Annotated in this window: 60 protein-coding genes and 1 other annotated feature (2 of these 61 only partly in view); of the genes, 44 read left to right on the forward strand and 16 right to left on the reverse strand. The window is 67.2% G+C overall.

What is annotated here, in order from left to right; translation table 11 throughout:
* The 3 genes in view from J3E64_RS01710 to J3E64_RS01720 are tightly spaced (at most 22 nt apart) and all read right to left on the reverse strand, a layout consistent with a single transcriptional unit that may run on beyond the window.
* Window positions 1–172, reverse strand: partial view of a hypothetical protein gene (locus tag J3E64_RS01710; RefSeq protein ID WP_253338948.1) — the 5' portion only. It extends 8 nt beyond the left edge of the window; the window shows 172 of its 180 coding nt (coding positions 1–172); the start codon lies at window positions 170–172; its stop codon lies beyond the left edge, outside the window.
* 22 nt (window positions 173–194) lie between these two features.
* Window positions 195–467, reverse strand: coding sequence for a type II toxin-antitoxin system RelE/ParE family toxin (locus tag J3E64_RS01715; protein WP_253338950.1), 273 nt, complete (start codon window positions 465–467; stop codon window positions 195–197).
* The gene (locus J3E64_RS01720) at window positions 467–643 is read right to left on the reverse strand and encodes a stability determinant (RefSeq protein ID WP_253338952.1); all 177 of its coding nucleotides are present in this window, start codon (window positions 641–643) and stop codon (window positions 467–469) included. The genes J3E64_RS01715 and J3E64_RS01720 overlap by 1 nt, the downstream gene beginning before the upstream one ends.
* A 557-nt stretch (window positions 644–1,200) precedes the next feature.
* Between J3E64_RS01720 and J3E64_RS01725 the strand changes: the two genes are divergently transcribed.
* Entirely contained in the window at window positions 1,201–1,962 is a 762-nt protein-coding gene (locus J3E64_RS01725) for a hypothetical protein (protein ID WP_253338954.1), read from the forward strand.
* 43 nt (window positions 1,963–2,005) lie between these two features.
* On the opposite strand, the gene J3E64_RS01730 is transcribed toward J3E64_RS01725, so the two are convergent.
* The gene (locus J3E64_RS01730) at window positions 2,006–2,200 is read right to left on the reverse strand and encodes a hypothetical protein (RefSeq protein ID WP_192666396.1); all 195 of its coding nucleotides are present in this window, start codon (window positions 2,198–2,200) and stop codon (window positions 2,006–2,008) included.
* Window positions 2,197–5,115 (reverse strand): excinuclease ABC subunit UvrA, encoded by a 2,919-nt coding sequence (gene uvrA, locus J3E64_RS01735; protein WP_253338956.1) that lies wholly within the window; start codon window positions 5,113–5,115, stop codon window positions 2,197–2,199. The genes J3E64_RS01730 and uvrA overlap by 4 nt, the downstream gene beginning before the upstream one ends.
* Before the next feature lie 176 nt (window positions 5,116–5,291).
* Between uvrA and J3E64_RS01740 the strand changes: the two genes are divergently transcribed.
* The 21 genes from J3E64_RS01740 to J3E64_RS01840 all read left to right on the forward strand — a co-directional run bounded on the left by J3E64_RS01740 (window position 5,292) and on the right by J3E64_RS01840 (window position 26,626).
* The gene (locus tag J3E64_RS01740; RefSeq protein WP_253338958.1) at window positions 5,292–8,672 is read left to right on the forward strand and encodes a DNA methyltransferase; all 3,381 of its coding nucleotides are present in this window, start codon (window positions 5,292–5,294) and stop codon (window positions 8,670–8,672) included.
* Between the two features lie 10 nt (window positions 8,673–8,682).
* Window positions 8,683–9,552 (forward strand): restriction endonuclease, encoded by an 870-nt coding sequence (locus J3E64_RS01745; RefSeq protein WP_253338960.1) that lies wholly within the window; start codon window positions 8,683–8,685, stop codon window positions 9,550–9,552.
* Window positions 9,553–9,675: 123 nt separating this feature from the next.
* Window positions 9,676–12,468 carry a calcium-binding protein gene (locus J3E64_RS01750; protein WP_253338962.1) on the forward strand — a complete coding sequence of 931 codons (2,793 nt, stop codon included), beginning with the start codon at window positions 9,676–9,678 and terminating at the stop codon, window positions 12,466–12,468.
* A 100-nt stretch (window positions 12,469–12,568) separates the two neighbouring features.
* Window positions 12,569–14,275, forward strand: a complete 1,707-nt coding sequence (locus J3E64_RS01755; RefSeq protein ID WP_253338964.1) for a hypothetical protein — start codon at window positions 12,569–12,571, stop codon at window positions 14,273–14,275.
* A 61-nt stretch (window positions 14,276–14,336) separates the two neighbouring features.
* A complete protein-coding gene (locus J3E64_RS01760; RefSeq protein ID WP_253338966.1) occupies window positions 14,337–15,161 on the forward strand; it encodes a phosphotransferase family protein in 825 nt (274 codons plus the stop codon).
* A gap of 543 nt (window positions 15,162–15,704) precedes the next feature.
* Complete coding sequence (locus J3E64_RS01765; protein WP_253338968.1) at window positions 15,705–16,049, forward strand: UrcA family protein; 345 nt, start codon at window positions 15,705–15,707, stop codon at window positions 16,047–16,049.
* A 101-nt stretch (window positions 16,050–16,150) separates the two neighbouring features.
* Window positions 16,151–16,206 (forward strand) — a sequence feature (sul1 is cis-regulatory element that is thought to sense ions involved in sulfur or methionine metabolism; They are found in Alphaproteobacteria).
* A 63-nt stretch (window positions 16,207–16,269) separates the two neighbouring features.
* Window positions 16,270–17,760, forward strand: a complete 1,491-nt coding sequence (locus J3E64_RS01770) for a SulP family inorganic anion transporter (protein ID WP_253338970.1) — start codon at window positions 16,270–16,272, stop codon at window positions 17,758–17,760.
* A gap of 69 nt (window positions 17,761–17,829) precedes the next feature.
* A complete protein-coding gene (locus J3E64_RS01775; protein WP_253338972.1) occupies window positions 17,830–18,477 on the forward strand; it encodes a glutathione S-transferase family protein in 648 nt (215 codons plus the stop codon).
* Window positions 18,478–18,620: 143 nt separating this feature from the next.
* Window positions 18,621–19,109, forward strand: coding sequence for a hypothetical protein (locus J3E64_RS01780; protein WP_253338974.1), 489 nt, complete (start codon window positions 18,621–18,623; stop codon window positions 19,107–19,109).
* 52 nt (window positions 19,110–19,161) lie between these two features.
* The gene (locus J3E64_RS01785; RefSeq protein WP_253338976.1) at window positions 19,162–20,469 is read left to right on the forward strand and encodes a M28 family peptidase; all 1,308 of its coding nucleotides are present in this window, start codon (window positions 19,162–19,164) and stop codon (window positions 20,467–20,469) included.
* 32 nt (window positions 20,470–20,501) lie between these two features.
* The gene (locus J3E64_RS01790) at window positions 20,502–21,824 is read left to right on the forward strand and encodes a terminase family protein (protein ID WP_253338978.1); all 1,323 of its coding nucleotides are present in this window, start codon (window positions 20,502–20,504) and stop codon (window positions 21,822–21,824) included.
* 60 nt (window positions 21,825–21,884) lie between these two features.
* The gene (locus J3E64_RS01795) at window positions 21,885–22,223 is read left to right on the forward strand and encodes a hypothetical protein (RefSeq protein WP_253338979.1); all 339 of its coding nucleotides are present in this window, start codon (window positions 21,885–21,887) and stop codon (window positions 22,221–22,223) included.
* 119 nt (window positions 22,224–22,342) lie between these two features.
* The gene (locus J3E64_RS01800) at window positions 22,343–23,470 is read left to right on the forward strand and encodes a phage portal protein (RefSeq protein WP_253338981.1); all 1,128 of its coding nucleotides are present in this window, start codon (window positions 22,343–22,345) and stop codon (window positions 23,468–23,470) included.
* Window positions 23,471–23,481: 11 nt separating this feature from the next.
* A complete protein-coding gene (locus J3E64_RS01805) occupies window positions 23,482–23,790 on the forward strand; it encodes a DUF6127 family protein (protein ID WP_253338983.1) in 309 nt (102 codons plus the stop codon).
* A complete protein-coding gene (locus tag J3E64_RS01810; protein ID WP_253338985.1) occupies window positions 23,787–24,281 on the forward strand; it encodes an HK97 family phage prohead protease in 495 nt (164 codons plus the stop codon). Before J3E64_RS01805 ends, J3E64_RS01810 begins: the two co-directional genes overlap by 4 nt.
* Window positions 24,282–24,565: 284 nt before the next feature.
* Window positions 24,566–25,075 (forward strand): tail fiber domain-containing protein, encoded by a 510-nt coding sequence (locus J3E64_RS01815; RefSeq protein ID WP_253339389.1) that lies wholly within the window; start codon window positions 24,566–24,568, stop codon window positions 25,073–25,075.
* Window positions 25,062–25,232: a hypothetical protein gene (locus J3E64_RS01820; protein ID WP_253338987.1), complete on the forward strand. Its 171-nt coding sequence runs from the start codon at window positions 25,062–25,064 to the stop codon at window positions 25,230–25,232. The genes J3E64_RS01815 and J3E64_RS01820 overlap by 14 nt, the downstream gene beginning before the upstream one ends.
* Window positions 25,229–25,507: a hypothetical protein gene (locus tag J3E64_RS01825; protein ID WP_253338989.1), complete on the forward strand. Its 279-nt coding sequence runs from the start codon at window positions 25,229–25,231 to the stop codon at window positions 25,505–25,507. Before J3E64_RS01820 ends, J3E64_RS01825 begins: the two co-directional genes overlap by 4 nt.
* A complete protein-coding gene (locus tag J3E64_RS01830; RefSeq protein ID WP_253338991.1) occupies window positions 25,507–26,040 on the forward strand; it encodes a hypothetical protein in 534 nt (177 codons plus the stop codon). Before J3E64_RS01825 ends, J3E64_RS01830 begins: the two co-directional genes overlap by 1 nt.
* Complete coding sequence (locus J3E64_RS01835; RefSeq protein WP_253339415.1) at window positions 26,037–26,228, forward strand: hypothetical protein; 192 nt, start codon at window positions 26,037–26,039, stop codon at window positions 26,226–26,228. The genes J3E64_RS01830 and J3E64_RS01835 overlap by 4 nt, the downstream gene beginning before the upstream one ends.
* Window positions 26,225–26,626 carry a DUF3168 domain-containing protein gene (locus J3E64_RS01840; protein WP_253338993.1) on the forward strand — a complete coding sequence of 134 codons (402 nt, stop codon included), beginning with the start codon at window positions 26,225–26,227 and terminating at the stop codon, window positions 26,624–26,626. Before J3E64_RS01835 ends, J3E64_RS01840 begins: the two co-directional genes overlap by 4 nt.
* A 21-nt stretch (window positions 26,627–26,647) precedes the next feature.
* Here the strand turns inward: J3E64_RS01840 and J3E64_RS01845 are convergent, their stop codons facing one another.
* Window positions 26,648–26,971, reverse strand: coding sequence for a hypothetical protein (locus J3E64_RS01845; RefSeq protein ID WP_253338995.1), 324 nt, complete (start codon window positions 26,969–26,971; stop codon window positions 26,648–26,650).
* Window positions 26,972–27,026: 55 nt separating this feature from the next.
* Between J3E64_RS01845 and J3E64_RS01850 the strand changes: the two genes are divergently transcribed.
* The 12 genes from J3E64_RS01850 to J3E64_RS01905 all read left to right on the forward strand — a co-directional run bounded on the left by J3E64_RS01850 (window position 27,027) and on the right by J3E64_RS01905 (window position 37,012).
* Window positions 27,027–27,434, forward strand: coding sequence for a phage tail tube protein (locus J3E64_RS01850; protein WP_253338997.1), 408 nt, complete (start codon window positions 27,027–27,029; stop codon window positions 27,432–27,434).
* A complete protein-coding gene (locus tag J3E64_RS01855; protein ID WP_253338999.1) occupies window positions 27,431–27,739 on the forward strand; it encodes a gene transfer agent family protein in 309 nt (102 codons plus the stop codon). The genes J3E64_RS01850 and J3E64_RS01855 overlap by 4 nt, the downstream gene beginning before the upstream one ends.
* Window positions 27,736–27,966: a phage tail assembly chaperone gene (locus tag J3E64_RS01860; protein ID WP_253339001.1), complete on the forward strand. Its 231-nt coding sequence runs from the start codon at window positions 27,736–27,738 to the stop codon at window positions 27,964–27,966. Before J3E64_RS01855 ends, J3E64_RS01860 begins: the two co-directional genes overlap by 4 nt.
* Window positions 27,959–28,519, forward strand: coding sequence for a tail tape measure protein (locus J3E64_RS01865; RefSeq protein WP_253339003.1), 561 nt, complete (start codon window positions 27,959–27,961; stop codon window positions 28,517–28,519). The genes J3E64_RS01860 and J3E64_RS01865 overlap by 8 nt, the downstream gene beginning before the upstream one ends.
* Window positions 28,516–30,843, forward strand: a complete 2,328-nt coding sequence (locus J3E64_RS01870) for a DUF2460 domain-containing protein (RefSeq protein ID WP_253339005.1) — start codon at window positions 28,516–28,518, stop codon at window positions 30,841–30,843. The genes J3E64_RS01865 and J3E64_RS01870 overlap by 4 nt, the downstream gene beginning before the upstream one ends.
* Window positions 30,840–31,655, forward strand: coding sequence for a DUF2163 domain-containing protein (locus tag J3E64_RS01875; protein ID WP_253339007.1), 816 nt, complete (start codon window positions 30,840–30,842; stop codon window positions 31,653–31,655). The genes J3E64_RS01870 and J3E64_RS01875 overlap by 4 nt, the downstream gene beginning before the upstream one ends.
* Window positions 31,652–32,053, forward strand: coding sequence for a peptidoglycan endopeptidase (locus J3E64_RS01880; RefSeq protein WP_253339009.1), 402 nt, complete (start codon window positions 31,652–31,654; stop codon window positions 32,051–32,053). The genes J3E64_RS01875 and J3E64_RS01880 overlap by 4 nt, the downstream gene beginning before the upstream one ends.
* An 877-nt stretch (window positions 32,054–32,930) precedes the next feature.
* Window positions 32,931–34,283, forward strand: coding sequence for a phage tail protein (locus J3E64_RS01885; protein ID WP_253339011.1), 1,353 nt, complete (start codon window positions 32,931–32,933; stop codon window positions 34,281–34,283).
* A gap of 21 nt (window positions 34,284–34,304) precedes the next feature.
* A complete protein-coding gene (locus tag J3E64_RS01890; protein ID WP_253339013.1) occupies window positions 34,305–34,802 on the forward strand; it encodes a DUF2793 domain-containing protein in 498 nt (165 codons plus the stop codon).
* Window positions 34,803–35,002: 200 nt separating this feature from the next.
* A complete protein-coding gene (locus tag J3E64_RS01895) occupies window positions 35,003–36,079 on the forward strand; it encodes an OmpA family protein (protein ID WP_253339015.1) in 1,077 nt (358 codons plus the stop codon).
* A gap of 81 nt (window positions 36,080–36,160) precedes the next feature.
* Window positions 36,161–36,343 carry a hypothetical protein gene (locus J3E64_RS01900; protein WP_253339017.1) on the forward strand — a complete coding sequence of 61 codons (183 nt, stop codon included), beginning with the start codon at window positions 36,161–36,163 and terminating at the stop codon, window positions 36,341–36,343.
* Between the two features lie 123 nt (window positions 36,344–36,466).
* A complete protein-coding gene (locus J3E64_RS01905; RefSeq protein WP_253339019.1) occupies window positions 36,467–37,012 on the forward strand; it encodes a superoxide dismutase family protein in 546 nt (181 codons plus the stop codon).
* Between the two features lie 27 nt (window positions 37,013–37,039).
* On the opposite strand, the gene thpR is transcribed toward J3E64_RS01905, so the two are convergent.
* On the reverse strand, window positions 37,040–37,582 hold the full coding sequence (thpR, locus tag J3E64_RS01910; protein WP_253339021.1) for an RNA 2',3'-cyclic phosphodiesterase: 543 nt from the start codon (window positions 37,580–37,582) through the stop codon (window positions 37,040–37,042).
* A 122-nt stretch (window positions 37,583–37,704) separates the two neighbouring features.
* Here thpR and J3E64_RS01915 point away from each other — a divergent pair, with 122 nt between their 5' ends.
* A complete protein-coding gene (locus J3E64_RS01915) occupies window positions 37,705–38,439 on the forward strand; it encodes a Bax inhibitor-1/YccA family protein (RefSeq protein ID WP_253339023.1) in 735 nt (244 codons plus the stop codon).
* A gap of 88 nt (window positions 38,440–38,527) precedes the next feature.
* Here J3E64_RS01915 and J3E64_RS01920 read toward each other — a convergent pair whose 3' ends face one another.
* The 3 genes from J3E64_RS01920 to J3E64_RS01930 form a co-directional block, all read right to left on the reverse strand.
* On the reverse strand, window positions 38,528–39,157 hold the full coding sequence (locus J3E64_RS01920; RefSeq protein ID WP_253339025.1) for a glutathione S-transferase family protein: 630 nt from the start codon (window positions 39,155–39,157) through the stop codon (window positions 38,528–38,530).
* A gap of 244 nt (window positions 39,158–39,401) precedes the next feature.
* Window positions 39,402–41,735: an ATP-dependent Clp protease ATP-binding subunit ClpA gene (gene clpA, locus J3E64_RS01925; RefSeq protein WP_253339027.1), complete on the reverse strand. Its 2,334-nt coding sequence runs from the start codon at window positions 41,733–41,735 to the stop codon at window positions 39,402–39,404.
* A 153-nt stretch (window positions 41,736–41,888) separates the two neighbouring features.
* Window positions 41,889–42,086: a DUF1192 domain-containing protein gene (locus tag J3E64_RS01930; RefSeq protein WP_253339029.1), complete on the reverse strand. Its 198-nt coding sequence runs from the start codon at window positions 42,084–42,086 to the stop codon at window positions 41,889–41,891.
* Between the two features lie 104 nt (window positions 42,087–42,190).
* On the opposite strand from J3E64_RS01930, the gene J3E64_RS01935 reads away from it, so the two are divergent.
* The 7 genes from J3E64_RS01935 to J3E64_RS01965 all read left to right on the forward strand — a co-directional run bounded on the left by J3E64_RS01935 (window position 42,191) and on the right by J3E64_RS01965 (window position 48,945).
* Entirely contained in the window at window positions 42,191–43,207 is a 1,017-nt protein-coding gene (locus tag J3E64_RS01935; protein ID WP_253339031.1) for an NAD(P)H-quinone oxidoreductase, read from the forward strand.
* Window positions 43,208–43,340: 133 nt separating this feature from the next.
* Window positions 43,341–44,213, forward strand: coding sequence for a UDP-2,3-diacylglucosamine diphosphatase (locus J3E64_RS01940; protein ID WP_253339033.1), 873 nt, complete (start codon window positions 43,341–43,343; stop codon window positions 44,211–44,213).
* 48 nt (window positions 44,214–44,261) lie between these two features.
* Window positions 44,262–45,290 carry a glycosyltransferase family 1 protein gene (locus tag J3E64_RS01945; RefSeq protein ID WP_253339391.1) on the forward strand — a complete coding sequence of 343 codons (1,029 nt, stop codon included), beginning with the start codon at window positions 44,262–44,264 and terminating at the stop codon, window positions 45,288–45,290.
* A 116-nt stretch (window positions 45,291–45,406) separates the two neighbouring features.
* Window positions 45,407–46,090, forward strand: coding sequence for a DUF1013 domain-containing protein (locus tag J3E64_RS01950; RefSeq protein ID WP_253339393.1), 684 nt, complete (start codon window positions 45,407–45,409; stop codon window positions 46,088–46,090).
* A 136-nt stretch (window positions 46,091–46,226) separates the two neighbouring features.
* On the forward strand, window positions 46,227–47,933 hold the full coding sequence (locus J3E64_RS01955; protein ID WP_253339035.1) for a long-chain fatty acid--CoA ligase: 1,707 nt from the start codon (window positions 46,227–46,229) through the stop codon (window positions 47,931–47,933).
* 42 nt (window positions 47,934–47,975) lie between these two features.
* The gene (msrA, locus tag J3E64_RS01960) at window positions 47,976–48,509 is read left to right on the forward strand and encodes a peptide-methionine (S)-S-oxide reductase MsrA (protein WP_253339037.1); all 534 of its coding nucleotides are present in this window, start codon (window positions 47,976–47,978) and stop codon (window positions 48,507–48,509) included.
* Window positions 48,510–48,681: 172 nt separating this feature from the next.
* On the forward strand, window positions 48,682–48,945 hold the full coding sequence (locus J3E64_RS01965) for a hypothetical protein (RefSeq protein WP_253339039.1): 264 nt from the start codon (window positions 48,682–48,684) through the stop codon (window positions 48,943–48,945).
* Between the two features lie 3 nt (window positions 48,946–48,948).
* Here the strand turns inward: J3E64_RS01965 and J3E64_RS01970 are convergent, their stop codons facing one another.
* Complete coding sequence (locus J3E64_RS01970) at window positions 48,949–49,905, reverse strand: L-threonylcarbamoyladenylate synthase (protein WP_253339041.1); 957 nt, start codon at window positions 49,903–49,905, stop codon at window positions 48,949–48,951.
* A gap of 110 nt (window positions 49,906–50,015) precedes the next feature.
* Here J3E64_RS01970 and J3E64_RS01975 point away from each other — a divergent pair, with 110 nt between their 5' ends.
* Window positions 50,016–50,831 (forward strand): ATP-binding protein, encoded by an 816-nt coding sequence (locus J3E64_RS01975; RefSeq protein WP_253339043.1) that lies wholly within the window; start codon window positions 50,016–50,018, stop codon window positions 50,829–50,831.
* A gap of 4 nt (window positions 50,832–50,835) precedes the next feature.
* On the opposite strand, the gene J3E64_RS01980 is transcribed toward J3E64_RS01975, so the two are convergent.
* Entirely contained in the window at window positions 50,836–52,161 is a 1,326-nt protein-coding gene (locus tag J3E64_RS01980) for a sorbosone dehydrogenase family protein (protein ID WP_253339045.1), read from the reverse strand.
* Between the two features lie 61 nt (window positions 52,162–52,222).
* Window positions 52,223–52,396, reverse strand: a complete 174-nt coding sequence (locus tag J3E64_RS01985; RefSeq protein WP_253339047.1) for a hypothetical protein — start codon at window positions 52,394–52,396, stop codon at window positions 52,223–52,225.
* Between the two features lie 228 nt (window positions 52,397–52,624).
* Between J3E64_RS01985 and J3E64_RS01990 the strand changes: the two genes are divergently transcribed.
* Window positions 52,625–52,828, forward strand: a complete 204-nt coding sequence (locus tag J3E64_RS01990; RefSeq protein WP_253339395.1) for a hypothetical protein — start codon at window positions 52,625–52,627, stop codon at window positions 52,826–52,828.
* 10 nt (window positions 52,829–52,838) lie between these two features.
* Here the strand turns inward: J3E64_RS01990 and argC are convergent, their stop codons facing one another.
* The 3 genes in view from argC to J3E64_RS02005 are tightly spaced (each overlapping or abutting the next) and all read right to left on the reverse strand, a layout consistent with a single transcriptional unit that may run on beyond the window.
* Window positions 52,839–53,783, reverse strand: a complete 945-nt coding sequence (gene argC / locus J3E64_RS01995) for an N-acetyl-gamma-glutamyl-phosphate reductase (protein ID WP_253339049.1) — start codon at window positions 53,781–53,783, stop codon at window positions 52,839–52,841.
* Complete coding sequence (locus tag J3E64_RS02000) at window positions 53,780–54,688, reverse strand: C40 family peptidase (protein WP_253339051.1); 909 nt, start codon at window positions 54,686–54,688, stop codon at window positions 53,780–53,782. Before J3E64_RS02000 ends, argC begins: the two co-directional genes overlap by 4 nt.
* Window positions 54,648–54,952 carry the 3' portion of a MarR family winged helix-turn-helix transcriptional regulator gene (locus tag J3E64_RS02005; RefSeq protein ID WP_253339054.1) on the reverse strand. The gene runs 103 nt beyond the window's last position, so only the last 305 of its 408 coding nucleotides appear in the window; its start codon lies beyond the right edge, outside the window; the stop codon is at window positions 54,648–54,650. The genes J3E64_RS02000 and J3E64_RS02005 overlap by 41 nt, the downstream gene beginning before the upstream one ends.

Below are 54,952 nucleotides of genomic sequence, written 5' to 3' on the forward strand. Positions count from 1 at the left end.
TGCCGCCAGCGTCCTTGATGGCCTTGAGCAGCGCTTTTTTGGAGGCGGTGCGGCGCGTGCCGCTGTTGCGGGGCATGTCGGCATCGGTGATGCCGAGTTCGGCGCGGCGGCGGGCAAGTTCGCGTCCAAATTCTTCCATATTGATGGCGGGGCGCTTTGGCTTGTCAGTCATCGGTGCGCTCCTTTCTGTGAGGTCAGGGATATTGCTGGCGGGTGTGGAGGACAGCAATAACCTCTATGGCGTCGGTGGCGCGATAGACGAGGACGTAATTGGGTGTGACCAAGGCTTCGCGCGTGCCGGGCACTCGGCCGGTGCGGTACATATAGGGATGGGCGGGCAGGCGTTCGGCGGTGTCGCGGATGGCGTTACTAAGTCGCTCTGCGGCGGCCGAATTGTGCATTTCTATGAAGTCGATGATGGCTTCGAGGTCATCCAGCGCACCTTCCTCCCAGATCAATGGGAGCATCAGGCGTTCTTGCGCCGGTCTATGATCCTTTGCATCCGGGCCATGACCTCGTCATGCGGGATGCGGGGGGTTTTGGATGCCAGCCTCGCCTCGACCTTCGCCCGGAACCAGACGTCGTACGCCTCGGCTTCCTCGGTCGTCGCGAACTCGGACTCGATGGGGGTTAGTTTGGTCATCGGGGCAGTGTATAAAAGAAAGAGCGCAGGCGCAATTATTGCTGACGATTTGCGGGGACTGCGTCCGCGAAAAAGGGGGGCCGCATTGCGGCCCCAAGTGCTTCAAGATTCCCTCGCTGATCCAGCGAGGTAGCCTGGCGCTTCCCTTAGCGGGAGCGCCAGTGCGCGCTGACGTGTTCGACCCGACCGAAGCGGATGCGACTGTATGCTGAGACAAAGACCATGGGTCCATCTCCTCATAGATGGTTGATCCACACGGCCAAATGTGCGATTTCTAATGTGCTACAGAGAGATCGCGACGGCATGCCGTAGTGGCTTTCGGAGGCCGGCCCTTGGGTCGGCCTTTTTTTGCGGCTTTTCGGTGGCCGGCACCAGCAATTAACTCATTTCGATTGTCCTTTCTGTCGCGGCGATTCCGCGTTCGCTTCTTCCGACCAGACGATCTATGCAATAAAATACTGCGCCACTCAAGTGGCATTTACTGCGGACATCGCATTTTCCTTTATTTCGCGCGATCGACGCGTTATAGCGTTTCAACCGAAGAGGAGATAAAGCCAATGGCCCGAATTCGCAGTCCTAATTATCCTCAGATCAGCCTGCCGGCCGCGCTTGAGAGAGTCAGGTTGGTTTATAAAGTAGAGCGCCAAAATCGAATAGACCGTGACGATGCCCTCAAGCTTATGGGTTTTGGCGGATATAATGGCGCTTCAGCTGGAGTGCTTTCTGCACTGCTCAAGTACGGCCTTTTTGAAGATCTGGGCAGTCGTGAGATGCGCGTCAGTGATTTAGCCGTAAAAATCATTGTTCCGCATAACGACGAGGAGAAGGCGTCTGCCATTGCGGAGGCTGCGGCGAAACCGCCATTGTTTCAGGAGCTTGCAGAAAGGTGGCCTGACAACCACCCTTCCGAACATAGCTTAAGGACGTATCTCACTAGGCGAGGTTTTGCGGATAGCGCCCTTGAAAACGTAATCAAGTCTTATGCTGATACACTCGGTTTAGTGAACGCACTCAATCCGCAGTCCGCATTTGATGAAGAAAATGACGTTAGCGATCGCAAAGGTGTGCAGGTAGCCTCAGAAGCTTCGACAAGCACGGCCCCACCTGCGCCGAGCCCCACCCATTCGATAGCGCAATCGCAGCCCGTGAGCGAGGGGCCGGGTATGAATTTGGTCCGCGCAAAGGGAGGCTACGTTGTTTATTTGAGCGGTGCTGTTCTATCAAAAGAGCATGTGGACGAAGTGGTTACACTACTGTCTGCATTGAAGGCATCAATGCCAGACAAGGCAGCTATTTCCGAAGATGAACTTGAGGTTTAACTTCGGCCGAGCATCTTCACACGTTGCTTGTGGCGGCTGGTAATCACTCCGCCGCCACAGCCTCCATCCCCAGCAACGGCGCAAGATAGCGCCCGGTAAAGCTCCGGGCGTTCTTCGCGACCTTTTCCGGCGTGCCTTCGGCGACGACTTCGCCGCCTTTCACACCGCCTTCCGGTTGATCGCGTTCGACCGTCCCCCGGACGGTCTCGGCGCGATCAAATGTCGAGGATCCAGTCATTCTGCGGCCTCGGTCTTCGGCTGGGCCAAAAGGGGGGCGAGGTAATGGCCGGTGAAGCTGCGCGGCTCCTTGACGACCTGCTCCGGGGTGCCCGTCGCGACGATTTCACCCCCTTTTACCCCACCCTCTGGACCGAGATCGATTATGTAATCTGCGGTCTTGATGACATCCAGATTATGCTCGATCACGACCACGCTGTTGCCCTGTTCGACCAGGGCGTGGAGGACTTCGAGCAGTTTGCGGACGTCTTCGAAGTGGAGGCCGGTGGTGGGCTCGTCCAATATGTAGAGGGTCTGGCCGGTGGCGCGGCGGGAGAGTTCCTTGGCCAGCTTGACGCGCTGGGCTTCGCCGCCGGACAGGGTGGTGGCCTGCTGGCCGACCTTGATATAGCCCAGGCCCACTTCGGCGAGCATGGCCATCTTGTCGCGGATGGGGGGGACGGCCTTGAAGAATTCCACCGCATCCTCGACGGTCATGTCGAGCACGTCGGCGATGCTGTGGCCCTTGAACTTCACCTCCAGCGTTTCGCGATTGTAGCGGGCGCCGTGGCACACGTCGCAGGTGACATAGACGTCGGGGAGGAAGTGCATCTCTATCTTGAGCACGCCGTCGCCCTGGCAGGCTTCGCAGCGGCCGCCCTTGACGTTGAAGCTGAAGCGGCCGGGCTTGTAGCCGCGCGCCTGCGCTTCGGGGAGGCCGGCGAACCAGTCGCGGATGTTGGTGAAGGCGCCGGTATAGGTCGCCGGGTTGGAGCGCGGGGTGCGGCCGATGGGCGACTGGTCGATGTCGATCACCTTGTCGCAATGCTCCAGCCCCGTCACCTTGTCATGCGGGCCGGCGATGATGCGCGCGCCATTGAGCGCACGGGCCGACGCGGCGTAGAGCGTGTCGATGGTGAAGCTGGACTTGCCCGATCCACTGACGCCGGTGATGCAGGTGAAGGTGCCCAGCGGGATGGACGCGGTGACGCCGGTGAGGTTGTTGGCGCGGGCGTTGTGGACGGTGAGCTTCTTGCCCGTGCCTTTGCGGCGCTTGGCCGGCACCTCGATGCGGCGGGTGCCGTTCAGATAATCGGCGGTGAGGCTGTCCTTGTGCGCGAGGATCTGATCGAGGGTGCCCTGGGCGACGATGGCGCCGCCATGGACGCCCGCGCCCGGCCCCATGTCGACGATATAGTCGGCGGTGCGGATCGCATCCTCGTCATGCTCCACGACGATGACGGTATTGCCGAGGTCGCGCAGGCGTTTCAGGGTGACGAGCAGCCGGTCATTGTCACGCTGGTGCAGGCCGATGCTGGGTTCGTCGAGGACGTAGAGGACGCCCGACAGGCCGCTGCCGATCTGGGACGCGAGGCGGATGCGCTGGGACTCGCCGCCGGACAGGGTGCCGCTGGTGCGGTCGAGGTTGAGATAATCGAGGCCGACATTGTTGAGGAAGCCGAGGCGCTCCACGATTTCCTTGAGGATGGCTTTCGCGATCTGGTTCTGCTGGTCGTTGAGATGGGCGGGCAGGCGCTCGAAGAAGCCCAATGCGTCGACCACGGAGCGGCGGGTGGAGACGGAGATGTCCTCCATGGCGACCTTGACCGCCAGCGCTTCGGGCTTGAGGCGGGCGCCGTGGCAGGTCTCGCACGGCATGGCGGTCTGGTACTTGCTCAGTTCCTCGCGCATCCAGGCGCTTTCGGTCTGGAGCAGGCGGCGGTTCAGATTGCCGATGACGCCCTCGAACGGTTTCTTGACCTCGTAGGATTTCTTGCCGTCCTGAAAGCGCAGGGTGACGGGCTTGCCGCCGGTGCCGTGGAGGATGATGAGCTTCACCTCGCCGGAAAGGTCGGCCCAGGGCGTGTCGAGCGAGAAGCCATATTCGCGGGCGAGGGAGCCCAGGACCTGCATATAATAGGGGCTGGGCGGGTTGGACTTGGCCCAGGGGACGACGGCGCCCTTCTTGAGGCTGAGCGCTTCGTTGGGGACGACCAGTTCGGGGTCGAATTCCTGCCGTTCGCCCAGGCCGTCGCAGGCGGGGCAGGCGCCCATCGGGGCGTTGAAGGAGAAGAGGCGCGGTTCGATCTCGGGAATGGTGAAGCCGCTGACCGGGCAGGCGAATTTTTCGGAAAAGACGATGCGGTTGGCGGGGATGCCGGCGCCCTTCATCTTCTTGTCGAGGGAGGCGGCCTCCTCCTCGCGGCCGGGGACGACGCCGTCCGCCAGGTCGACATAGGCGAGGCCGTCGGCGAGCTTGAGCGCCTGTTCGAAGCTGTCGGCAAGGCGGGTGCCCATGTCGGGCTCCACAGCGAGGCGGTCGACCACGACTTCGATGTCATGCTTGTATTTCTTGTCGAGGGCGGGGGCGTCCTCGATCCCGTACATTTCGCCGTCGATGCGGACGCGGGTGTAGCCCGCCTTCTGCCACTCCGCGAGTTCCTTGCGATACTCCCCCTTGCGGCCGCGCACCACGGGGGCGAGCAGGTAGAAGCGCGTGCCCTGCGGCAGGAGCATCACGCGGTCGACCATCTGGCTGACCGTCTGGGCGCTGATCGGTTCGCCGGTGACGGGCGAATAGGGGATGCCGACGCGCGCCCACAGCAGGCGCATATAGTCGTAGATTTCCGTCACCGTTGCGACGGTGGAGCGCGGATTGCGGCTGGTCGTCTTCTGTTCGATGCTGATCGCGGGGCTGAGACCCTCGATATGCTCGACATCGGGCTTCTGCATCATCTCCAGGAACTGGCGCGCATAGGCGGAGAGCGATTCCACATAGCGGCGCTGCCCCTCGGCATAGATGGTGTCGAAGGCGAGCGAGGATTTGCCCGAACCGGACAGGCCGGTGATGACGACGAGGGAGTCGCGGGGCAGGTCGACGTCGACGCCCTTGAGATTATGCTCGCGCGCGCCGCGGACGGAGATGTGGGTCAGCATTCGCTATGGCTCTGCTTCTGGATGTGGGGAAGGCTCATGGGGTCCGTTCTACAAATGTTCCGGCGAAGAATCCAGAGGGGAAGATAGGAGCCGAACCGCCCAAATGCGAGAGCGGTTGCAAAAGCGCTTGGCGGTCAAGGCTGTTCCCCGTTAGCGTCGACGACAGAGGGGTGTTCGTGGACATAGAGCAATTCATCGACCGGTGGCGCAGCAACGAGGGCGGAGCCGAGCGTGCCAATTTCCCGCTGTTCCTGACCGAACTGGCGCAGGTGCTGGGCCTGCCCCAACCCGACCCGGCGGGCGCGACGCACGACCATAATGATTATGTGTTCGAACGGGCGGTGACGTTCCGCGATGCCGACGGCAAGACCAGCCATGGCCGCATCGACCTCTACAAGCGGGGCTGTTTCGTGCTGGAGGCCAAGCAGAGCCGCGAGCGGGGCGGGGGCAAGGAAGTGGCGCTGCCGGCGGCGCAGGCCGCGCTGCCCGGCATGGATGCAAGCGGCGCGCGCGGACGGCGCAGCGCCCATCGCGGCTGGGACGTGCTGATGCGCAATGCGCGCGAACAGGCGGAGCAATATGCCCGCGCCTTGCCCGCCGACCATATATGGCCGCCCTTCATCCTGGTGTGCGATGTGGGCCATGCCATTGAAGTGTTCGCCGATTTTTCGGGGCAGGGCCGCAATTACCGGCAGTTTCCCGACCGGGCGGGGTTCCGCATCTATCTGGACGACCTGACCCGGCCGGACATTCAGGACCGGCTGCGCGCGATCTGGACCGATCCGCACGCGCTGGACCCGGCGAAGCACGCCGCCGAAGTGACGCGCGACATCGCCAAAAGGCTGGCAAGCGTCAGCAAGCTGCTGGAGGATCGCGGGCACCGGCCCGAACCGGTCGCCCATTTCCTGATGCGCGTGCTGTTCACCATGTTCGCCGAGGACAGCGGCCTGCTGGCCGAGGGCAGTTTCCTGGACGTGCTGTCCGACGCCCGCAACAATCCCGACAGTTTCGCGCCGATGCTGGAAGAATTGTGGCGCACGATGGACACGGGCGGATTTTCCACGACGCTGCGCAAGGCCGTGCGCAAATTCAACGGCGGGCTGTTCGCGGATGTGAGCGCGATCCCGCTGCACAGGGAAGAGATTGGCGAGCTGTACGAAGCGGCCAAGCATGTTTGGACCGATGTCGAGCCGGCGATTTTCGGCACGCTGCTGGAACAGGCGCTGGACAAGGAGGAGCGCAAGCGGCTGGGCGCGCATTATACGCCGCGCGCCTATGTCGAGCGGCTGGTCGATGCAACGGTCATCCAGCCGTTGAAGGCGGAATGGGAAGGCGCGGTGCTGGGCACGGTGGAGCGTGAGCGGGAGGATGACCCGCAGGCGGCGATCCGCGCGGTGCATGATTTCCACGTCAAGCTGGCGCAGACGCGGGTGCTGGACCCGGCCTGCGGCACCGGCAATTTCCTGTATGTCGCGCTGGAACTGATGAAGCGGCTGGAAGGCGATGTGCTGGAAGTGCTGGCCGATCTGGGCGGGCAGGAGGCGTTGGCGCTGGAGACGGACACGGTGCATCCGCGCAATTTCCTGGGGATGGAGCTGAACCCGCGCGCCGCCGCCATTGCCGAACTGGTGCTGTGGCTGGGCTATCTGCAATGGCAGATGCGCAACAAGGCGACGATCAGCGACCCGGTGCTGGAGAAATTGTCCAACATCACCGCCATGGATGCGGTGCTGAGGCATGATCCCGAACGGCCAAAAGCGGACGGGACCGGCACCGAATTGCCCAATGCGCGGCGGCCCGAATGGCCGGAGGCGGATTATATCGTCGGCAATCCGCCCTTTATCGGCGGCAAGGACATCAGGTCACGTCTGGGCGATGCCTATGCCATCGCGCTGTGGAAGGCGAACCCCAAGATCAACAAGTCGGCCGATTTCGTGATGTATTGGTGGGACCGGGCGGCGGAGATGCTGGTGCGCAAGGGCACGCGGCTCAAGCGCTTCGGCTTCGTCACCACCAATTCGATTACGCAGGAGTTCAGCCGCCGGGTCATCGCGAAGCGAATGGAGGGGCGGCCGCTGGTCAGCCTGTTGATGGCGATTCCCGATCATCCGTGGACCAAGGCGACGCGCGATGCGGCGGCGGTGCGGATCGCCATGACCGTAGTGCAGGCGGGCAAGAGCGACGGGACGCTGCTGGAGGTGGTGTCGGAGAGAGGGCTGGACAGCGATGCGCCAATCATTGAACTGACGTCTGTCCCGGGCACAATTAATGCTGATCTGACCGTGGGAGCTAATCTATCTGCCACCGTCCCGCTCCTTTCGAACGAATGGCTGGCATCCCGTGGAGTGGCACCGCACGGTAAGGGCTTTGTCATTCGGGCAGTTGAGGTATCGGCGCTTGGCTTGGGCCAACGTGTGGACGCTGACATCAGGCTCCGCCAGTTCAGAAACGGGCGCGATCTAATGGCGCGCCCACGAGACGCTTGGGTTATCGATTTGGATGGTTTGTCCGAAAAAGACGTGCGTCGTGAGTATCCTGAAATCTATCAGCACTTGCTGGTGACGGTGAAGCCGGAACGTGAAAACAACAATGAACCATATAGGAGGGAAAATTGGTGGCTTTTCGGTCGCAAAAATACAGATCTCCGGGGGTTTTTGGCTAACATTGGCCGTTATATAGCAACCGCAGAAACTACAAAGTTTAGGATTTTCCAGTTTCTGGATAACGAAATATTGCCAGATAACACATTGGTGGCAATCGGGTTAGATCGTTCCGATATTTTGGGTGTTCTTTCTTCGCAAGTTCATACGACATGGGCTACAAATGCTGGTGGGTGGCTAGGGTTTGGAAACGATCCAAGATACTCTAAGACTCTCACCTTCGACCCCTTCCCCTTCCCCGACGCCACGCCTGACCAGCGCAGGATCATCGGCGACCTTGCCGAGGAACTGGACGCCACGCGCAAGGCGGTGCTCGCCGAGCAGTACGACCTTACCCTGACCGGGCTCTACAATCTGCGCGAGAAGCTGGTGAAGGGGGAGGCGTTCAGCGAGGCCGAGCAGGACCAGCGCCGCCGGGGGCGGGTGGACATCATTCACGAGCTTCATTGCCGGATCGACGATGCGGTGGCGGATGCCTATGGCTGGCCACGTGACCTGAGCGACGAGCAGATCGTCGAACGGCTGGTGGCGCTGAACGCGCAGCGCCATACCGAGGAGCAGCAGGGCAAGGTGCGCTGGCTGCGGCCGGACTATCAGATTCCCAGGGCGGGCCTGACGCAATTGCCGGTGCGCAAGGACACGCCCGAGCAGATCGAGGGGCTGTTGCCCGAGGCGAAGGCGAAGAAGCCGACCTTCCCCCGCGACGCCATCGGCCAGACGGCGGCGGTGCTGGATGCGCTGCGCGGCGGGGCGGTGATGACGGCGGAGGAGATCGCCGTCCGCCACAGCCAGGGACGCAAGGTCGAGCGGCGCATCGCGGCAACGCTGGAGGCGCTGGTGCGGCTGGGCCATGTCGCAGCGCAGGATGGCGGATACCGGCTGCGCAAGGCGGCGTGAGGAGACAGGCATGAGCGGGACATTGCCGAAATATGATGCGCTGATGCATCCGACCTTGCAGGCGCTGGCGGCATTGGGCGGTTCCGCTTCGGTCGAAGAGATACGCGGCTGGCTGGTGGACCATCTGCCGTTGAGCGAGGCGCAGATGGAGGCGACGCACGAAAAAAGCGGCAGCCTGATCATGCCGCACCGCATGGCATGGGCGCGCAGCTATCTGAAGATCGCAGGCATGGTATCAAGCGGCGGCAAGGCGATCTGGGTACTGACCGACGCGGGGCGTCATGCCTTGGCGCGGCCGGATGCGACGCTGCGTGCCGAGGTCCGCAAGCTGGTTGCAGCCCATGCAGCGCTGCGTCGTGCGGAGGCCGCCGCCGGTGACGCAAACGATCCCGACGACACAGCCAGCGCAGATCAGGCCGAATGGACGGACACGCTGCTCGCGACGTTGAAGGCCATGCCGCCCGACGGGTTCGAGCGGCTGGCGCAGCGGTTGTTGCGGGAGAGCGGCTTTGTGCGCGTCGAAGTGACGGGCAAGTCGGGCGACGGCGGGATCGACGGGTCGGGCGTGCTGCGCATGAACCTGATCAGTTTCCAGGTGCTGTTCCAGTGCAAGCGCTATGCGGGGTCCGTGCCGTCGTCCACCGTGCGCGATTTTCGCGGGGCGATGCAGGGGCGGGCGGACAAGGGGCTGATCATCACCACCGGCAGCTTCACCGCCGAAGCGCGCAAGGAAGCGACGCGCGACGGGGCACCGGCAATCGACCTGATCGACGGGGAGGCTTTGTGCGAATTGCTGCGCGAGCGGCAACTGGGCGTGCGGGTGCGGCAGGTGGTGCGCGAGGAGGTGGAGGTGCTGCCGGCTTTCTTCGACGACATCTGAATTCCCGATTTTGCATCCTGCCGCACGCCCAAAGGCGATAGGGGCTTGCGCTCGCCCCGCTTTCCGGCAGGATGACGGCCGGGTCGCTCCTTCCAATCACGGATTCGATGGAGTGTCGTTCGCATGCTGATCAAGCCTCTGGGCCCGGCCGCGCCCTTTTCCGGTCCGTCGCCGACGTTCGCCATATTGGCCAATGGCGATTATGCGTTCGTGTGGACCGGGGACTATCCGTCCGACAGCGACGGCAGCGACGTCGGCGTGCGCGCGCAGATATTCGGCGCGGACGGCACGGCGCGCGGCCCCGCATTCTGGGTGAACAGCACCACCGAAGGCTATCAGGTGGCATGGGGCGTGGATGCGCTGGCGAACGGCGGCTTTGTCGTGAGCTGGCGCGGGGCGTCGCCGCAGGATTATTATGGCGAAACCCAATATGCGCGGATATTCGACGCGGCGGGGAAGGCCGTCAGCCCCGAAATTCCGCTGGGCGATACATTCTATTATGCCGAGGACAGCACGATCCTGGCTCTGCCGGACGGCGGTTTCCTGTCGGCCTGGCATGAAGGGGATTTCGGCACGACATTTCATCTGCAACGGCACGATGCCGATGGCAATGTGGTTGCGCAGAACGACTATTTCGTGGGCGATTATCACTTCACGTCGATCCCGGAGGTGACGCTGCTGAGCGACGGGCGCTTTGTGGTGACATGGTCCGACCTGCTGCTGCTTTACGATTTCCGGTCGGAGATGATCGCCGGGCAGATTTTCGACGCGACGCTGAAACCCGTCGGCGAGACCTTCACCATCACCGGCGACGAGCGTGCCGCGTTGCCGCATAGCGTCGCCACCGACGATGGCGGTTTCCTGGCGGTGTGGGACGAAGGCATAATCGCGCGGGGCCGGTTGTTCGACGCACAGGGCGTGGCCATCGGCTATGATTTCGTGATCGCGCGCGACAATCCGGTCGGGCTGAGCGTCGAGGCGCTGGACTGGGGGTATCTGGTGCAATGGCGCACGGCGGGCACGCAGGCGGGGCAGCCGAGCTGGACGACGTCGCTGCTGATGCTGGACAGCGCCGGGCAGCCGGTCGCCGATGCGGTGGTGACCGCCGGCACGGGACGATATGAGATGCTGGCGGACGGATCGCTGGCCTATTTTTCCGAAGGCACGCGCCAGTACTTCGCGCTGCCGGTGGCGGGGACGGCGGGGGCCGACACCTTGATCGCCGACGATAGCGGGCAGGTGCTGCTGGGGCTGGGCGGCGACGACACGCTGACCGGCGGCGACGGGGACGACAGCCTGCATGGCGGCGACGGTGCGGACCGGATGGCCGGCGGAATTGGCGACGACAGCTATTATGTCGACGACGGGGACATCGTGACCGAGCGGCCGGGCGAGGGCACGGACACCGTCTATGCCGTCTATGGCGGGACGCTGTCCGACAATGTGGAGAATCTGGTCTTTCTGGGCGGGGAGGTCTCTCCGGGGCCGGGCAGCGGCCGGGGCAACGCGTCGGACAATGTGCTGGACGCGTCGCTGGCCGAGCCCATTCCCTTTCCGCGCCAGGCGCCGGTCATCTACCTGTATGGCGAGGGGGGCAACGACACGCTGATCGGGTCGGACCGCAATCTGGACGTGCTGGACGGCGGCACCGGCGCCGACATCATGATGGGGGGCGCGGGCGCCGATACCTATTATGTCGACAATGCCGGCGACCGGGTGATCGAGGGCAATAGCGACGACAGCGCGCGCTATTACACCACCGTCTATAGCGACGGGCGGGTGGAAAAGACCTATTATACCGTGGCGGGCGACCTGGTGATCGCGACGATCGACTACAGCCTGCCCGCCTTCGTCGAGCGGCTGAGCCTGGGCGGGTCCGGCGGGCTGAACGGCACGGGCAACAAATGGGCCAACATCCTGACCGGCAACGACGCGGCCAACCGGCTGGACGGCGCGGGCGGGGCGGACGCGATCTACGGGCAGGGGGGCAATGACCTGCTGATCGGCGGCGCGGGCGACGACGAACTATATGGCGGCACGGGCGACGACCGGCTGAGCCCGGGTGCGGGCAACAACCTGGTCGACGGCGGGGCAGGCAGCGACACGCTGGTGATGGCGGGCAAGGCGGCAAGCTACGGCTTCATCGCCAACGCCACGACCGGGGTGCTGATCGGCGCCGAGGGCATGGTGCGCTTCACCAATGTGGAAGCGGTGCAGTTCAGCGACGGCACGATGGCGGTGGCCGACCTGTCGGCATCGCTGGGCGGGTTCGACGCGCTGCGCTACGTCGCGGGACAGAAGGACCTGATTGCCGGCATCGGGCCGGATGCGGCGGCGGCGACCAGCCATTATCTGAACCATGGCATCGACGAGGGGCGCGACGTGACCCGGTTCGCGCCGTTGCAATATGTGGCGGGCCATGCCGACCTGCGCGCGGGGATCGGGGCGGACGCGGCGGCGGGGACGCGGCATTATCTGCAATATGGCGCGGCCGAGGGGCGCAGCGACGCGCGGTTCGACGGGCTGCAATATGCGGCGAGCTATGGCGACCTGTCGGCCGTGTTCCGCACCGATGCGGAGGCGGCGGCGCGGCACTATATCCAGTATGGCGCCAAGGAGGGGCGGTCCGCCGACGCGTTCGACGGGCTGCGCTATGTGGCGTCCAACCCGGACCTGATCCTGGCATTGGGCGATGACGACGACGCGGCGGCGGCGCACTATATCCAGTTCGGGCGGGGCGAGCATCGCGCGACGGCGAGTTTCGACGCGCTGGCCTATGCGGCGGCGAACCCCGACCTGGCGCGGGCGTTCGGGTCGGACGTCGCCAAACTGACCGAACATTATGTCGATTACGGCTATTTCGAGCATCGCAGCACCGGCTTTGCGCCCGCGCCCGAACCGGTGGTGGCGGGCTGACCCGCGCACTGGACCTGCGATGAACGACATGGCCACGGATCATTCAGGGCCGATCAGGCATTTAGGCGCAGATCGAAGGGGGAAGTGAAGGAGATGTGCCATGACCCCTTATGCCAAGACGGCCCGCTGGAGCGGTCTGTGCGGCGTCGCGCTGATGCTGTCCGGGTGCCTGGATGACAAGCCGGGCGATGCCGTAGACGCGACCGATACCGCCTGGACCGACGCCCTGAACCAAGGCGATGTCGGGTTGCCGCCTTTGCCCGATGCCGAGCCGATGACGGTGGCCGACAACGGCCCGTGGCAGGATGCGCCCCGGGTCGAGCGGCTGCCGGCCGCCAAGCCGATCGCCTATGCGCAGCCGCAGGGCGACAGCTATGCCTGGATCGACCGGGCGGACCAGTTCACCGACATGCTGGGCGACGCGCCGCCCGATTACGGCTTTGCCTATGATGACGGGGTGACCCCCTGGGCATGGCAGAGCAGCGACGATTATCTGCGCTATGCCGAGCCGATCGACGGCGGATACCGCTATTATTATTACGAACCGGGTGCCGACCGGCCCTGGCTGGTGAGCGACCCCTGGTACAGCTATGGCTATCGCGACGATCGGTTGACGGTGGTCTATGACCGTCGTGGCGCGGTGCTGCCGTGGCGCGAGGCGCGCGCGCGCGATGCCTATGCCGCGCGCTATTACGCCCGGGCGCGCGAGATGCGGCGCGCGGCGCGCGAGCGCGACCGTCGGCGGGTTGCCGCGCAGCGGTGGGAAGCCGAACGCAACGCCATCTGGCGCGATCGCCAGCGTTGGGCCCAGGCGCGCGAGCAGCAGGCGCAATGGGCGCGCTATCGCCGCGCCAATGACGACCGGGGCGAACGCCACTGGGCGGCCGAGCGCCGGGCGCGCCAGCAGGCGGCGGTGCGTTTCGCAAGCTGGCGTCAGGACGAGTATCGCGGACAGGCGCCGCGCTTCTACGCCGAACAGCGTGCGCAACGGGAACGTCAGCAGGCCGAGCGGCAGCGTGCCCGCCAGCAAATCGCCATGCGCGACCAGCGGGAGGCCGCGCAACGCCGCGACCAGAGGCAATGGCAGGCCGAGCAGCGCGCCCGCCAGCGGCAGCAGGCGCAGATGACGCAGCAGCGGCGGCAGGCCGAGCAGCAACGCCAGCGCCAGGCACAGCAGCGTATCGCGCAACGCGATCAGGCGCAGCAGCGCCAGCAGGCACAGCGCCGGGCGGAACAGCGCCAGCAGGCGGACCGTGTGCAGCAGCGTCGACAGGCGCAGCAGCGGGCGCAGGCGGAGCGTCGCACCCAGCAGCAGCGCCAGCAGGCCGCGCGCGCGCAGCAACAGAAACAGGCGGCGCAGCGGGCGCAGGCGCAGCGCCAGGCCCAGCATCGTGAGGCGCGCCAGCAGCAGGCGCAACGGCAGACCCGCGAGCGTGCCGCGCGGCAGGCGCAGGCCCAGCGTCGCAATCAGCAGCGCCAGCAGGCCGAGGCCGCCCGCAAGGCCCGGCAGCAGCAGGCCAAGGCGCGGGAGCAGCAGAATGCCGCCCGCCAGGCCCGTGCGCGCGCCGCCGAGGCCCGTCAGCAGGGCCAACAGCGCCAGCAACAGGCACAGCAGCAGCGCCAACAGGCGCAAGCGCGCGCGCAGCAGCAGCGGGCCGCAGCCCAGCAACGCCAGCAACAGGCGCATCAACGGCAGCAGGCGCAGGCTCGCCAGCAACAGCAGGCCCGCCAGCAGCGCATGGCCGCGCGTCAGGCGGTGGCGGAACGGGGCCGCGATCCGCGCCAGCAGCGCCGCGCGGAAAACTGAGCCCGCGCCCGAAGGGCAGATCGGGCTGGCCAATCGCCGCGTGCTGGGGCAGAGCCGCGCGATGACCATGCCCGATCCGTCCGCATTCATCGCCGCCGGTGCGAGCGCCGAGGTGTATCGGCTGGAGCCGGGGGTTGTTCTGAAGCTGTTTCATGCCGGGATAGATCCCGGCATCGTCACGCGCGAAGAGGATATGGCCCGGATCATCGAGGCCACGGGTTTGCCGGTGCCGCGCCTGATCCGGCGATGCGCGATCGAGGGGCGGTCCGGGCTGGTCTATTCCGAACTCGCCGGCCCCAATTTGCTGGCCTATATCGGTCGTCATCCTCACCGCGCGCACTGGGCGCTGGACCAGATGGCGGCATTGCAGCAGCGCATCAGCGCCTGCCGCATACCGTTGCGACGCAGCCGCAAGGTGGTGATGGCCGACGATATCGAGGCCGGACCGATCGACGAGCGGCTGCGCGCCGCGGCGATCGACCGGCTGGAAGCGTTGCACGAGGGCGACGGCCTGTCCCATGGCGACCTGCATCCGGGCAATCTGATCGTCACCGACGCGGGCGTGGGCATCGTCGACTGGTCGCGGGCGGCGATGGGCACGGCGGCGAGCGATGTCGTGCGGACCGAGATGGTGATGCGGTTCGGGCCGGGGCGTGGCGACGGGACGCAGGTCGGATGGCGCGAGAGCGCGGTGCGTGACGCGGCCGCCGGCTGGTATGTGCACCGTTATCGCGCGCAATCAGGGCTGGACCCGGAGGCGCTGGCGGCGTGGCGGCCGCTGGTAGCGCTGGCATGGCTGCGCCAGCGCGCGCCGGTAAGGGACGCGGCCTTTGCGGCATATCTGAACGACGCCTTGCGCGTTGCGGGCCTGCCCCCGCAGGGTTGATGTCGTTCGTCGGCCGGGGTCGGTCGTTCATCCATGGGCCATGCCACCCGGCGGGAATCCAGCGCCGGTCATCGAAGGAGTGATTTCGCGCCCGCGCCAAATGGCTATTGTCGCATGCAACAGGAAACGGTTCGGCAAGGCCGGTGTCGTCTGCCTGACGCGAGACAATGATCCTGGAGTGCCCGACAGCATCCCGGATACGCCCCCGGCCATCCCTTGCGCCGGGGGCGTTTTCCTGTGTCCTCCCCTTTTCCTTTCGATTCCGCCATTCCGTTACGGAAACAGGCGTTCGTCGGCATCGTCATGTCGTTCGTCGCGGCGTTCGTAGCCCCGACATCGGTCGTTGGTCGACAGTTGGTGCGTTCGCCGACCGATGCCGTTCCCGGTCGAAGCGCACGGGCGCCGTCCACCCGACCGGCCTAAACAGGATGGGCGAACGGGACAGGACGCCGACCCTGTAGACATCCGGCATTCCCCGTTCGCACCCCGCGCCGCGACGCCCCCGATGGCGGCCGGGACGCCCAGGTTTGAGGAGATATGTCCATGTTCGTTTCAAAGAGCCTTTCCGCCGTTGCCGCCGCAGCCCTGATGATGACCGCCGGTGTCGCGGCGGCACAGGATTTCCAGTCCAACGGCCGGACCAGCGAGGTCCATCACGGCGACCTGAACCTGTCAAAGGCCGCCGACCAGAAGGAACTGCGCCGGCGCATCGCCAGCGCCGCCAGCCGCGTATGCGCATCGCGCGACCTGGCGATGGCCGCCGCCTGCCGCAGCAATGCGATCGCGCATGTCGAAGCGCCGGTCAGCGCGGCGATCGCCCGTGCCGAAACCGGCGACCGCTACGCCGATGCCACGCCCAAGGAAGTTCGTTCGGCCGCCGGCAACTAACACCGCCCCGGCCGAACCCACGAACAGGCCCGGCATCCGCCGGGCCTTTTCCGCGTCCGGGTTGCGCGGGCGAAAGCTGCCCGCTAAGCACGCGTCATTCGCAAGGACCCGGTGAAATTCCGGGTGGCTATTCCGGCCGCCGATCCGCCGGACAACATCACACATGATCTTTCGAGCGATGCGCCGTCGCGGCGCCATGTGCCTTGTTGTGGAATTTAGAATGACGCAGATATCGACCCGTTACCGTGCGCAATGGTTCAGCACGGGCACCGCCGCGCGCCAGGACATATTGGCCGGCATCGTCGTCGCGCTGGCGCTGATCCCCGAAGCGATCGGCTTTTCCATCATCGCGGGCGTCGATCCGCGCGTGGGCCTGTATGCTTCGGTGGCCATCGCCATCGTCATTTCGCTGATCGGCGGGCGGCCGGGCATGATTTCCGCCGCGACCGCCGCCGTCGCCGTGCTGGTGACACCGCTGGTGCGCGACCATGGCGTCGCCTATCTGTTCGCCGCCACGATCCTGATGGGGGTAGTGCAGGCGGTCGCGGGGCTGTTGCGGCTGGACCTGCTGATGCAGTTCGTGTCGCGATCCGTCATCACCGGCTTCGTCAACGCGCTGGCGATCCTGATATTCCTGGCGCAATTGCCGCAACTGACGGATGTGGGTTGGGAAACTTATGCCATGGTGGCGGGCGGGCTGGCCATCATCTACCTGTTCCCGCGCGTGACGACCGCCGTGCCGTCGCCGCTGGTGGCGATCCTGATGCTGACGGCGATCAGCATCGGCATGGGCCTGCCCGTGCACAGCGTGGGCGACATGGGCAAGTTGCCCGAAGGGGTGCCGGTATTCGCCCTGCCGCAGGTGCCGCTGACATGGGAAACATTGCGGATCATCGCGCCCTATTCGGTGACGATGGCGGCGGTGGGGCTGCTGGAATCGCTGCTGACCGCGCAGATCGTCGACGACATGACCGGCAGCGACAGCGACAAGAAGCGCGAATGCGTCGGGCAGGGCGGAGCGAACATCGTGTCGGCGCTGCTGGGCGGCATGGGCGGATGCGCGATGATCGGCCAGTCCGTGATCAACGTGACGTCCGGCGGGCGCGGCCGGTTGTCGACGTTCGTCGCCGGTGCGTTCCTGCTGTTCCTGCTCGCGGTGCTGGGACCGTGGGTGGGGCGGGTACCGATGCCGGCGCTGGTCGCGGTGATGATCATGGTGTCGATCGGCACGTTCAGCTGGAATTCGATTCCCAACCTGCGGCGGCATCCGCCGACATCGTCCGTGGTGATGCTGGTGACGGTGGTGGTCGTGGTGGCGACTCGCGACCTGTCGCTGGGCGTGCTGGCGGGCGTGCTGCTGTCGGGCATATTCTTTGCCGGCAAGGTGCAGCGCATGTTCGCCGTGGAGCGGACGGAGGAAGCGGGCCGGGCCGTCTATCGCGCCACGGGGCAGATATTCTTCGCGTCGGTCGACCGGTTCACCCGCGCTTTCCAGGCCGAAGCGGGGACGAACGACGTGACCATCGACGTGTCCGCCGCGCATTTCTGGGACATTTCGGGCGTCGGCGCGCTGGACAAGGTCGTCGCGCGGTTGCGGGCGCAGGGCGCGGCGGTCGCGGTGATCGGCTATAACCGGGCGAGCGCCGACCTGATCGACCGCTTTGCCCTGCACGACAAGACCGGCGTGGAAATGGGCGTGGTGCCGCATTAGATTATCGTTGCATTCTGCTACGCAATGACGATGATCGCCCCGTCTCCCCCAGCAAAGAGGAATCGTCGCATGATCATCCATGGTGCCCGCCCATCGCCCTTCGTCCGGAAGGTGGTCGTCTTTGCCGCGGAAAAGGGCATCGACGTCGAAGTTCGGTTGGCGGGTTTCGGCCGGGGCGAGGATGGCTGGGCCAAGGCATCGCCCTTCGGCAAGATACCGGCGCTGGAGGATGGCGATTTCCTGCTGTGCGATTCCTCCGCCATCGTAACCTATATGGATGCCATCAAGCCGGGGGAGGAGATGATCCCGGCCGAACCACGCGCGCGGGCCCGCACCATATGGTATGAGGAATTCGGCGATACCGTGCTGCAACCCACGGGCATGAAGATATTCTTCAACCGGGTCGTCGCCCGGACGGTGAAGCGGCCGCAAGACCTGGCGGCGGCGGACAAGGCCGAGGCGGAGGAGTTGCCCGGCCTGTACGATTATATCGAAAGCGTGCTGCCGGACAGCGGATGGTTGGTCGAGGACCGCTTCACCCTGGCCGACCTGTCGGTGGCATGCCCGATCATCAATATCAGTTATGCAAGCGATCTGCTGACCGCCGACCGCTGGCCCGGGACGTTCGACTGGCTGGCGCGGGTAAAGGCGCGGCCGAGCGTCGCGGCAGCGCTGGAAGCAGAGTCGGTCATGATCAAGGGCATGATCGAAAAATAACCTATCTGGTTATTTTCTCTTGACATCGTCACGCTGTCGTGGCAGAGATGTCGACACTGGAAAATTGCGATTCGCCGCTGCGGCGTTTCGATGGGCCGGCCCTTCGGGGGACCGGCCCTTTTCCGTTTCGGGAGTAGGGCGACATGGGCGCTGAGGGCAGTAATCCGGTCGCGCTGCGTCGCGCGGCGGCGGCACGATGGACGCAAGGCGAGGAGCGGTTGTTTCTGGACGGGCTGGCCGCGACGCTGGACAGCGACGAGGCGGCGCGCCTGTCCGGGCGGAGCCGGGCGAGCGCCTATGCCCGGCGACGGAACGACCCCGATTTCGCCCGCGCCTGGGACCGGGCGATCGGCACCGGCTATGTCGAGCTGGAGGCGGCGCTGCTGCGCGACATGCTGTTTGGCCACGACGTGGAGGAGATCACGCTGGATGCCAGCGGGGCGGTGACGGGCCGCAAGGTGAAGCGCGGGCGCGACCATCGCGCCGCTCTCGCCATGCTGGACAAGTGGCGCGACCATATGGCGACGACACGGGACGGCGGCGACGCCGGTCCGGACACCGACAGCGCGGTAGCGCGGGTGCGCGCCATGCTGGACGAGATACGGCGCAAGCGGGCCGACGCGGGGGGATGAGCCGGATGGCGGAGCTTTACAGGGGGCGACGAGGCATTAGACCTGCGTTCCCATGAAGATATTGCCCCTATGCGCCGCCGCGACCCTGCTCGCCAGTCCCGCCCTTGCCCAGACGAAGGCGCCCGATCCGGCGCGGCTCAAGGCGACGGTGGAGGCGCTGGTGCGGTTTGGGACGCGCCATACGCTGTCGTCCGCGACCGACCCCAAGCGCGGGATCGGGGCGGCGCGGCGATGGGGCGCGGCCGAGTTCGGGAAGATCGCCAAGGGTTGCGGCGGATGCCTGACGGTCGAAACGGTGGCGGATCGCTTCAGCGGGCCGCGCGCGCCCGACGGGGTGGAGATTGTCGACGTCCTGGCGATCCAGAAGGGAATGGGCGATCCCGACGAGGTGGTGATCGTCGCGGGGCATATCGACAGCCGGGTGAGCGACGTCATGGATGCGACCAGCGACGCGCCGGGCGCCAATGACGACGGGTCCGGCACCGCGCTGGTGATCGAGGCGGCGCGGGTGCTGGCGGGCGAGACGTTCGACGGCACCATCGTCTACGCGCTGCTGTCGGGCGAGGAGCAGGGGCTGTGGGGCGGCAAGTTGCTGGCCAGTACGGCCAAGGCGCGCGGATGGAAGGTGCGCGCGATGCTGAACAACGACATCGTGGGCAACACGGTCGGCCAGAATGGGCGGATCGTGGCCGACCGGGTGCGTGTGTTTTCAGAAGGCATCAGGTCGTCGGAGGACCAGAAAGCAGGGCTGACGCGGCGCGCGACCGGTGGCGAGGATGACGGGCCGTCGCGCGCGCTGGCCAAGAAGATCGACACGATCGCGCAGGAGAATCCGCAGATCGGGCTGGACGTGTTCGCGGTGCGTCGGCCCGACCGTTTCGGGCGCGGGGGCGATCATACGCCGTCGCTGGAGCTGGGCTATCCGGCGGTGCGCTTTTCGGTGGGGATCGAGAATTACGACCAGCAGCATCAGGACCTGCGGACCGAGAATGGCCGCGTCTATGGCGACACGGTCGACAGGATGGACTTTCCCTATCTGGCCCGGGTGACGGCGCTGAACGTCGCGACGATCCGCGAACTGGCTGCCGCGCCCGCCGCACCGGCGACGGTGTCGCTGGACGGCGCGCTGTCGATGGACACGCGGGTGTTCTGGGACGCGGTGCCGGGGGCGGCGGCCTATCATGTCTATTGGCGGCGGGCCGATGCGCAGGACTGGACCGACGGCCGCATCGTCACCGGCGCGACGCAGGCGGTGCTGACGGATGTGGTGGTGGATGATCATTTCATCGGCGTGGCGGCTGTCGCGAAGGACGGGATGGAGAGCCTGGTGACCTTTGGCGGGATGGCGCCGCGCAAATAGGGAAGCGGACCGCTTCCCTGATCGGGGGGGCGGTGGCGATTTCGGACATGGAGTGGCTGGCGGAGGACGAGAGCCTGCGCGAGCGGTTGATGAGCGGCATGAGCGAAAGCGAGGCCGCGCTGGTCGAGCATCTGTGGGACCTGCATGCCCGCCCGGCGCAGCTGCCGCCCGATGGCGACTGGCGCATATGGCTGATGATGGCGGGCCGGGGATTTGGCAAGACGCGGGCCGGGGCGGAATGGGTCCGCGCCATCGCCGAGAGGGAGCCGCAGGCGCGCATCGCGCTGGTGGCGGCGACGCTGGGCGAGGCGCGCAGCGTGATGGTGGAAGGCCCATCGGGCGTGCTGGCGGTCGCGCCGTGGTGGCGGCGGCCCATGTTCGCGCCCGCGCTGCGGCGGTTGACCTGGCCCAATGGCGCGGTGGCGCTGCTGTTCGGCGCCGCGGAGCCCGACAGCCTGCGCGGGGCGCAGTTCACCCATGGCTGGGCCGACGAGATCGGCAAGTGGCCCTTTGCGGAGACGGCGTGGAGCAACCTGGAGATGGGATTGCGGCTGGGGCGGCGGCCGCAGCTGCTGGCGACGACGACGCCGCGCCCGGTGGCGCTGGTGCGCAGGCTGGCGACCGGGGCGGACGTGACGGTGACGCGCGGGCGCACGCTGGAGAACCGGGCTAACCTGGCCGAAGGCTTCATTGCGGCGATGGAGGCGAATTACGGAGGAACCCGGCTGGGGCGGCAGGAACTGGACGGCGAACTGATCGAGGAGGTGTCGGGCGCGCTATGGCGCCGCGACCTGATCGAACGGTGCCGCGTCGCCCATGTGCCGGGCGACATGCGGAGTGGGGCGCTGCTGCGCCGCGTGGTCGTGGCGGTCGATCCGCCCGCGTCCGCGGGGGGCGACGCGTGCGGCATCGTTGTCGCCGGACTGGGCGGGGACGGGCGCGCCTATGTGATTGCCGACGCGAGCGTGGAGGGCGCATCGCCCGAAGGCTGGGCACGGGCGGTCGCGGCCGCGGCGATGGCGCACGGCGCCGACCGGGTGGTGGCCGAAGCGAACAACGGCGGCGCGATGGTGGAAAGCGTGCTGCGCGCGGCGGACGCGGCGCTGCCGGTAAAGCTGGTCCATGCGAGCCGGGGAAAGGCGGCGCGCGCCGAGCCGGTCGCGGCGCTGTATGAAGCGGGGCGGGTGGCGCATCGGGGCGCCTTTCCGGCACTGGAGGACCAGATGTGCGGGCTGGTGGCGGGCGGTGCCTATGAAGGGCCGGGGCGATCGCCCGACCGGGCCGACGCGCTGGTGTGGGCGCTGACCGAACTGATGCTGGGCAAACGCGGCGAGGCGCGGGTGCGGGGGATGTGAGGGAACCGGCCGGCGACCAGGCTCGTTCCCGATCCATCATGTTTTGACGGAGTAGCAGCCATGAAGACGACAAAAATCCTAGCGGCGCTCGTCGGTGTTTCGGTGATGGCCGCGCCGGCGATGGCGGCGAGCCTGAACAGCAAGGACCGGGCCAGGGTGGCGCGTGCGGCGCCCCGCGACCGGGACGATGTGCGCTATTGCCTGCTCAAGGGCAAGGAAGGGCGCGACAAGGGTACGGTGATCGGTGCCGCCGGTGGCGCGGGCGTCGGCGCGCTGGCGGGCGGAAGCCTGGGCGAAACCCTGCTGGCCGGTGCGGCCGGCGCGGTGGCCGGCCGGGTGATCGGAAAGAGCGAGGGCACGAACAGCGTCTGTGACGGCGTGCTGGCGCGCAATCCTTGAATGTCATGAGAGGGTGCGCAGGCCCCCTCTCCCAGCTTCGGTAAGCGGCAGAGCCGCTAACCTCCACTAACCCTCTCCCCCCCGGTTGGGAGAGGGTTTTGCTTTTTGGGGACAGCGACATGCGGTGGTTCGGAACGAAGGCGGCTGCGCAGGGGGATGCGCGGCCGGTGCTGGCGCGTGCCTGGGGAACGGGCGCGGTCGTGCTGGGGGAATGGCCGGCGAGTTACGAAGCGCAACTGCGCGCCGGCGTGATGGGCAATCCCGTCGCGCAGCGGGCGATGCGGCTGGTGTCGGAGGGGGCGGGGGCGTGCGCGCTGACGGTGCGCGGGCATGATGACGCGGATGCCGTGCGCGCGCTGATCGGCCGGACGTCGGCGGGGCAGGGGCTGGTCGAGACACTCGCCTGCAACCTGCTGCTGCACGGCAATGCCTATGTGCAGGTGATCGCAGGCGCCGACGGAATGCCGGCCGAGCTGTTCGCGCTGCGGCCCGAGCGGGTGCGGGTGGAACCGGACGCGCGCGGCTGGCCCGCCGCCTATCTGTATCGGGTGGGAGAAAGCGTGACCCGGCTGCATCCCGAGGATGCGGGCGGCCGGACGAGCGTGCTGCACCTGAAGGCGCTGCATCCGCTGGACGATCATTATGGGCTGGGGTGCGTCGGCGCGGCGGCGGGCGCAGTGGCGATCCACAATGCGGCAAACGTGTGGAACAAGGCGCTGCTGGACAATGCTGCGCGGCCGAGCGGGGCGATGGTCTATGCGCCCGGCGACGGATCGGTGCTGTCGCCCGAACAGTTCGAGCGGGTAAAGCGCGAGATGGAGGCGGCGTTCCAGGGCGCCGCCAATGCGGGGCGGCCGATGCTGCTGGAGGGCGGGCTGGACTGGAAGGCGATGAGCCTGACCCCCGCCGAGATGGACTTTGTGGGGCTGAAGAGCGCGGCGGCGCGGGAGATCGCGCTGGCGTTCGGTGTGCCGCCGATGCTGATGGGACTGCCGGGCGACAATGCCTACGCCAATTATCGCGAGGCCAACAAGGCGCTGTGGCGGCAGGCCATCCTGCCGCTGGTCGCGAAGATCGGCGCCGGTCTGTCGCAGGGGCTGGACGGATGGTGGCCGGGTGTCGTCGTCGCGCCGGACCTGGACGCGGTGCCGGCCTTGTCCGACGAGCGCGCGGCGCTGTGGGACAGCGTGGCGGCTGCGGATTTCCTGAGCGCCGAGGAGAAGAAGGCGATGCTGGGCATCGGATGAGGGAGGGGGCGATGAAGGAAGCGATGCTGGCGCGGCTGATCGCGCAGGCGGAGGGGACGCCGGTGGACATGGTGACGATCCGCGCATTGGTCGAGGAAGCGAGCGCGCTGGGCGCGGAACGGGCGCTGGAGCGGCTGGGGCTGGCCGACCGGCGGGCGCAGGACGATGTGCGCGAACTGCGCGAATTGCTGTCGGCCTGGCGCGACGCGAAGAAGGCGGCGCGCGGGGCGGTGATCGGGTGGGCGGTGCGGATCGGCATGGCGCTGATCCTGCTGGGGATCGCGGTCAGGACCGGGCTGGTCGGGCTGGTGCGGGGATGAGCGGCGCCGGGGGCACGGACGACGTGCGCTTTGCCGGCTATGCTGCGATATTCGACCGGGTGGACCGGGGCGGCGACGTGGTGCGGGCGGGCGCATTCGGGCGGGTCGAGGCGGCGGGGGTGCCGCTGTTGTGGCAACACACGCCGGGCAGCGTCATCGGCGTCGTCGAAGCGGCGCGGGAGGACAGGCGCGGGCTGCGCGTGATCGGCCGGGTGTCGGCGCGGACGGCGGCGGGGCGCGAGGCGGCACGGGCGCTGCGCGAGAAGGCGGTGGATGGCCTCAGCTTCGGATACCGGGTGCGGGAGGCGCGGGGGACGACGCCGCGCGAGCTGGTGGCGCTGGAGCTGGTGGAGGTGAGCCTGTGCGCGCGAGCGTCGGCGCGCTGGGCACGAGCGGCGTGCAGCGCATGGCCGCGGCGGAACTGCACATCAACACGGTCGGGCCGGAGGATTATGCGGTCGAGGGATGGATGGGCAAGCCCACCATCCTGACCCCGGCCATGTCGGTGATGATGGACGGCGGGCAGGCGAGCCTGCGTGTCGTGGGTGTGGGGGCGCTGGCCAACAACCGGCTCTATCGCGCCAACGGCACGCTGGCGGCGCGAACCGACGTCACCACCAACGATGTCATCGGCGACTATAATGTCTGGGGCATGATCGGCGGCAATTTCACCGAACTGGCGCGCATCCGCACCACCTATCTGGCGACGGCGCCCGGGACGAGCAACCTGGCATCGCGCATGAGCCTGCATGTCGGGCGCAACGGGTCGTCGTCGATGCAGGAGGCCTTGCGACTGGAATATCAGGCCATCACCGCCTTCGGCGCGGTGACGCCGTCGGCCGACAACAGCTTCGCGCTGGGCGGCGGCGGGGCGCGATGGTCGGTCGTCTATGCGGCGAGCGGGACGATCAGCACGTCCGACGCGCGCGCCAAATGCGACCTGGCCGATGTCGACGACGCGCTGATCGATGCGTGGGACGCAGTGCGCTGGCGACGGTTCCGCTTTGCCGAGGCGGTCGCGGCGAAGGGCACAGCGGCGCGCGATCATGTCGGGCTGGTGGCGCAGGAGGTGCAGGCGGCGATCGACGCGCGGCTGGGCCCGGATGCGGCGGTGCGGCTGGGGCTGTTGTGCCATGACGCCTGGGACGGGGCCGGCGCCGCGGGCGACCGCTGGGGCCTGCGCTACGAGGAGTGCCTGGCGCTGGAGGCGGCCGCGACGCGGCGGGCGCTGGCGCGGCTGGACGCGCGGATCGCGGCGCTGGAGGCGGGTCATGTTGCAGGGTGACGCGCTGGGCGCGGCGGTGATCGGCGCGCTGGATACAGGGCCGCCGGGATGGCGGGGACCGTGGCAGGCAGGGGTGCGGCCGGGACTGGGCATGCGGGTCGAGGCCCGTCCCCCGGTCGCGCGGCCGGAGGCGACGAGGGGGAGCAGGGCGCGATGAATCTGGTGATGAAGGACCCGCAGGCGCGGGTCGACCATGCGATCGACTGGTCCGCCTATCTGGCCGGACAGAGCCTGATCGCGAGCGCGTGGACGGTCGTGCCGGACGAGGAGGGCGGGCTGACGGTCGAGGATGCGGCATTCGAGGCGCAGCGCAGCAGCGTGCGGCTGGCCGGCGGGATCGTCGGGCGGGTCTATCGGCTGATCAATCGCGTCACCCTGTCGGACGGGCAGGAGGACGAGCGGACGCTGACCATGCGGGTGGAGGAACGCTGATGCCGGCGGAACAGGAAGCGGGCGCGCTGCCCGCGCCGATGGACGAACTGAAAGCCTATCTGCGGATCGCGGGCGGCGACGACGATGCGGTGCTGGCCGGGCTGCTGCGCAGCGCGGCGGGGCTGTGCGAACGGTTTGTCGGGCAATGGCTGATCGCGCGCGATGCGCGCGAGACGGTGGCGGGGTCGGGAAGCTGGCAGAGATTGTCGGCGCGGCCGGTGGTGGCGGTGACGCGCGTGGAAGCGATCGATGCGGAGGGCAATGTCCAGAGCCTGCCGGTCGACGCCTATGCGGTGGACATCGATGCGGCCGGCGACGGCTGGGTACGGGCGGTGCCTGGCGACGGGCGGCGGCTGGTCGTGACCTACAGCGCGGGGCTGGCGGCGGAGATGAACGGCGTGCCCGAGGCGCTGCGGCAGGGGATCATCCGGCTGGCGGCGGAGCATTATCTGGCGCGCGGGGTCGAGGGCGGCGCGCCGCCCGCGGTGGTGAGCGCGCTGTGGCGGCCCTATCGCCGGATGCGGCTGGCGTGAGGGCGGCGCTGGAGCGGATGGCGCGGGCACGGGCCGCGGCCCGGCGCGAGGCCATCGCCGCGGCCCTGGCGGCGCAGGGCGTGGAGGCGCGTGTCGAGGGCGATGCGGTGCGCATGAACGGCCGGGGGCTGGCCGCGCGCTGGATGCGCGACCTGGCATTGCGCGAGGCGGGAAGGAGCGGACGATGAGCGCGGAAGTGGCGGTGCGCGGCGCGGTTATCGCGGCGATGCGGGACGACGGCGCGCTGATGGATGCGCTCAACGGCCTGTATGACGGCGAGCCAGCGCGGGCCAGCGCGCCCTATGCGCATGTGGGCGAATGCCTGGGCAGCGACTGGGGCGGCAAGGATGTGGAGGGACGCGAAGTGCGGCTGACCATCGGCCTTGTCGTGCCGGACGACACGCCCGGGCGGCTGGCGCCGATGATGGCGCGGATCGACCCGGCGATCGGCGCGGCGCCGGTCAGCGACGGATGGCGGATCGTGAGCGCGCGGCTGGTGCGGTCGCGGGTGACGCGCAGCGGGGGACGGCCGCCCGTCGGTTGGCAGGCGATGATCGACTATCGCATTCGCGCGGTGCGGGAATGACGGCGGCCAAGGCCGGGCCGGTCAGCCCGGCTGGCTGTAATCCTCGAACTCGCCGGTGATCTTGTCGACATATTCGGCGACCTGGTCGTCGGCGTCGGCCTGTGCGTCCTTGTCGGACATCCTGTCGGCCTTGTCCTGCGCGACGATGGCGGCGCGGAAGGCGGATTCCTGATCCGCGCATGCCTGTTTCATGTGCGCCTGAAAGTCGGCCAGGCTCATCTTGTCATTGATCGCCGGCTGGATCTGCTTCGACAGACAGGTCGAAAAAGCCTTGCGACCCGCGCCGACCGGGTCGGCCGCCGGTGCCCCGGCGAGCATCATGGCAAGGGAAACGGACAGCAACATCGGGGACTCTCCTTAACCTGCGTTTTGCACGCTTTAGCTGATGAAAGGATGCGCCATGGGCGTCGAAAAGGGAAGTGCATTTCTGTTGAAAGTGGGGGACGGCGCCATGCCGGCAACCTATTCGACCGTCGCCGGGATGCGCACCACGCAATTGTCCGTAAACGGCGAGGCGGTGAACATCACGAGCAAGGATTCGGGCGGCTGGCGCGAATTGCTGTCGGGGGCGGGCGTGCGGTCGGTCAGCGTATCGGCGGCCGGGCTGTTCACCGGGTCCGGCGCGGAAATCCGCATCCGCAACCATGCGCTGGCGGGCACGATCGAGGATTATGAGCTGAGTTTCGAGAGTGGCGAGCGGATGCGCGGCCGCTTTCTTGTCACGCGGCTGGACTATGCCGGCGACTATAATGGCGAGCGCAACTATGCGCTGAGCCTGGAAAGCTCCGGCGCGGTGGTGAGCGAATGAGCGCGGCCAATCCCGAGCGCGGGGAAGCGGCGCTGGAGGTCGGCGGCGAGCGGCTGGCGCTGCGGCCGAGTTTCGCGGCGCTGGTGGCGGCCGAGCAGGAACTGGGGCCGCTGTTCGAGCTGATCGAACGGGCGTCGGACGGGAAGCTGGCGCTGGGCGACCTGATCGCGCTGTTCTGGCATTGCCTGACCGATCGCGGGGCGATGACGCGCGAGGCGCTGGGCGAGGCGGTGCTGGCCGCCGGGCTGGCGAAGGCGACCCCGGCGCTCAAGGCGATATTGCACCAGATATTGGCGGGCAAATGACACGCTTCGCCATGCGGGCGGCGCGGCTGGCGGGTGTTGCCGGATGGCTGCTGGGGTGGCGCCCCGACGAATTCTGGCGTGCGACCCCGGCGGAACTCGCGGCGGTGCTGCGCGCGGCGCGGGGCGAGGATGCGCCCGATGCGGGCCTGGATGCGCGGGAACTGACGCGGCTGATGGCGGCGATGCCGGATCGCGGCGGCAGGGGCGGGGGGAAGCGGGATGGATGACGAGATCGAAACGCTGGTGGTGCGGGTGCGGGCCGACACACAGGGCCTGGCGCGCGATGTGGAGGCGATGCGGGGGACGCTGGAGGGATCGCTCGGCGCCGGGGCCGACCGGGCCGGGCTGCGCATCGAGCAGGGCCTGCTGCGCGCGGTACGAAGCGGCAAGTTCGGGTTCGAGGAACTGCGCCGCGTCGCGCTGGGCGTGCTGGACGAGATTGCCGCCGGGGCGCTGCATTCCGCCATCGGTGGCGGTGGCGGCGGATCGGGTGGCGGCCTGCTGGGCATAGGCACGGCGCTGCTGACGTCGGTGCTGGGCCTGCCGGGGCGGGCGACTGGCGGCCCGGTGGCGCCGGGGCGGGCCTATATGGTCGGGGAACGCGGGCCGGAACTGTTCGTGCCGACGAGCAGCGGTCAGGTGGTGCCGGGCGGCGGCGCGGCGCGCGACGTCCGGGTGAGCATCGCGGTGAGCGGGCGCGGCGAAGAGAGCGAACCGCGCCTGCTGGCCCGCAGCGCGCGGCAGGTGGCGCGCGCGGTCAAGGGAGCGCTGGAGCGATGAGTATCGGCTATTGGCTCGCCGACGCGCGGCGGGGGCAGGAAACAGGGTTCATCAAGCGGTTCGCACCGACGCACTGGACGGTGAATTTTCCCCGCCCGATGATGGCGAGCGTGGTCACCACCGCACCGGATGCGGTGCGGGTGGACGCGGTCTTCTACGGATCGGGCGACCTGGCCGGGCTGATCTGGGACGCGGAGGACCGGTGGAGCCACCCGCTGCTGGCCTATGAGACGCGCCGGGATTTCCGGGATTGCGTGCTGTCCTTCCGCTGGCGCAGCGGCGGCGTGCGCCGGCTGGACGAAACGCACGGGCCGACCCTGACCATCGAGGGACGGGATGCGGCGGGCGCGGCGCGGGCCTGGTATGTGCGCCTGTGGAACTATGCCAGCGGCGATCCGGAGGATGCTGTCATCACGCTGGATTTTGCCGCGCTGGAGGGCGGATACCTGCTGCCGGAAGAGGCCGATCCGGTCTGGGCCGGGGATGTCGACCGGATGTTCATTTCGCTGGTGCCGCCCGATTATGACGGCGGCGACACGCCGTTCGCGGGCGGGGTCGAGGGATGGGCCGAACTGAGCGGCATGGGCTGCGACGGCGCCGGATCGGTGCTGGCGGTGGGCGACGTCATGCTGCCAGAACATGGGCTGGGCATGGCGACCGGCTATGACGACTGTTTCAACCAGACGCCCGAGCGGGTGGTGGCGACGATCCACGCGCTGGGCTATCGTGGGGCGATCAACCATTATGTCGGCATGAGCCATTATTTCCGGCTGGAACGGGCGGGCGCCGAATGGCGCGTCAGCCTGGCGGGCGGGGTGCTCAACGCGCCCTGCGCCGCCTGGCACCGGGACTTCGCGGCGCGGGCCGGGGCGCTGGGGCTGGGCGTCATATGGTCGTTGTCCTACGAATTGTTCGACGCGCATTGCTGGGGCGACTGGAAGCAGAGAGCGGAGAATGGCGACCCGGCGCTGACCGGATGGACGCCGCCATCGGCCCTGCTCTCGCCCGCCCACGCCGGGGCCATGGCTTATCTGAGGGCGGTGGCATGCGCCTTTGTTTCGATAGGGTTGGACGCCGGCCTGCCGATCCTGTTTCAGGTCGGGGAGCCGTGGTGGTGGGTGATGCCGGGCGACGGGCGCATCTGCATCTACGACGATGCGGCGCGGGCGGCCCTGGGCGGCAGTCCGGTGTCGGTCCCCAGCCTGTGGGGCGAGATGGACGCGGCGCAACGCGACGTGCTGGACGCGGCAGGCGCGCTGCTGGCGGCGTCCACGGCGGAGCTGTGCGCGGCGGTGAAGGCGGTGGCGCCGGGGGCGCTCACCCATTTGCTGACCTATCTGCCCACGGTGCTGGACGCCCGCGCGCCCGAGGCCAAGCGGGCGAACATGCCGGTCGGGTGGGCATCGCCCGCGTTCGACGTGCTGCAACTGGAGGATTATGACTGGGTAACCGAGGAACGGCCGCACCTGACCGCGCGCGGGGTGGCGCTGGCGACGGCGCGACTGGGCTATCCCGTCGAAAGGCAGCATTATTTCTCCGGCTTCGTGCTGATGCCCGGGCAGGCGCAGCAATGGCGCGCGATCGCCGACGCGGCGCAGGCGTCGATCGCGCGGGGGACGGCGGCGACCTTCATCTGGGCACTGCCGCAGGCGTGCCGCGACGGTTTTACCTGCTTCAATCTGGATGAGGAGGATGGCATGCAAGCCTTTGACGATGTGCTGTTTCCTCTGGCGATCGGACGGGACGCCAGCGTTGCGCTGGCCTTTTCGACCCAGATCGTCGAAAGCCCGTCGGGCCATGAACGGCGCAGCAGCGACTGGGCCGATGCGCGATTGTCCTACGATGCCGGACCGGGCGTGCGGTCGGAGGCGGACATCGCCGCGCTGATCGCCTTCTTCCGCGCGCGGCGCGGGGCGGCACGGGGATTCCGCTTCACCGATCCCTATGACAATCGCAGCGGCGCGCCCGGCGCGGCGCCGGGACCGCTGGACCAGCGGCTGGGCACGGGCGACGGGGTGCGGGCGTCGTTCCAGCTGACGCGCTATTACGGTGCGGGGGAGGAGGCGCAGACGCGGACCGTCACCCGGCCGGTGGCCGGAAGCATCCGCGTGGCGGCGGACGGCATGGAGATGAGCGAAGGGTGGAGCCATGCCGGGATGGGCGTGATCGCGTTCGACACGGCCCCGGAGGAAGGCGCCGTGCTGACGGCAGGCTTTCGCTTCGACGTTCCGGTGCGCTTTGCCGAGGACCGGCTGGAGATCAGCCGCGCGACCTTTCTGGCCGGCGAGGCGCCGTCGGTGCCGCTGGTGGAGATCCGCGAATGAGCGCGGCGGCGATGCTGGCCGGGCCGCTGTGCACCATGGCCTTCTGCTGGCGGATCGAGCGGCGGGACGGAGTGACGATCGGCCTTACCAGCCATGACCGCGACCTGACGGTGGCGGGGCTGGACTATCGCGCGGCGCCCGGCATGACGCCGGCGGCGGTGCGATCGGGCATCGGGCTGGAGGGCGAGGACAGCGACGTGGCCGGCGCGCTGAGCAGCGACGCCATCAGCGAGACGGACCTGATGGCGGGCCGATGGGACGGCGCGGCGCTGGAACTGCGGCTGACGCAATGGGAGGCACCCGGCGCGCTGTGGCTGTTGCTGGCGCGCGGGCGGATCGGCGCGGTGTCCCGCAAGGATGGCGGCTTCACGGCCGAACTGACGGGTGCGGCGGGCGTGCTGGATGCGCCGGTCGCGCCGTCGACGTCGCCCGATTGCCGCGCGATGCTGGGCGACCGGGGATGCCGGGTCGCGATGGCCGGGCGGCGGCGGATCGTGGCGGTAGAGGCGGTGGACGACGCGGCGGTGACGGCCGGCGGCCTGACGGCGGGGGCCTATGCCTATGGCACGCTGCGCTGGTTGCAGGGGGCCAATAGCGGGATGACGCAGGCGGTGGTCGACAACGGGACGGACGGGCTGCGCCTGGCCGATCCGCCCGCCTTCGCGGTGACGGCGGGCACGCTGGCGCTGCTGACCGAGGGATGTGACCGGCAATTGGCGACCTGTGCGGGCCGGTTCGGCAACGCCGTCAATTTCCGGGGCGAGCCCTATCTGCCGGGCATGGACCTGCTGACCCGCTATCCCGGCGCATGAGCGGTGAGACGGGGGCGGCGGCCATCGTCGCGCAGGCGCGGGCGCTGATCGGCGTGCCGTTCCGCCTGCACGGGCGCAGCGAGGCGGGACTGGATTGCGTGGGGCTGGCGGCGCTGGCGTTTGCGCGCGCCGGGCATGCGGGCGTGGCGCCCGATGCCTATGGCCTGCGGACCCATGACGCCATGCGGGTGGGCGGCTGGCTGCGCGCGGCGGGGCTGCGGCCGGTCGGGACCGGGAGGCCGGGCGACCTGGCGCTGGTGCGGCCGGGACCGCTGGCGCTGCACCTGATGATCGCGACGGGAGACGGGTTCGTCCACGCCCATGCCGGGCTGGGACGGGTGGTGGAGACGCCGGGCGCTTCGCCCTGGCCGGTGATCGGCTGGTGGACGGGCGCGTAGATGAAAAGGGGGGATTCATGGCGACGGTTGTGCTGACGGCGGTGGGGACGGCGCTGGGCGGGCCGTTCGGCGGGGCGATAGGCGGGCTGATCGGCAATGCGGTCGACCATGGCATCCTGTTCAAGCCCAAGGGGCGCGAGGGACCGCGCCTGTCGGACCTGCAGGTGCAGACGTCGAGCTATGGCACGCAGGTGCCCAAGCTGTTCGGAACGATCCGGGTCGCCGGCACGGTGATCTGGGCGACCGACCTTAAGGAAAGCAAGACCAGGAGCGGCGGCAAGGGACGGCCGAGCGTCACCAGCTACAGCTATTCGGCGAGTTTCGCCGTGGCGCTTTCGGCGCGGACGATCAGACGGGTCGGGCGGATCTGGGCCGACGGCAACCTGCTGCGCGGGGCGGCGGGGGATTTCAAGACCGAACTGGGCGCCTTTCGCCTGCACGGCGGCGCCGAAGGGCAGGCGGTCGATCCGCTGATCGCGTCGGCGCAGGGGACGAGCCAGACGCCGGCGCACCGGGGCATCGCCTATGCGGTGTTCGAGAATCTGGCGCTGGCCGATTACGGCAACCGCATACCGTCCCTGACCTTCGAGGTGGAGGCCGATGACGGTGCGGTGGCGATCGATGCGATCGCGGCTGAGCTGAGCGAGGGGCGGCTGGGCGGTGAGGGGCCGGGTAGCGGGGCGTTGGCGACGCTGGGCGGCTATGCGGCGGAGGGCGGAGACCTGCGCGCGGCGATCGCGCCGCTGGTCGCGGCGCACGGGCTGGCGCTGGGGTCAGGCGAAGCGGGGCTGGCGTTGCTGCCCGCGCCCGATGTAGCGGAAGAGGATGTGACGGCTGCGATCTGGCGCGGCGGGTCAACGGCCGGGCGGTCGACGCCATGGAGCGATCGGCCGGCGGCGCGGATGCGGTGCCCGTCGCCCTGTCGCTGCGCCATCACGACGCGGCGCGCGATTATCAGGCAAGCGTGCAGCGGGTGGTCCGGCCAGGCGCGGGGCGCACGGAGGAGGGAATCGACCTGCCCGCCGTGCTGGCCGCGGACGCGGCGCGCGCCCTGGCCGCGGCGCGCCTGGCGACGCTGTGGACCGGACGGGCGGTGGTGACGCTGCGGTGCGGATGGGAGGCCCTGACGCTGCAGCCCGGGATGGCGGTGCGGATCGCGGACGTGCCGGGCCTGTGGCGGATCGAGGAGCGCGAATGGGAGGCGATGGCGGTGCGCCTGTCGCTGCGCCGGGTGCCCGGGGCGGGGACGGCGCCGCCCGGCGGCGCGTCGTCCGGGACGATGGTGCGGCAGGTCGATGCGCCGCACGGCCCCACGACGCTGATGCTGGCGGACCTGCCGCCCCTGCGCGAGGCAGTGGCGAGCGCGCCGCTGGTCGTCGCGGCGGCGAGCGGCGGGGCGGGCTGGCGCGGTGCGGCGCTGTTCGTGACGGGCGAGGGCGGCGAGGCGGTCCCGATCGGTCGGAGCGCGCCGCGCGCGACGCTTGGCACGGCGGACGCCGCGTTGCCGCCGGGCAGCGCGGTGCTGGTCGACGGGCGCAACGCCCTGACGGTCACGCTGCTGTCGCCGGACATGGAATTGGCGGGCGCGGACGAAGCGGCGCTGGCGCAGGGGCGAAACCTGTGCCTGCTGGGGCGCGAACTGATGCAGTTCGGGCACGCGGCGCGGACCGGCGCTGCCAGCTATCGCCTGACCGGGTTGCGCCGGGGGCTGCGCGGCACCGAATGGGCGATGGCGGATCATGCGGCCGGCGAGCCCTTCCTGCTGGTCGAGGAGGACCGGCTGGTCGAGCCGCTGGTGCTGGCCGGGATCGCCGGCGAGGCGGGAGCGTCGCTGGCGCTGGCCGCGATCGGCATCGGCGACGTCGACCCGGCGGGCGCACAGATCGCGGTCAGCGGCGAGGCGATGATGCCCCCGTGTCCGGTCCATCTGGCCGCCCGGCCCGATGGCGCCGGGGGATGGACGTTCGGCTGGACCCGGCGAAGCCGCGCCGGATGGCGCTGGCTGAGCGGTGCGGACGTGCCGCTGGGCGAGGAGGCGGAAGCCTATGATGTGGCCCTGTTCGACGGAGACGGCCTGATCCGGAGCGCGCGGACGGTGTCGACGGACTGGACCTATGACGCGACCATGATCGCCGCCGACGCCACGGCCGGGCAGGTCCTGACAATGACCGTGCGGCAGCGCGGGACGCTGGCGCCCGGGCGCGAGGCCGGAATGACGATCATCGCCTGAAAACCGATCGAGGAGACGAAAATGGACATGACGCCGCGATGGGCGCTGCCGCTGCTGTTCGCCGGGCAGGCGCAGAAGGAATTGTTCCACAACGAGGCGCTGGCGACGATCGATGCGCTGCTGCACGGACGGGCGGAAAGCGCCGACCTGCCCGAACCGCCGGCGGCGCCGGAACCGGGGCAGTGCTGGATCGTGGCAGAGGGGGGCATGGGAGACTGGGCGGGGCGGGACGGCGATGTCGCCTGCTGGACCGACGGAGGGTGGCGATTCACCGTTCCCGCGGCGGGCCTGACGCTGGATATTGGGGACCGCGATCATGGACTGTTTCATGATGGCGTCGAGTGGCGGGCCAGTGCGGTCCGGGATGACGGCTTCTATCTGGACGACCAGCGAATCGTCGGGGAAAGGCAAGACGCCATCGCCGGTCCGGAGGGCGGAGCGGTAATTGACGAGGAAGCGCGCAGTTCGATCAATATGGTTCTCGCCGTCTTGCGCGTTCACGGGCTGATACATTCGTAATTCTGTCACAAACGGGTTTTTTTGTTTGGACGGGGCCGCATTTGCGCTATTGTGCACCGAAATAGCCTGAACGCCTTTGCAAATCCGGGTTACTGCGTTATTTTTGCAACGGTTTCACTATTTGTGGACTTGCTATGAAACCTTCTTGCGGATACAGGGTTTCAGCAGTCCTTCGTGACACTTTTGAAAGGGGAATTCATATGCGGAAGCTCGCCCTCGCGGCTGCGCTCGCGACCAGTGCCCTGGCCACACCGGCCTTGGCGCGCGATAATAGCTGGTACATCGGCGTGGACGCCGGCGTGCTGCTGGTTGAAGACCAGGACATCGAAAATCGTACCAATGGTAACGAAATCACCGGTATCGACTACCATAAGGGTTATGATTTCGACGCCAACATCGGCTACGATTTCGGCGGTTTCCGCCTGGAGGCCGAAGCGGCCTACAAGCGCGCCAAGATCGATCTGGACAAGACCGGCTTCGGCGGTTCGGCTTCGGCGCTGTCGTTCATGCTGAACGGCCTGCTCGACTTCGGTCCCGATGACGGCCTGCAGGGCTTCGTCGGCGGCGGCGTCGGCGTGTCGCGCGGCAAGCTGGCCAACGACATCGTGAACGACACGGACACGGGCTTCGCCTGGCAGGCGATCGCCGGCGTTCGTTACCCGGTCACCAGCAATGTCGATGTCTCGCTGAAGTATCGCTTCTTCAACCAGGACAACATCAAGGTCATCCCGGCTTACACGACCGGCTACCCCGGTTTTGCCGGTTTCGCGACTGCTGGCGACTCGCTGAAGACCGATCTTCGCACGCACAGCCTGCTGCTCGGCCTGACCTACAACTTCGGTGGCGCCGCGCCGGTCGAGGCTGCGCCTCCGCCGCCCCCGCCGCCGCCGCCCCCGCCGCCCCCGCCGCCGCAGCCGGTTGCGGAATGCAGCCCCGGGCCGTACATCGTGTTCTTCGAATGGGACAAGTCGGACATCACGCCTGACGCCGCCACCATCCTGGACAACGCGGTTTCGGCATATAGCAGCTGCGGCAGCGCCCAGGTCATGCTGGCGGGTCACGCGGACAAGTCGGGCTCGGCCTCGTACAACGTCGGCCTGTCCCAGCGTCGCGCTGACTCGGTCAAGGCCTATCTCGCCTCGAAGGGTATCCCTGACGGCGTGATGACCACGGAAGCCTTCGGTGAATCGCGTCCGCGCGTTGATACCGCCGACGGCGTTCGCGAAGTCCAGAACCGTCGCGTGGAAATCACCTACGGTCCCGGCGCGGGCATGTAAGGATATCGTCCTTCCTTCGGGATGGACGAACGGAAGAGGGCCGGTCGCAAGACCGGCCCTTTTTCTTTGGCAGGCGCGGATATGCGCGCGCCATCCCTGTTGGCCGGGCCGGGCCGGGCAGGATCGGGCCGCAAGGGTGGCCATTACTTCCACCGGACAAAGCTGGTTTCGCCGGCGCAGGGGACGTGGATGCCGTGGGCGCAAGCAGATTTGCCGGTCGCGCCCGTCCACATCGTCCTTCCGCACCCCTGGGCGGACGCATGACGGCGGCGGGCAACCGGACGGCGGACGAGCGGGCGGGGTGACAAATCGAACCGGATGGGCAACAAATGGCGCGATGCCGCGTTCCCCTGCTGCAAGCCTGCCCCCAGATCCCGGAGATATTTCATGAAAATCCAGCCTTTCCTCGCTGTCCTGCCCTTGGGCCTGGCGCTGTCCGCATGCGCGACCACGTCCGAAATGGCCGCTCCGCCCGCCGAAGCGCCGACGGCCCGCGCCAGCCTGGCCGCCGGCGACGGGAGCGCGCGCGGTGGGGCGACCGTGACGGAGGCGGCGGACGGGCTGCATGTGCTGGTCAAGGCGCAGGGGCTGACGCCCGGCCTGCATGCCGTCCACATCCACACCACCGGCACCTGCACCGGCCCCGATTTCACCAGCGCGGGCGGTCACTGGAACCCGACCGGCCGCCAGCATGGCAAGGACAACCCGCAGGGCCAGCATATGGGTGACATGCCCAATATGATCGCCGGGTCCGATGGCACCGGGGAGATGGAATATGTGGTGCCCGGCGGCAAGATCATGACCGGCGCGACGCCCCTGCTGGATACGGACGGCGCGGCCATCGTGATCCATGCGAAGGCGGACGACAATATGAGCGACCCGGCCGGCAATGCGGGCAGTCGTGTAGCGTGCGGCGTGCTGGCGGCAGGCTGAAGGCACCCGGTACGGCCTGCGGGGCGATCAGGCGGAGGCGTCCCCGCCATAGTCGGCGACGGCATGATAGCGCGCGCCATCATGGCCGACATGACTTTCGAACAATGTGAAGCCGGTCACCGGGAAAGCGGGTCCGGCAAGCCCGGCATGGACCGCGAGGAAAGCGTCGATCCGTCCGCCCGACCGGCCGAACCGCGCGAGGGTGATATGCGGCAGATAGGCGCGCCCTTCCGGCGCCAGCCCCAACGAGACGCAGATGCGGTCAATCTTCCGATGGAGGCGCGCCAGCGGATCGATCGGCCGGACGCCGGCCCAGAGCGTATCGATAATCCCCTTCCGGTCGAAACCGCCGACGCCTGAAATCGCGATGTCGAACGGATCGAACCGGATCATGCCCAGCGCGTCGGCAATGTCGTTGGCCTGGTGCCGGTCGACCTTGCCGATGAAGCGAAGGGTGAGATGCAACTGGCCATCGTCCTGCCAGCGCGCGCCTTCGACCCCACCCATCAGCGCGACGAGGCTGCGACGAACGGCCGCGGGCGGACGAATGGCGACGAACAGGCGATGCATGGCGCGATCATAGGACTTCGGCGACAATCCGTCATCGATCTTCCGGTTTGGCTTGAAGTCGGGGGCCGATGGGCCGATAATAGGGAAAGCGGCGACAGACGCCGGAAAAGGAGATGCATTTCATGGCCAACTGGTCCGACCCCCAGTCCGGCATCACGGGCTTCGGCGGCGCGACTGCCGCACGCGGTGAGGCGTTCGACGCCGGACTGCGCCGCTACATGCTGTCGGTATATAATTATATGGCGAGCGGCGTGCTGCTGACGGGTATCGTCGCCCTGCTGTTCGCGTCCAGCGGAATGGCATATAATGTGTTCGTCGGCCCGGGCATCCTGAAATATGTCGTGATGTTCGCCCCGCTGGCATTCGTGATGGTGATGAGCTTCGGCATCAACCGCCTGTCGACCGGGACGATGCAGGCGCTGTTCTGGGCCTATGCGGCCGTGATGGGCGTGTCGCTGTCCTACATCTTCCTGGCCTATACCGGCACGTCGATCGCGCAGACCTTCTTCGCGACGGCGGCGGCGTTCGCGGGTCTGAGCCTGTGGGGCTACACCACCAAGAAGGACCTGTCGGGCTTCGGCACGTTCCTGATCATGGGCGTCGTGGGCCTGCTGGTCGCGAGCCTGATCAACATCTTCATGAAATCGAACGCGTTGAGCCTGGTCATCAGCGGCGTCGGCGTGCTGCTGTTCGCCGGTCTGACCGCCTATGACACGCAGAAGATCAAGAGCATCTACGCCCATGTCGCGGGCACCGACATGATGGGCAAGTCGGTGGTGATGGGGGCGCTGAACCTCTATCTCGACTTCATCAACATGTTCCTGTTCCTGCTGCGGCTGTTCGGCGATCGCCGCTGACCGGCGAAGGACATATGGAAAACGGAAAGGCCCGGCGGAGCGATCCGCCGGGCCTTTTCCTTGTGCTGCGGCCAAGAAGGGTGGCCGGTCAGCCCTTTTGCTGCATCTCCGCGATCAAGGCGCCGTCAATCTCCTTCTGCCGCCGATAGGCGGGCCGGGCGCGCAGGCGTTCTGCATAGGCTTCGAAGGCGGGCCGGGTCGGGATCGTCTTGAAGCCCAATCCCCAGTCGACCTGCGAGCCGACATAGACGTCGGCGGCAGTGAATTGCTCCCCGCAGATCCAGCGGTCGCCCGATACCGCCCTTTCCAGTACGTCCATCGTGGCGTCGAAGCTGCCATAGCCGGCCATGCGTTCGCGCCCGTCCGGCACGACGAAGCCGAGCGCGCGGTTGGTCACAGCAGCCTCCACCGGCCCGGCGGCGAAGAAGAGCCAGCGATAATAGGCGTCGCGTTCGGCCGTGGGCGGCGCCAGGTTGGCGGCGGGAAAGGCATCGGCCAGATAGGCGCAGATGGCCGCGCATTCGGTGACGACGCGGCCCCGATGGACGATCGCGGGCACCTTGCCCATCGGATTGATCGCCAGATAGTCGGGCGACTTCATGGCGCCTTCGTAGTTCAGCAACACGGTTTCGTAGACTTCGCCGACCTCCTCCAGCATCCAGCGGACGATCTGCCCGCGCGACATGGGGTTGGTGTAGAAAACGAGATCGAGGGACATGGCGGCATCCTTTCTGAATCAGGTCTGCGCATGGTGCGCCGGGTTGCCGATGGATGCCAGCGTCGGTGTGGGATTCATTTTAGCGCGCGAGAAGCGGGAGGCTGGGGGGCTTTGCGGTCATGGCTGACCGGGTCAGCCCTCTTATCGCTGAGGTTGAGCGCCAGCCCGCAAATCCACGTCGTCTATGGCAACAAAAAAAGGCGACCCGAACGGGCCGCCTTTTTCGATTTGCGTGCGAACGCTCTTACTTCGTTCCGGCTGCCGTCTTCGCCTTGCCGCCCTTCTTGCCCTTCTTGGGCGCGGCGGGAGTGATTTCAAAGGCCAGGGCCCCAACCCCTTCGGCATCTTCCTTCATGCGGACGTGGACCTCGCCGCCATGGACCAGCTTGCCGAACAGCAGTTCCTCGGCCAGCGGCTGCTTGATCTTTTCCTGCATCAGGCGGCCCATCGGACGGGCGCCATAGAGCTTGTCATAGCCCTTGGCGGTGAGCCATTCCTTCGCCTTGTCGTCCAGCGTGATGTGGACGTCGCGATCGGCCAGTTGCAGTTCGAGTTGCAGCACGAACTTGTCGATGACGCGGGCGACGATTTCCGGCGGCAGATAGCCGAAGGGCACGATCGCATCCAGGCGGTTGCGGAATTCGGGGGTGAAGAGCTTCTTCACCGCGTCTTCCTGCACGTCGTCGCGCGACAGTTCGCCAAAACCGATGCTTTCCTTCGCCATGTCCGACGCACCGGCATTGGTGGTCATGATGAGGATGGTGTTGCGGAAATCGACGGTCTTGCCGTGATGATCGGTCAGGCGGCCATTGTCCATCACCTGAAGCAGGATGTTGAACAGGTCGGGATGCGCCTTCTCGATTTCGTCCAGCAGCAACACGCTGTGCGGGTTCTGATCGACCGCGTCGGTCAGCAGGCCGCCCTGATCATAGCCGACATATCCCGGAGGCGCGCCGATCAGCCGGCTGACCGAATGGCGTTCCATATATTCCGACATGTCGAACCGCTGGAGCGGGATGCCGAGCAGCGTCGCGAGCTGGCGCGCCACCTCCGTCTTGCCGACGCCGGTGGGGCCGGAGAAGAGATAGTTGCCGATCGGCTTGTCGGGATCGCGCAGGCCCGCGCGCGACAGCTTGATCGCGGAGGACAGCACTTCGATCGCCTTGTCCTGCCCGAACACCACGCGCTTCAAATCCGTGGTCAGGCTTTCCAGCACGCTCTTGTCGTCGGACGACACCGTCTTGGGCGGAATGCGCGCCATGGTGGCGATCACCGCCTCGATCTCCTTGGGGGTGATCGTCTTTTTCCGCTTCGAAGGTACGACCAGCATCTGCATCGCGCCGACCTCGTCGATCACGTCGATCGCCTTGTCGGGCAGCTTGCGGTCGTTGATGTAGCGCGCCGAAAGCTCCACGGCCGCCTTGATCGCGTCCGGTGTATATTTGACGTGGTGATGCTCCTCGAACGCCGAACGCAGGCCCGCGAGGATCTTGATCGTGTCCTCGATCGTCGGTTCGTTGACGTCGATTTTCTGGAACCGGCGCAGCAGGGCGCGGTCCTTTTCGAAATGGTTGCGGAATTCCTTGTAGGTGGTCGAGCCGATGCAGCGGATCGTGCCGCCCGACAAAGCAGGTTTCAGCAGGTTCGATGCATCCATCGCGCCGCCGCTGGTCGCGCCCGCGCCGATCACCGTGTGGATTTCATCGATGAACAGCACCGCATGCGGCATCTTTTCCAGTTCGGTGACGACCGCCTTCAGCCGTTCCTCGAAATCGCCGCGATACCGGGTTCCGGCCAGCAGCGCGCCCATGTCGAGCGAATAGATGACCGCTTCCTTCAGCACGTCGGGCACGTCGCCCTCGACGATCTTGCGGGCCAGCCCTTCGGCGATCGCGGTCTTGCCGACGCCCGGATCGCCGACATAGAGCGGGTTGTTCTTTGACCGGCGGCAAAGAATCTGGATGGTGCGATCCACCTCCGCGGTGCGGCCGATCAGCGGATCGACCTTGCCGCGACCGGCCTTCTCGTTGAGGTTGACGGTGAACTGTTCGAGGGCACTGTCCTTCTTGGCCTTCCCGTCCTGCACCTTCTTTTCCTCCTCGGCGGCGCCCTTTGCTTCCTGACGCTCGGGCTGGGGCGTGCCCTTGCCGACGCCGTGGCTGATATAGCTGACGGCATCGAGACGGCTCATGTCCTGCTGTTGCAGGAAGTAGACGGCATAGGATTCCCGCTCGGAAAAGAGCGCGACCAGAACATTGGCGCCCGTCACCTCATCCTTGCCGGACGACTGGACGTGCAGGATTGCGCGCTGAACCACGCGCTGGAAACCGCTGGTGGGGGAGGGATCGGACGAGCCCTCGACCTTAAGGCTGTCGAGCTCGGCGTCGAGATAATGGGTCACGGCATCGCCCAGCTCGCCCAGGTCCACGCCGCAGGCCTGCATCACCTTCGACGCATGTTCATCGTCGATCAGGGCGAGCAGCAGATGTTCCAGCGTCGCATATTCATGCCGACGCTCGGACGCGTGGGTCAGGGCATTGTGCAGGGTGGTTTCGAGGGCGGACGCGAAGGATGGCATGTCTGTTCTACTCCTGGCCCCATGCAGGGGCGGTATCGAACCTTATGTCGGCATTGCTCGACGCCGGATCAAGCCATCCGGCCCGATCAGCGGAATTGCCAGACTGCCCATGCCCGGAGAGACCCTGAAGGGTACAGGGGGCGGGGCGCCGGTTCATCGCTTGAATAGCGCCTCGGCACTTGCCTTATGGTTAACGGCGCTTTCCATTTTCGATCTGGTGCGCACTATTTCCGCTTCCAGCGCGGAGATGCGCGCCCCCAGTTCGGCAACGGACAGGGAGGCCAGATCCTGCCGCAGCAGTCTGGCCAGAGGATCGTCTCCCTTACGCGGCAGATCGTCGTCCATGTCCATGCAGGCCAATGTTGACCCTGCGGGCCACTCTGTCAATAAGGGCGCTCGCTTTGCCGCATGATTTTTGTGCGACGCAGCATCATACGGCTTTTGGGGAAGCACATATGGCGGACGCGGACGTGCAGCAATTTGCGGTGCCATCGGATATGACCGCGATCGGTATCGCGGCGCCGGGCGGCCCCGACATGCTGGTCCCGGAACGGCGGCCGGTGCCGGTGCCGGGCGCCGGCGAAGTGCTGATCCGGGTCGCGGCGGCCGGGGTCAATCGCCCGGACGTCCTGCAACGCATGGGCAAATATCCGCCGCCGCCCGGCGCCTCGGACATTCCGGGACTGGAAGTTGCCGGCACGGTCGTCGCGGCCGGCGAGGGCGCGGACATGATGGTCGGGCAGAAGGTCTGCGCCCTGCTGGCGGGCGGAGGCTATGCCGAATATGCGGTCGCGCCCGCGGGCCAGTGCCTGCCGGTGCCGAACGGCGTCGACCTGGTGGAGGCGGCGGCACTGCCCGAGACATTGTTCACCGTGTGGACCAACCTGTTCGAACGCGCCTATGTCGTGGCGGGAGACACGGTGCTGGTGCATGGCGGCACCAGCGGCATCGGTACGATGGCGATCACCCTGTGCCGGCTGTTCGACATCCGCATCGTCGTAACCTGCGGCAGCGACGGGAAATGCGCGCAGGCGCGGGAATGGGGCGCCGATCACGCGATCAATTACCGGACCGGGGATTATGTCGCGGCGGTGAAGGAGATCACCGGCGGAAAGGGTGTGCAGGCCGTGCTGGACATGGTCGGCGGCGACTATGTGCCGCGCAACCTGGAATGCCTGGCCGAGGACGGACGGCATGTGTCGATCGCGGTACTGGGCGGGGCGAAGGCGAGCATCTTCATTCCGGCGATCATGAGCAAGCGGCTGACCATCACGGGATCGACGCTGCGGGCGCGATCGGTGGGCTTCAAGAGCCTGGTCGCGGATGAGCTGATGCGCAACGTCTGGTCCTTCGTGGAAGAGGGCCGTCTGCGCCCGGCGATGGACCGGCGCTTCGCGCTGACGGACGCGGCGAAGGCGCATGCGCGGATGGACGCGGGCGAGCATTGCGGGAAGATCGTGCTGGTGGCGTAAGGGCGCGCTGACCGGCATCGGCGATGATCCGGTGCGGATGAAACCGTAGCATTTCCGTCATATTCTCTGCGGAACTGTAACATAGTGGCGCTAAGGATTCGGTCCCGAGGACAGAGGTTTTCGGGGACCCATCATGAACGCCATCACGCGCCTGCCCTTCCTGAGCGACCTGGAAGAGGGCGTTGAAGATACGCTCCAGACGCCCGAGCGGGAAGGGCAGCGGCGCCGCTATCGCACCATCTGGATTTCGGACATTCACCTTGGCACGCGCGGCTGCAATGCGGCGATGCTGATCGACTTTCTGGACAATGTGGACAGCGAAACCATCTATCTGGTCGGTGACATCATCGACGGATGGCGCCTGAAAAAGCGCTTCTACTGGCCGCAGGCGCATAATGACGTGGTGTGGCGCATCATGAAGCGCGCCAAGCGCGGCACGCGCGTCGTCTATATTCCCGGCAACCATGACGAGATGTTCCGGCAGTTCACCGGCATGAGCTTTGGCGGGGTGGAAATCCGGCGCAAGGCGATCCACCAGACGGCCGACGGCCGCAAGCTGCTGGTGCTGCATGGCGACGAGTTCGACACGATCATGCTGGCGCATCGCTGGCTCGCCTTTGTAGGGGACGCGGCCTACACGACGCTGATGCGGCTGAATGTGGTCGTGAACGCGGTGCGGCAGCGCATGGGGCTGCCCTATTGGTCGCTTTCCAAGATGGCCAAGCACAAGGTCAAGAATGCCGTGTCCTTCATCTCCCGCTTCGAGGAAGTGGTGGCGCATGAGGCCGGGGCGCGCGGCGTCGACGGCGTGGTGTGCGGCCACATCCACAATGCCGAGATGCGCCGGATCGAGGGCGTCGATTATTATAATGACGGCGACTGGGTGGAAGGCTGCACCGCGCTGGTCGAACATTGCGACGGGCGGATGGAGGTGCTGCATTGGGCCGATGAAATCGCCGGGCGGTCGCAGGACGGTCGCGTGGAACAGGCCCGGATCGCGGCGTGACGCCGGAAGTGGCATCGCCCGGGGCAGTCTTCAGTGGAGCATGACGTGATGCGCATCGCCATCGTGACCGATGCCTGGAGCCCGCAGGTCAACGGCGTCGTGCGAACCCTGCAGACCATCCAGCGCGAACTGGAGCATATGGGCCATCAAGTGAAGGTGGTGTCGCCCGATCTCTACGGGTCCATTCCCTGTCCGACCTATCCCGAGATCCGGCTGGCGCTGGTGCGGTCCGCCGTGGTGGGTCAGGAGATCGCGGCGTTCCGGCCCGACGCGGTGCATCTGGCGACGGAAGGACCGCTGTGCGTGGCGGCCCGGCGCTGGTGCCTGCGCAGCGGCGTGCCCTTCACGACCGCCTATCACACCCATTTCCCCGATTATGTGGCGCAGCGCACGGGTCTGCCTGCCGCGTGGTTCTGGCGCTATATACGCTGGTTTCACGGGCCGGCGCAGGCGGTGCTGGTGTCGACCCGTTCGGTGCGCGAACAATTGCGCGCGCACGGCGTCGCCAATGTGCGGCCCTGGGGCCGGGGCGTGGACCTGGCCGCCTTCACGCCCGCCGCCCCGCCGCCCGATCTGTTCGCCGACCTGGCGCGCCCGATCATGCTCTATGTCGGGCGGGTCGCGGTCGAGAAGAATCTGGAGGCGTTCCTCGCCAGCGATCATCCCGGCACCAAGGTGGTGGTCGGCGACGGGCCGGCGCGCGCTGCGCTGGAACGGGCCTGGCCGCAGGCGCGCTTTCTGGGCGCGATGTTCGGCACCGGACTGGCGGGCGCCTATGCCGGGGCGGACGTGTTCGTCTTTCCCAGCCGGACCGACACGTTCGGGCTGGTGATGATCGAGGCGCTGGCCTGCGGCACGCCGGTCGCGGCCTATCCCGTGACCGGCCCGGTCGACATCGTGACGGCCGAAACCGGCGCCCTGTCGGACGATCTGGGGCAGGCGATCGGGCAGGCGCTGACCCGCGACCGCGCCGCCTGCGCCGCCTATGGGCGCGGCTTCAGCTGGGAACGGAGCGCGCGCGAATTCCTGTCGGGCCTCCACGAAATCGACCCGGACGTCATCGACAGCGCCGCCTGACGCTTTTCCTTGCCGCCGGGGCCGCGATGGATTATCTCTCCTCCGTCACGGCCGCCCAGATTGGGCGGCCCTTATCGTTTTTACGTGCCGGAGAAGACCCCGTGTCCCAGCCCCTTATGCCCCATGCGACCGCCAGCTGGCTGGTCGACAACAGCGCGCTGAGCTTTGACCAGATCGCGGAATTTTGCGGGCTTCACATCCTTGAGGTGCAGGCGATCGCCGACGATACCGCCAGCATCAAATATACCGGTCGCGATCCGGTGCGCGCCCATGAGATCACCATGGAGGAAATCCACAAGGGCGAGGCGAACCCCGACTACAAGCTCAAGATGCTGAAGGGCCCCGAGCCGGTCCGTCGCACCAAGGGGCCGCGCTACACCCCGGTCAGCAAGCGGCAGGACAAGCCGGACGGCATCGCCTGGATCCTGCGCAATCATCCCGAAGTGTCGGACGGCGCGATCGGCAAGCTGATCGGCACGACCCGCACGACCATCGCCGCGATCCGCGACCGCACCCACTGGAACATCTCCAACATCACGCCCAAAGACCCGGTGACGCTGGGCCTGTGTTCGCAGCGCGAACTGGATGCGCTGGTGGCGCGGGCCGCCAAGAAGGCGGGGATCGAGGCCCCGACCGATTCGCGCCTGGACGGCGACCGCGAGGCGTTGATCGAGGAACTGCGGCGCGAGCGCGAGGATGCCGTGCGTCGCGCGGAGCAGGCGCTCAAGAGCGAAGGCGACCTGATTTCGGGTGTCGCTACCGTGCTGGATCCGTTCAGCAGCAACAAGGGCGAGGTGTGATGCCGTAGCGTCGGCGGCGTTCCCCGGGGCGCGCCGCGACGCCGCCGGAATGCAGGGCCGTGCGGGCATGTCCGCGCGGCCTTTTTTGCTGCGGTTGACGCTTGCGTAAAGTAGGCGATGGCCATACATTCCAGGCATGGAGAGCATAGAAAAAATCCTGACGGAGCATTACCGGCACCCTACGCCATGGGCCCAGAGCTTTGCGCCGCTGTCGATGGGACAGATGGTCGCCGACAGCGTCAACGCCCATCCCGACGCCCATATGATCGACTTCATGGGCCGCAAGTTCAGCTATGGCGAGACGTTCGACCAGATGCGTCGCATCGCCTGCGGACTTCAGGCGATGGGCGTGCGCAAGGGCGATCGGGTCGGCCTCTTCCTGCCCAACACGCCCCATTATGTCACGGCCTATTATGGCGCGCTGATGGCCGGGGCGATCGTGGTCAACTTCTCCCCGCTCTATACCGCCGCCGAACTGGAGCATCAGGTCGAGGACAGCGGGACGAAGATCCTTTTCACACTGTCGGCAAAGGCGTTGCTGCCCACCGCGCTGGACGTGCTGGAGCATAGTTCGCTGGAAACCCTGATCGTGGGGACGGTGGCGGAAATGCTGCCGCCGGTGAAATCGCTGCTGTTCCGCTGGTTCAAGGCGGGTGAATCCGCGCCCATCCCCGACGACCCCCGCGTGATCCGCTATGACCGGCTGATGGCCAACCGCGGCGAATGCGCCATGGCCGACATCGATCCGGCCAACGACATCGCGTTGCTGCAATATACCGGGGGCACCACCGGCACGCCCAAGGGGGCGATGCTGACGCACCAGAACCTGACCGCCAATGCGCGACAGGCGCAGGCGATCGACCCGCGTGCGCATGAAGAGGACCGGATCATCGCGGTCCTGCCTTTCTTCCACGTGTTCGCCAATACCTGCACGCTCAACCGGACGGTCATGAACGGCGGCGAGATGGTGATGCTGCCGCGTTTCGATGCCGCCCAGGTGCTGGCGGCGGTGCAGCGCGTCAAGGCGACGTCGCTGCCCGGCGTCCCGACCATGTATCAGGCGCTGCTGGATCATCCCGCGCTCAGGAATGTCGACTTTTCCTCGCTGCGCGCCTGTATTTCCGGGGGCGCGCCGCTGCCGCTGGAACTCAAACAGAAATTCGAGACGGCGACCGGTGCCAGGCTGATAGAAGGCTATGGTCTGACTGAAACCAGCCCCATCGTCTGTTCCAACCCCTATGAAGGGTTGAACAAGAGCGGGACGGTGGGACAGCCCGTGCCCGGAACGCGCGTCAGGCTGGTGGACCGGGAGGACCCGACGAGACCGCCGCCCGAGGGCGAGCCGGGCGAATTGCTGTTCGCCGGGCCCCAGATCATGAAGGGCTACTGGAACCGGCCGGACGCCGACGCGCAGGTGTTCGTCGGCGATTATGTCCGCACCGGCGACGTCGGCATCATCGACGAGGATGGTTATGTGAAGATCGTCGACCGGCTTAAGGACATGATCGCGGTCGGCGGGTTCAAGGTGTTCCCGAGCCAGGTCGAATCCGTGCTCTACCACCATCCCGCGATCAAGGAGGCGCTGGTGATCGGCGTGCCCGACCGTTATCGGGGCGAACAGCCCAAGGCCTTCGTGACATTGAACGAGGGTGAGACGATCGACGGCGCGGCGTTGAAGGACTGGCTGAACCCGCAACTGGGCAAGCATGAGCGGGTATGCGAGGTGGAGGTGCGACTTTCCCTGCCCAAGACACTGGTCGGGAAGCTGTCGCGCAAGGAACTGGTCGCGGAGGAACGGGCCAAGGCGGAAGCCGCGGCGATGGAGGCTGGAACACCGGCCTGACACTTCCTATCTCCCCGTTTCAGGACGACAAGGATGGATCATATGGCCGACGACATCGCGACACTAGCCGGGGGCTGTTTCTGGTGCACTGAGGCGGTGTATCAGAATCTCAAGGGCGTGAAGGCGGTGGAAAGCGGCTATATCGGCGGCGCATTGCCCGATCCCACCTATGAACAGGTCTGTTCGGGCAGCACGGGCCATGCCGAGGCGATCCGCATTGCCTACGACCCCGATGTCATATCCTACGACGACCTGCTCGCCATCTTCTTTGCGACGCACGACCCGACGACGCTGAACCGTCAGGGCAATGACGTCGGCACCCAGTACAGGTCCGCCATCTTTCCGCATTCGCCCGAGCAGGAAGCGCAGGCGCGTGCCGGGATTGAGCGCGCGCAGGCGGACCAGTCGGCCCCGATCGTCACCACGATCGAGCCGGACGCGCCCTGGTATCCGGCCGAGGACTATCACCAGAAATATTGGGAGCGGGTCGGCGACCGAAACCCCTATTGCATGGCGGTGATCCCGCCCAAGCTTGCCAAGCTGCGCAAGGGTTTTGGCGAGCGGATCGACGCCTGATCGGTGCGCGCGCGCCCGCACGCCCCGCGCGACGTCCTTGGTGGGCGGTTCATATCCGTCATGCTAGGGGATTGATTTTGACATTTGCATTCCCGCCGGCTTGGATGGGTCTGCAAATGTCAAAATCGGACCACTGAGGACGGCGAAACGCATCAGCCGGGGATCGACGACGATGACGAGAAAGATAATGTTCGCAATGCCGCTGCTGCTGCTGGCCCTGCCGGGGTGCGTGCGCACCGTGGCGAGCGTGGTGACGGCACCGGTGCGGGCCGGGTCGCAGGTGGCGGACTGGGCGACCACCAGCCAGGACGAAGCCGACCGCAACTATGGCCGCAAGATGCGCAAGCAGGAAGCGCGCGAGGGCAAGGCGGCGAAGAAGGCGGCGAAAGAGCGCCGCAAACAGTGCCGGGATGCCGGCTACAGCGACTGCGACTGACCGTCAGGCGGCGGCGCGGCGCAGCCGGTCGTTGATCGCCGCGCCGATGCCTTCGACCGGGATCGGCGCGACCGCGATGCTGGCAGCCGCGCTGGCATCGGCGACATGCAGCGCGGAGAACAGGTTAGCCGCCGCCTCGCGCATGTCCGCTTCGAGGCTGAGGTTGATGTGGCAGGGCATCAGGCCGAAACCGATCAGATATTCGTCCTTTTCCGCGCGCAACGCGTTCAGCCGGACGGGCTTGGACGGCGCATAATGGCTTTCCAGTTGGCCGGGCGCCTCGATCCGCGACGTGTCGCCCGCGCCGGTGACGGGCACGCCCGCCGCCTGCTCCAGCATCGCCGCCGTGACCGGGCCGGGGCGCAGCAGCCGCACGCGGTCCGCCTCCGGCGCGGCGATGGTGGATTCGAGCCCCTCGCTGGTCGGCCCTTCATCCAATACCAGGCGCAGCCGGCCGGACAGGCTTGCCAGCACATGTTCCGCGCGCGTCGGGCTGATCGAACCGCTGCGATTGGCCGATGGCGCGGCGAGCGGCCGGCCGCTTTCGCGGACCAGCGATCGCATGGCGGGATGGGCGGGCAGTCGCAGCGCGACGGTCGGCAGGCCCGCCGTCACCAGCGCGGAAAGGCCGCTGTCGGCGCGCACCGGCAGCACCAGCGTCAGCGGGCCGGGCCAGAAACGCTCGGCCAGCAGCCGCGCCATCGGGGAAAAGTCTGCCAGTCGCTCCGCCATGTCCAGGTCGGCGACATGGACGATCAGCGGGTTGAAGCTGGGCCGTCCCTTGGCGCTGTAGATGGCGGCGACAGCCTGATCGTCGGTGGCGTCGGCGGCAAGTCCATAGACGGTTTCGGTGGGAACGGCGACAAGTTCGCCGGCGCGGATGAGCAGGGCGGCCTCCCGCAGCGCGTCGGCACCATAGCGGCAGGTTCTGGTCGCGAAAGCTGGATTGGCGATGGTCACGGCCCCGGCGATATACTCTCCACATCCGCCGAGTAAAAGACCATTGCGTCAGAAGAATGACATTGCCTTGGCGCTTGTCCTCCATCACCCGCGTCGGTAAGCCGCGCGCCATGAACGACGCGATCCTGACCCGCATTGCCGAGGCGCTGGAACGGCTGGCGCCGCCGCCGGCTGCCCCTGCCGACCTTTCCGCCGCCCCGGCCTATGTCTGGGACGGCCGATCCATCCGTGCGGTCGAGGCGTTCGCGCCGGTCGATTATGCGCTGCTGACCGGCATCGACGCGCAGAAGGAAGCGCTGCTGGAAAACACGCGGCGCCTGGCGGCCGGGCATGCCGCCCATGACGTGCTGTTGTGGGGCGCGCGCGGTACGGGCAAGTCCGCCGTCGTTGCGTCCGCGGTCGGTGAACTCCAGCGGCAGGGGCGGGACATCGCGCTGTTGCAATGCGCGATCGACGAACTGGCCAGCCTGCCGGCGCTGTTTTCGGCGCTGCGGGCGACGACGCGGCCGTTCATCCTGTTTCTGGACGATCTGGGGTTCGACGACAGCGGCGCCGATGCGCGTGCGCTGCGATCCCTGCTGCAGGGGGGCACGGCGGCGCGGCCGGCGCATGTGCGGCTGTATGTCACGTCCAACCGCCGCCATATCGTGCCGCGTCACATGGCCGAGCAGGATGATCCGATCAATCCGCGCGACGTGGTCGATGACAAGATGGCGCTGTCGGACAGGTTCGGGCTGAGCCTGGGCTTTCACGCCATGGATCAGGACGCCTATGTCGCCATCGTGCGCGGTTATGCCGACAGCCTGGGCCTGGACTTCGATCCGTTGGAGGCGATCCGGTGGTCGACGCAGCGCGGCAGCCGGTCGGGCCGGGTCGCCTGGCAATATGTGGTCGAACTGGCGGGGCGCAACGGGCGCGCCGTCTGACGCGCTATTTCGCCTTCGTCACCCGCCATATTATCCCGCCCACATCGTCGCTGACCAGCAGCGCGCCACCGGCGTCCGGGGTGACGTCCACCGGCCGTCCATTGGCCGAACCTTCCGCGTCCAGGAATCCGGTCAGCACGTCGATCGGCTTGGCCTTCGTCGTTTCGCCATCCTTCAGCGGAACGAACACCACCTTGTATCCGGCCGCCGGCTTGCGGTTCCAGCTGCCGTGCAGCGCGATGAAGGCGCCATTGCCGAAGGGTGCGCCCAGCTTCACATTCTGCGCGAAGCTCAGGCCCAGCGGCGCGACATGGTTGCCCAGCGCATAGTCGGGGCGTTTGGTATATTCCCGAATCTCCGGCCGCTGCGGCTGGACCCGGCGATCCTCATACCCGCCCCAGTAATTCCACGGCCAGCCGTAGAAGGCGCCGAATTCGACCCGGGTCAGATAATCGGGAACAAGGTCCGCGCCCAGCATGTCGCGTTCGTTGACCACGCCCCAAAGGCCGCCGCCTTCCGGTTCGAAGGCCAGGCCGACCGGGTTGCGCAGCCCCGACGCGAAGATACGCGAATAGCCGGTCTTGGGATTGACCTCCAGCACCGCGGCGCGGCGCGCTTCGCTCTCCATCCCGTTTTCGCCGATATTGCTGTTGGACCCGACCCCGACATAGAGCAGCCCGTCCGGGCTGACAGCCAGGCTGCGCGTCCAGTGCATGTTGGGGGCCTGCGCCGGCAGGTCGATGATCTTGCGCCCCTTGGCCGCGATCCGCGTATCGCCGGCCTTGTATGGATAGGCCATCAGCGCATCGGTATTGGCGACATAGAGCGTGTCGCCGATCAGCGCCATGCCATAGGGGGAATTGAGTCCGGTCAGGAAGGCGGTGCGGGTTTCGGCGTGACCGTCACCGTCCGCGTCGCGCAGCAGGGTGATGCGGTTGGCCGACGGCACGCCCGCGCCCGCTTCGGCCATCAGATAGTTCATGACGCGCTGGACCAGGCCATCCTTCGGCCGGGGCGGGCTGTTCGTTTCCGCGACCAGTATGTCGCCATTGGGCAGGCGCAGCAACGAACGGGGATGGGCCAGCCCCTCGGCGAACCGCGCTACCGCCAGCCCGCGCGCGGCGACGGGGGCCGCCCCGGCTTTCCACGGCTTTACCTTGGCGATGTTGACGGTCGGTATCATTTCGCTGCGGGGGCTGGTGAAGGCCGGTTCCGGTCCCACGTCGGCGCCCGGCGGCAGGCGCGCCGTATCGCCCTGCGCGAAATAGAGGAAGGCGCCGCCCGCAAGGGCGATCACGATAAGCGGAAGGGCGATGACATGCTTGTTCATGGCGTCCCATCTAGGTCGGGGCGCAGCGCCGGGCAAGGCGGATAGCGGCGGCGCCGGCGGCTTATTCGCCCCGTTCGCGCAACCAGAGCAGAATGGCGATGGCGATGCCGGTGCCGAGCCCGGACAACAGGCCGATGCTGGGCTGCCCCATCAATCCGCCGCCGATCGTGCCGACCATGGTCAGCAGCGCGATGATCGCGCCCGCGCCGGTCGGAGTCTTGTTGTTCCTGCTCATGGAGCGCCCTTTGCCACGGCCGCGCCGTCAATGCCAGCCGCTTCCCGTCGCGGCCCGTTTCGGGACGACGTGTCCCGGTGTGGCACTCCTGTCCCGTCCCGGGACTTGCCTAATCCTTCGTTCACCCTCGTATCCCGCCCTGCGTCCCGGCGGCGGGAAATGGCACGCGGCTTGAACCGTCGACCTGACTAAGGGGTCGCCAGAATATTATGCGGGGGTGCAATGCAGATGCCGTTTGTCGCGGATCGCAAGAGCTACGAGGATGCCGCCGAACTGATCGCAATGTTCGGCGACAATGCGGGGTACGAAGCGGCCGCCCGCGCCGACCGCAGCCTGGACATGGGCAATCATATCCATTTCTGCCACTGGCGCCAGATCGAGCGGCTGATCGTCGTGCTGACCCATTATCAGCCGATCGGCACGGTTCACTGACCGCGACCGATCAGAGCCGCAGGCCCGCCGTTTCCGGCAGGCCGGCAAGGATGTTCAGGTTCTGCACCGCCGCGCCCGCCGCACCCTTGCCCAGATTGTCCAGCGCCGCGATCAGCCGCGCCTGACCGCTTTCGGCATTGCCGAACACGAAGAGGGCCAGCCGGTCGGTGGCGCCCACATGCTCCAGGTCGATGCTGGTCATGCCGGCGCTGGCGTCGAACGGCGCCACACTGACGATCGGCGACCCCGCATAGGCGGTCGCGAGCGCTTCGTGGATGCTTTCCAGCGTCGGGACACCGGGCATGGCCCGCAATTGCAACGGAACCTCCACGATCATGCCGCGATAGGCATCCGCCACGGCCGGCGCGAACAAGGGCGGATGGGCGAGGCCGGAATAGCATGTCATTTCCGGGACATGCTTGTGGGAAAGGCCAAGGCCGTAGGCGCGAAACCCGGTCGGGGCGCCGCCTTCCCCCTCATAGTCCGCGATCATCGCCTTGCCGCCGCCGGAATAGCCCGACGCCCCCGATACCGAAACCGGCCAGTCGGACGGGATCCGCCCGGCAAGGACCAGCGGGCGCACGAGCGCCAGAAATCCGGTCGGCCAGCAGCCCGGGTTGGCGACGAACCGGGATGCGGCCAGCCGGTCGCGATGCCCGGGCTCCAGCTCGGGAAAGCCGTAGGTCCACCCGTCCGCCACCCGGTGCGCGGTGGACGCGTCGATGACGCGTGTATGATCGTTGTCGATCAGCGCCACCGCCTCGCGCGCGGCGTCATCGGGCAGGCACAGGATCACGACGTCCGCCGCGTTCAGCGCGTCGCGCCGCGCGGCCACATTTTTGCGGTCCCGCTCGTCCAGCCTGATCAGGGAAAGCTCCGCACGGCCCGCCAGCCGCTCGCCGATCTCCAGCCCGGTCGTGCCCACGCCGCCGTCGATGAAGACCCGGGTCGTCATGCGCCGATCCTCCGCATCGCGATAACGGGCTGGGGATGGTCGGGCGCCAGCCGCGCGACGACGTCGGCCAGCGGTTCCTTCACCACCGCCATCCAGTGGGCGTTGGCGTGCAGCAGGATATGTGCATCCGTCATGATGCCGACATGGCCGGGAAAGAAGATGAGGTCACCCCGTTGCAGCCCGGAGTCGGTCGGCACCGGCTGGCCGATCCCTTCGCATTGCAGGTCGGTGTCGCGCGGCACGGCGATGCCGCATTGGCCCAGCGCGACCTGCACCAGTCCCGAACAGTCGATGCCGCGATGACCGCGTCCGCCCCAGACATAGGGCTGACCCAGATAGCTTTCTGCCACGGCGACCCAGTCCGCCGGCACGGATGCGACCGGTGCGGCATGGCGCGCATGGACATAGCCTTCGGCGCAGGCGATGAATCCGTCCTGGAAATCGCCGGAGAACAATGCGCCTTGCGGCCAATAATCGACGATCGGCGCCTTGATGGCCGGTGCGGCGAACAGCGGCGCGGTCTCCGCGATGATCCGGTGAGTCGGCTGTTCCTCGACATCCAGGGCGTCGCGCCGGACATAGCCGACATACCCGTCATGGCCGCAAAAGCCCCAGGCCCAGTCGGTCGTCACGTCGAGCGCGTGAAAAATCTCCCCGCGCAGCAGTTCGCTCGATGCCTCGGCCGATGGCGTGGTGGACGTCAGCACCGGTGTGCCGCCGGCCACGCAGCTCAGCGGGACGGCGCGTGCATAATGGGCGGAAAAGAGCGTGCCGGCCAGCGACAGGTCGGCCAGATCGCCGCGCGCGGCATGGATGCGGCGGTCGAGCGCAACGGACCGCCCTTCCAGATGGAAGCGGGTTCTTTCAGGCGGAGCGTTCCGCGCGGGAGTGATCGGACCTTTCATCGCGCGCGGTTCCTGCGATGAAATGGTGAAAGGCGTCAAGAAATTCCGCCCCTTTGGACGTGCGTGTGATGAAAATATTGCGGCGATCGGTCACATCGCGCTCCCGCCGCAGGTAGCCGAGCGCCGACAGCTTGTTGAGCGCACGGGTGATCACCGGCTTGGAAACGTGCAACGCCTCGGCCAGTCCGCGCACCGTATGCGGTCCGGCGGCGATATAGACCGTCATCATAAGCGCCATTTGCCGGTTCGTCAGATCGGGGCGGC

Source organism: Sphingobium sp. OAS761 (assembly GCF_024168485.1).
GTDB lineage: Bacteria > Pseudomonadota > Alphaproteobacteria > Sphingomonadales > Sphingomonadaceae > Sphingobium.

Coding starts and splice junctions, on each gene's coding strand:
- J3E64_RS01715 (WP_253338950.1), bottom strand. CDS start 467: ATGCTCCCATTGATCTGGGAGGAAGGTGCGCTGGATGACCTCGAAGCC.
- J3E64_RS01720 (WP_253338952.1), bottom strand. CDS start 643: ATGACCAAACTAACCCCCATCGAGTCCGAGTTCGCGACGACCGAGGAA.
- J3E64_RS01725 (WP_253338954.1), top strand. CDS start 1,201: ATGGCCCGAATTCGCAGTCCTAATTATCCTCAGATCAGCCTGCCGGCC.
- J3E64_RS01730 (WP_192666396.1), bottom strand. CDS start 2,200: ATGACTGGATCCTCGACATTTGATCGCGCCGAGACCGTCCGGGGGACG.
- uvrA (WP_253338956.1), bottom strand. CDS start 5,115: ATGCTGACCCACATCTCCGTCCGCGGCGCGCGCGAGCATAATCTCAAG.
- J3E64_RS01745 (WP_253338960.1), top strand. CDS start 8,683: ATGAGCGGGACATTGCCGAAATATGATGCGCTGATGCATCCGACCTTG.
- J3E64_RS01750 (WP_253338962.1), top strand. CDS start 9,676: ATGCTGATCAAGCCTCTGGGCCCGGCCGCGCCCTTTTCCGGTCCGTCG.
- J3E64_RS01755 (WP_253338964.1), top strand. CDS start 12,569: ATGACCCCTTATGCCAAGACGGCCCGCTGGAGCGGTCTGTGCGGCGTC.
- J3E64_RS01760 (WP_253338966.1), top strand. CDS start 14,337: ATGACCATGCCCGATCCGTCCGCATTCATCGCCGCCGGTGCGAGCGCC.
- J3E64_RS01765 (WP_253338968.1), top strand. CDS start 15,705: ATGTTCGTTTCAAAGAGCCTTTCCGCCGTTGCCGCCGCAGCCCTGATG.
- J3E64_RS01770 (WP_253338970.1), top strand. CDS start 16,270: ATGACGCAGATATCGACCCGTTACCGTGCGCAATGGTTCAGCACGGGC.
- J3E64_RS01775 (WP_253338972.1), top strand. CDS start 17,830: ATGATCATCCATGGTGCCCGCCCATCGCCCTTCGTCCGGAAGGTGGTC.
- J3E64_RS01780 (WP_253338974.1), top strand. CDS start 18,621: ATGGGCGCTGAGGGCAGTAATCCGGTCGCGCTGCGTCGCGCGGCGGCG.
- J3E64_RS01785 (WP_253338976.1), top strand. CDS start 19,162: ATGAAGATATTGCCCCTATGCGCCGCCGCGACCCTGCTCGCCAGTCCC.
- J3E64_RS01795 (WP_253338979.1), top strand. CDS start 21,885: ATGAAGACGACAAAAATCCTAGCGGCGCTCGTCGGTGTTTCGGTGATG.
- J3E64_RS01800 (WP_253338981.1), top strand. CDS start 22,343: ATGCGGTGGTTCGGAACGAAGGCGGCTGCGCAGGGGGATGCGCGGCCG.
- J3E64_RS01805 (WP_253338983.1), top strand. CDS start 23,482: ATGAAGGAAGCGATGCTGGCGCGGCTGATCGCGCAGGCGGAGGGGACG.
- J3E64_RS01810 (WP_253338985.1), top strand. CDS start 23,787: ATGAGCGGCGCCGGGGGCACGGACGACGTGCGCTTTGCCGGCTATGCT.
- J3E64_RS01815 (WP_253339389.1), top strand. CDS start 24,566: ATGCAGGAGGCCTTGCGACTGGAATATCAGGCCATCACCGCCTTCGGC.
- J3E64_RS01820 (WP_253338987.1), top strand. CDS start 25,062: ATGTTGCAGGGTGACGCGCTGGGCGCGGCGGTGATCGGCGCGCTGGAT.
- J3E64_RS01825 (WP_253338989.1), top strand. CDS start 25,229: ATGAATCTGGTGATGAAGGACCCGCAGGCGCGGGTCGACCATGCGATC.
- J3E64_RS01830 (WP_253338991.1), top strand. CDS start 25,507: ATGCCGGCGGAACAGGAAGCGGGCGCGCTGCCCGCGCCGATGGACGAA.
- J3E64_RS01840 (WP_253338993.1), top strand. CDS start 26,225: ATGAGCGCGGAAGTGGCGGTGCGCGGCGCGGTTATCGCGGCGATGCGG.
- J3E64_RS01845 (WP_253338995.1), bottom strand. CDS start 26,971: ATGTTGCTGTCCGTTTCCCTTGCCATGATGCTCGCCGGGGCACCGGCG.
- J3E64_RS01850 (WP_253338997.1), top strand. CDS start 27,027: ATGGGCGTCGAAAAGGGAAGTGCATTTCTGTTGAAAGTGGGGGACGGC.
- J3E64_RS01855 (WP_253338999.1), top strand. CDS start 27,431: ATGAGCGCGGCCAATCCCGAGCGCGGGGAAGCGGCGCTGGAGGTCGGC.
- J3E64_RS01860 (WP_253339001.1), top strand. CDS start 27,736: ATGACACGCTTCGCCATGCGGGCGGCGCGGCTGGCGGGTGTTGCCGGA.
- J3E64_RS01865 (WP_253339003.1), top strand. CDS start 27,959: ATGGATGACGAGATCGAAACGCTGGTGGTGCGGGTGCGGGCCGACACA.
- J3E64_RS01870 (WP_253339005.1), top strand. CDS start 28,516: ATGAGTATCGGCTATTGGCTCGCCGACGCGCGGCGGGGGCAGGAAACA.
- J3E64_RS01875 (WP_253339007.1), top strand. CDS start 30,840: ATGAGCGCGGCGGCGATGCTGGCCGGGCCGCTGTGCACCATGGCCTTC.
- J3E64_RS01880 (WP_253339009.1), top strand. CDS start 31,652: ATGAGCGGTGAGACGGGGGCGGCGGCCATCGTCGCGCAGGCGCGGGCG.
- J3E64_RS01885 (WP_253339011.1), top strand. CDS start 32,931: ATGGAGCGATCGGCCGGCGGCGCGGATGCGGTGCCCGTCGCCCTGTCG.
- J3E64_RS01890 (WP_253339013.1), top strand. CDS start 34,305: ATGGACATGACGCCGCGATGGGCGCTGCCGCTGCTGTTCGCCGGGCAG.
- J3E64_RS01895 (WP_253339015.1), top strand. CDS start 35,003: ATGCGGAAGCTCGCCCTCGCGGCTGCGCTCGCGACCAGTGCCCTGGCC.
- J3E64_RS01900 (WP_253339017.1), top strand. CDS start 36,161: ATGCGCGCGCCATCCCTGTTGGCCGGGCCGGGCCGGGCAGGATCGGGC.
- J3E64_RS01905 (WP_253339019.1), top strand. CDS start 36,467: ATGAAAATCCAGCCTTTCCTCGCTGTCCTGCCCTTGGGCCTGGCGCTG.
- thpR (WP_253339021.1), bottom strand. CDS start 37,582: ATGCATCGCCTGTTCGTCGCCATTCGTCCGCCCGCGGCCGTTCGTCGC.
- J3E64_RS01915 (WP_253339023.1), top strand. CDS start 37,705: ATGGCCAACTGGTCCGACCCCCAGTCCGGCATCACGGGCTTCGGCGGC.
- J3E64_RS01920 (WP_253339025.1), bottom strand. CDS start 39,157: ATGTCCCTCGATCTCGTTTTCTACACCAACCCCATGTCGCGCGGGCAG.
- clpA (WP_253339027.1), bottom strand. CDS start 41,735: ATGCCATCCTTCGCGTCCGCCCTCGAAACCACCCTGCACAATGCCCTG.
- J3E64_RS01930 (WP_253339029.1), bottom strand. CDS start 42,086: ATGGACATGGACGACGATCTGCCGCGTAAGGGAGACGATCCTCTGGCC.
- J3E64_RS01935 (WP_253339031.1), top strand. CDS start 42,191: ATGGCGGACGCGGACGTGCAGCAATTTGCGGTGCCATCGGATATGACC.
- J3E64_RS01940 (WP_253339033.1), top strand. CDS start 43,341: ATGAACGCCATCACGCGCCTGCCCTTCCTGAGCGACCTGGAAGAGGGC.
- J3E64_RS01945 (WP_253339391.1), top strand. CDS start 44,262: ATGCGCATCGCCATCGTGACCGATGCCTGGAGCCCGCAGGTCAACGGC.
- J3E64_RS01950 (WP_253339393.1), top strand. CDS start 45,407: ATGCCCCATGCGACCGCCAGCTGGCTGGTCGACAACAGCGCGCTGAGC.
- J3E64_RS01955 (WP_253339035.1), top strand. CDS start 46,227: ATGGAGAGCATAGAAAAAATCCTGACGGAGCATTACCGGCACCCTACG.
- msrA (WP_253339037.1), top strand. CDS start 47,976: ATGGCCGACGACATCGCGACACTAGCCGGGGGCTGTTTCTGGTGCACT.
- J3E64_RS01965 (WP_253339039.1), top strand. CDS start 48,682: ATGACGAGAAAGATAATGTTCGCAATGCCGCTGCTGCTGCTGGCCCTG.
- J3E64_RS01975 (WP_253339043.1), top strand. CDS start 50,016: ATGAACGACGCGATCCTGACCCGCATTGCCGAGGCGCTGGAACGGCTG.
- J3E64_RS01980 (WP_253339045.1), bottom strand. CDS start 52,161: ATGAACAAGCATGTCATCGCCCTTCCGCTTATCGTGATCGCCCTTGCG.
- J3E64_RS01985 (WP_253339047.1), bottom strand. CDS start 52,396: ATGAGCAGGAACAACAAGACTCCGACCGGCGCGGGCGCGATCATCGCG.
- J3E64_RS01990 (WP_253339395.1), top strand. CDS start 52,625: ATGCCGTTTGTCGCGGATCGCAAGAGCTACGAGGATGCCGCCGAACTG.
- argC (WP_253339049.1), bottom strand. CDS start 53,783: ATGACGACCCGGGTCTTCATCGACGGCGGCGTGGGCACGACCGGGCTG.
- J3E64_RS02000 (WP_253339051.1), bottom strand. CDS start 54,688: ATGAAAGGTCCGATCACTCCCGCGCGGAACGCTCCGCCTGAAAGAACC.